Annotated in this window: 55 protein-coding genes and 2 pseudogenes (2 of these 57 running past the window's edge); 23 read left to right on the plus strand and 34 right to left on the minus strand. The window is 64.2% G+C overall.

Annotated features, from left to right (window positions below; translation table 11 throughout):
• The 3 genes from EN804_RS17330 to EN804_RS17340 all read left to right on the plus strand — a co-directional run.
• Nucleotides 1-34: the 3' portion of a hypothetical protein gene (locus EN804_RS17330; RefSeq protein WP_127281154.1), read on the plus strand. It extends 317 nt beyond the left edge of the window; 34 of the gene's 351 nt are visible here — the last part of the coding sequence; the start codon falls outside the window, past its left edge; the stop codon is at nt 32-34.
• Complete coding sequence (locus EN804_RS17335; RefSeq protein WP_127870912.1) at nt 31-846, plus strand: serine protease; 816 nt, start codon at nt 31-33, stop codon at nt 844-846. The genes EN804_RS17330 and EN804_RS17335 overlap by 4 nt, the downstream gene beginning before the upstream one ends.
• Nucleotides 847-1024: 178 nt before the next feature.
• A complete protein-coding gene (locus tag EN804_RS17340; protein WP_127275917.1) occupies nt 1025-1513 on the plus strand; it encodes a helix-turn-helix transcriptional regulator in 489 nt (162 codons plus the stop codon).
• A gap of 55 nt (nt 1514-1568) precedes the next feature.
• Here EN804_RS17340 and EN804_RS38020 read toward each other — a convergent pair.
• Nucleotides 1569-1875, minus strand: a pseudogene (locus tag EN804_RS38020) (hypothetical protein); the annotation flags it as partial.
• 73 nt (nt 1876-1948) lie between these two features.
• Between EN804_RS38020 and EN804_RS17350 the strand changes: the two are divergent.
• From EN804_RS17350 to EN804_RS17365, 4 genes are read left to right on the plus strand one after another with little or no spacing between them, the layout of a single operon-like run.
• Nucleotides 1949-2893: a MurR/RpiR family transcriptional regulator gene (locus tag EN804_RS17350; protein ID WP_127275916.1), complete on the plus strand. Its 945-nt coding sequence runs from the start codon at nt 1949-1951 to the stop codon at nt 2891-2893.
• A complete protein-coding gene (locus EN804_RS17355; protein WP_135880954.1) occupies nt 2890-3552 on the plus strand; it encodes an isochorismatase family cysteine hydrolase in 663 nt (220 codons plus the stop codon). Before EN804_RS17350 ends, EN804_RS17355 begins: the two co-directional genes overlap by 4 nt.
• Nucleotides 3549-4871: a glutamine synthetase gene (locus tag EN804_RS17360; RefSeq protein ID WP_135880955.1), complete on the plus strand. Its 1323-nt coding sequence runs from the start codon at nt 3549-3551 to the stop codon at nt 4869-4871. Before EN804_RS17355 ends, EN804_RS17360 begins: the two co-directional genes overlap by 4 nt.
• Entirely contained in the window at nt 4871-5656 is a 786-nt protein-coding gene (locus EN804_RS17365; protein WP_127870911.1) for an N-formylglutamate amidohydrolase, read from the plus strand. The genes EN804_RS17360 and EN804_RS17365 overlap by 1 nt, the downstream gene beginning before the upstream one ends.
• Nucleotides 5657-5746: 90 nt before the next feature.
• Here the strand turns inward: EN804_RS17365 and EN804_RS17370 are convergent, their stop codons facing one another.
• The 5 genes from EN804_RS17370 to EN804_RS17390 all read right to left on the minus strand — a co-directional run bounded on the left by EN804_RS17370 (nt 5747) and on the right by EN804_RS17390 (nt 12277).
• Complete coding sequence (locus EN804_RS17370) at nt 5747-6643, minus strand: dihydrodipicolinate synthase family protein (protein WP_167531257.1); 897 nt, start codon at nt 6641-6643, stop codon at nt 5747-5749.
• A gap of 25 nt (nt 6644-6668) precedes the next feature.
• A complete protein-coding gene (locus EN804_RS17375; RefSeq protein WP_135920426.1) occupies nt 6669-8744 on the minus strand; it encodes an ABC transporter ATP-binding protein in 2076 nt (691 codons plus the stop codon).
• A complete protein-coding gene (gene opp4C / locus EN804_RS17380; protein WP_135880957.1) occupies nt 8741-9640 on the minus strand; it encodes an oligopeptide ABC transporter permease in 900 nt (299 codons plus the stop codon). The genes EN804_RS17375 and opp4C overlap by 4 nt, the downstream gene beginning before the upstream one ends.
• A complete protein-coding gene (locus tag EN804_RS17385; protein WP_127275910.1) occupies nt 9633-10589 on the minus strand; it encodes an ABC transporter permease in 957 nt (318 codons plus the stop codon). Before EN804_RS17385 ends, opp4C begins: the two co-directional genes overlap by 8 nt.
• A gap of 86 nt (nt 10590-10675) precedes the next feature.
• Nucleotides 10676-12277: an ABC transporter substrate-binding protein gene (locus tag EN804_RS17390; protein ID WP_189524531.1), complete on the minus strand. Its 1602-nt coding sequence runs from the start codon at nt 12275-12277 to the stop codon at nt 10676-10678.
• A gap of 219 nt (nt 12278-12496) precedes the next feature.
• Here EN804_RS17390 and nanR point away from each other — a divergent pair, with 219 nt between their 5' ends.
• Nucleotides 12497-13198 carry a transcriptional regulator NanR gene (nanR, locus tag EN804_RS17395; RefSeq protein ID WP_272483020.1) on the plus strand — a complete coding sequence of 234 codons (702 nt, stop codon included), beginning with the start codon at nt 12497-12499 and terminating at the stop codon, nt 13196-13198.
• Nucleotides 13199-13248: 50 nt separating this feature from the next.
• Here the strand turns inward: nanR and EN804_RS17400 are convergent, their stop codons facing one another.
• The 14 genes from EN804_RS17400 to uxuA all read right to left on the minus strand — a co-directional run bounded on the left by EN804_RS17400 (nt 13249) and on the right by uxuA (nt 29218).
• Nucleotides 13249-14595: an FAD-binding oxidoreductase gene (locus EN804_RS17400; protein WP_135920428.1), complete on the minus strand. Its 1347-nt coding sequence runs from the start codon at nt 14593-14595 to the stop codon at nt 13249-13251.
• Nucleotides 14596-14832: 237 nt separating this feature from the next.
• Nucleotides 14833-15678 (minus strand): SMP-30/gluconolactonase/LRE family protein, encoded by an 846-nt coding sequence (locus tag EN804_RS17405; RefSeq protein WP_135916917.1) that lies wholly within the window; start codon nt 15676-15678, stop codon nt 14833-14835.
• Nucleotides 15679-15681: 3 nt separating this feature from the next.
• The gene (locus EN804_RS17410) at nt 15682-17475 is read right to left on the minus strand and encodes a CoA-transferase (protein ID WP_135916918.1); all 1794 of its coding nucleotides are present in this window, start codon (nt 17473-17475) and stop codon (nt 15682-15684) included.
• Nucleotides 17472-18488: a hypothetical protein gene (locus EN804_RS17415; protein ID WP_135916919.1), complete on the minus strand. Its 1017-nt coding sequence runs from the start codon at nt 18486-18488 to the stop codon at nt 17472-17474. Before EN804_RS17415 ends, EN804_RS17410 begins: the two co-directional genes overlap by 4 nt.
• Nucleotides 18485-19273, minus strand: a complete 789-nt coding sequence (locus tag EN804_RS17420; protein ID WP_135916920.1) for an enoyl-CoA hydratase/isomerase family protein — start codon at nt 19271-19273, stop codon at nt 18485-18487. Before EN804_RS17420 ends, EN804_RS17415 begins: the two co-directional genes overlap by 4 nt.
• A gap of 2 nt (nt 19274-19275) precedes the next feature.
• On the minus strand, nt 19276-20481 hold the full coding sequence (locus EN804_RS17425; RefSeq protein ID WP_135920431.1) for a CaiB/BaiF CoA-transferase family protein: 1206 nt from the start codon (nt 20479-20481) through the stop codon (nt 19276-19278).
• 18 nt (nt 20482-20499) lie between these two features.
• Nucleotides 20500-21285 (minus strand): SDR family oxidoreductase, encoded by a 786-nt coding sequence (locus EN804_RS17430; protein WP_135920433.1) that lies wholly within the window; start codon nt 21283-21285, stop codon nt 20500-20502.
• A 1-nt stretch (nt 21286) separates the two neighbouring features.
• A complete protein-coding gene (locus tag EN804_RS17435) occupies nt 21287-22282 on the minus strand; it encodes an ABC transporter permease (protein ID WP_135861845.1) in 996 nt (331 codons plus the stop codon).
• Nucleotides 22283-22286: 4 nt separating this feature from the next.
• Entirely contained in the window at nt 22287-23819 is a 1533-nt protein-coding gene (locus EN804_RS17440; RefSeq protein WP_135920434.1) for a sugar ABC transporter ATP-binding protein, read from the minus strand.
• Nucleotides 23809-24792 carry an ABC transporter permease gene (locus tag EN804_RS17445; RefSeq protein ID WP_135920436.1) on the minus strand — a complete coding sequence of 328 codons (984 nt, stop codon included), beginning with the start codon at nt 24790-24792 and terminating at the stop codon, nt 23809-23811. Before EN804_RS17445 ends, EN804_RS17440 begins: the two co-directional genes overlap by 11 nt.
• A 69-nt stretch (nt 24793-24861) precedes the next feature.
• Complete coding sequence (locus EN804_RS17450; RefSeq protein WP_127278950.1) at nt 24862-25893, minus strand: sugar ABC transporter substrate-binding protein; 1032 nt, start codon at nt 25891-25893, stop codon at nt 24862-24864.
• Between the two features lie 27 nt (nt 25894-25920).
• On the minus strand, nt 25921-26772 hold the full coding sequence (locus tag EN804_RS17455; protein WP_127278949.1) for an IclR family transcriptional regulator: 852 nt from the start codon (nt 26770-26772) through the stop codon (nt 25921-25923).
• Nucleotides 26772-27914 (minus strand): extracellular solute-binding protein, encoded by a 1143-nt coding sequence (locus EN804_RS17460; RefSeq protein ID WP_135920438.1) that lies wholly within the window; start codon nt 27912-27914, stop codon nt 26772-26774. Before EN804_RS17460 ends, EN804_RS17455 begins: the two co-directional genes overlap by 1 nt.
• A gap of 119 nt (nt 27915-28033) precedes the next feature.
• Nucleotides 28034-29218 (minus strand): mannonate dehydratase, encoded by a 1185-nt coding sequence (gene uxuA / locus EN804_RS17465; protein ID WP_127870894.1) that lies wholly within the window; start codon nt 29216-29218, stop codon nt 28034-28036.
• 135 nt (nt 29219-29353) lie between these two features.
• Here uxuA and EN804_RS17470 point away from each other — a divergent pair, with 135 nt between their 5' ends.
• The 5 genes from EN804_RS17470 (at nt 29354) to EN804_RS17490 (ending at nt 33613) form a co-directional block, all read left to right on the plus strand.
• On the plus strand, nt 29354-30142 hold the full coding sequence (locus EN804_RS17470) for a FadR/GntR family transcriptional regulator (RefSeq protein WP_246689280.1): 789 nt from the start codon (nt 29354-29356) through the stop codon (nt 30140-30142).
• A complete protein-coding gene (locus tag EN804_RS17475; protein WP_135880965.1) occupies nt 30135-30920 on the plus strand; it encodes an SDR family oxidoreductase in 786 nt (261 codons plus the stop codon). Before EN804_RS17470 ends, EN804_RS17475 begins: the two co-directional genes overlap by 8 nt.
• 5 nt (nt 30921-30925) lie before the next feature.
• Nucleotides 30926-32041: a mannonate dehydratase gene (locus EN804_RS17480; RefSeq protein ID WP_135920440.1), complete on the plus strand. Its 1116-nt coding sequence runs from the start codon at nt 30926-30928 to the stop codon at nt 32039-32041.
• Nucleotides 32041-32742, plus strand: a complete 702-nt coding sequence (locus EN804_RS17485; RefSeq protein WP_245458547.1) for an RraA family protein — start codon at nt 32041-32043, stop codon at nt 32740-32742. Before EN804_RS17480 ends, EN804_RS17485 begins: the two co-directional genes overlap by 1 nt.
• 121 nt (nt 32743-32863) lie before the next feature.
• Nucleotides 32864-33613, plus strand: coding sequence for a DUF1236 domain-containing protein (locus EN804_RS17490; RefSeq protein WP_127870891.1), 750 nt, complete (start codon nt 32864-32866; stop codon nt 33611-33613).
• Nucleotides 33614-33741: 128 nt separating this feature from the next.
• Here the strand turns inward: EN804_RS17490 and EN804_RS17495 are convergent.
• A pseudogene (locus EN804_RS17495) lies at nt 33742-34341 on the minus strand (alpha-ketoglutarate-dependent dioxygenase AlkB); the annotation flags it as partial.
• A 127-nt stretch (nt 34342-34468) separates the two neighbouring features.
• On the opposite strand from EN804_RS17495, the gene EN804_RS17500 reads away from it, so the two are divergent.
• Nucleotides 34469-34906, plus strand: coding sequence for a GFA family protein (locus EN804_RS17500; RefSeq protein WP_127281023.1), 438 nt, complete (start codon nt 34469-34471; stop codon nt 34904-34906).
• Nucleotides 34907-34973: 67 nt separating this feature from the next.
• Nucleotides 34974-35174, plus strand: a complete 201-nt coding sequence (locus tag EN804_RS17505) for a KTSC domain-containing protein (RefSeq protein ID WP_135920442.1) — start codon at nt 34974-34976, stop codon at nt 35172-35174.
• An 18-nt stretch (nt 35175-35192) separates the two neighbouring features.
• On the opposite strand, the gene EN804_RS17510 is transcribed toward EN804_RS17505, so the two are convergent.
• From EN804_RS17510 to cyoA, 8 genes are all read right to left on the minus strand, one after another.
• A complete protein-coding gene (locus tag EN804_RS17510) occupies nt 35193-36455 on the minus strand; it encodes a DUF763 domain-containing protein (RefSeq protein ID WP_135920444.1) in 1263 nt (420 codons plus the stop codon).
• Nucleotides 36456-36566: 111 nt separating this feature from the next.
• Nucleotides 36567-37103, minus strand: a complete 537-nt coding sequence (locus tag EN804_RS17515; protein ID WP_189343529.1) for a response regulator transcription factor — start codon at nt 37101-37103, stop codon at nt 36567-36569.
• A complete protein-coding gene (locus tag EN804_RS17520) occupies nt 37093-38445 on the minus strand; it encodes an ATP-binding protein (protein ID WP_135920446.1) in 1353 nt (450 codons plus the stop codon). Before EN804_RS17520 ends, EN804_RS17515 begins: the two co-directional genes overlap by 11 nt.
• A complete protein-coding gene (locus EN804_RS17525; protein WP_135920448.1) occupies nt 38442-39257 on the minus strand; it encodes an SURF1 family protein in 816 nt (271 codons plus the stop codon). Before EN804_RS17525 ends, EN804_RS17520 begins: the two co-directional genes overlap by 4 nt.
• On the minus strand, nt 39254-39631 hold the full coding sequence (cyoD, locus tag EN804_RS17530) for a cytochrome o ubiquinol oxidase subunit IV (RefSeq protein ID WP_135920450.1): 378 nt from the start codon (nt 39629-39631) through the stop codon (nt 39254-39256). The genes EN804_RS17525 and cyoD overlap by 4 nt, the downstream gene beginning before the upstream one ends.
• A complete protein-coding gene (gene cyoC / locus EN804_RS17535) occupies nt 39628-40254 on the minus strand; it encodes a cytochrome o ubiquinol oxidase subunit III (RefSeq protein ID WP_135920452.1) in 627 nt (208 codons plus the stop codon). The genes cyoD and cyoC overlap by 4 nt, the downstream gene beginning before the upstream one ends.
• A 9-nt stretch (nt 40255-40263) precedes the next feature.
• Nucleotides 40264-42261 carry a cytochrome o ubiquinol oxidase subunit I gene (cyoB, locus tag EN804_RS17540; protein ID WP_135920454.1) on the minus strand — a complete coding sequence of 666 codons (1998 nt, stop codon included), beginning with the start codon at nt 42259-42261 and terminating at the stop codon, nt 40264-40266.
• 10 nt (nt 42262-42271) lie between these two features.
• Nucleotides 42272-43453: a ubiquinol oxidase subunit II gene (cyoA, locus tag EN804_RS17545; protein ID WP_135920456.1), complete on the minus strand. Its 1182-nt coding sequence runs from the start codon at nt 43451-43453 to the stop codon at nt 42272-42274.
• A gap of 205 nt (nt 43454-43658) precedes the next feature.
• Here cyoA and EN804_RS17550 point away from each other — a divergent pair, with 205 nt between their 5' ends.
• Nucleotides 43659-44981: an MFS transporter gene (locus EN804_RS17550; protein WP_135920562.1), complete on the plus strand. Its 1323-nt coding sequence runs from the start codon at nt 43659-43661 to the stop codon at nt 44979-44981.
• 54 nt (nt 44982-45035) lie between these two features.
• Here the strand turns inward: EN804_RS17550 and EN804_RS17555 are convergent, their stop codons facing one another.
• The 4 genes from EN804_RS17555 to EN804_RS17570 form a co-directional block, all read right to left on the minus strand.
• On the minus strand, nt 45036-45818 hold the full coding sequence (locus tag EN804_RS17555) for an SDR family oxidoreductase (protein WP_135920458.1): 783 nt from the start codon (nt 45816-45818) through the stop codon (nt 45036-45038).
• A gap of 70 nt (nt 45819-45888) precedes the next feature.
• Nucleotides 45889-46224 carry a hypothetical protein gene (locus tag EN804_RS17560; protein WP_135920460.1) on the minus strand — a complete coding sequence of 112 codons (336 nt, stop codon included), beginning with the start codon at nt 46222-46224 and terminating at the stop codon, nt 45889-45891.
• A complete protein-coding gene (locus EN804_RS17565; RefSeq protein ID WP_127871028.1) occupies nt 46224-47090 on the minus strand; it encodes a DUF6772 family protein in 867 nt (288 codons plus the stop codon). Before EN804_RS17565 ends, EN804_RS17560 begins: the two co-directional genes overlap by 1 nt.
• 58 nt (nt 47091-47148) lie before the next feature.
• A complete protein-coding gene (locus EN804_RS17570; RefSeq protein ID WP_135920462.1) occupies nt 47149-48288 on the minus strand; it encodes a mandelate racemase/muconate lactonizing enzyme family protein in 1140 nt (379 codons plus the stop codon).
• A gap of 130 nt (nt 48289-48418) precedes the next feature.
• Here EN804_RS17570 and EN804_RS17575 point away from each other — a divergent pair, with 130 nt between their 5' ends.
• The 6 genes from EN804_RS17575 (at nt 48419) to EN804_RS17600 (ending at nt 54097) form a co-directional block, all read left to right on the plus strand.
• Complete coding sequence (locus tag EN804_RS17575; RefSeq protein ID WP_135861871.1) at nt 48419-49177, plus strand: FadR/GntR family transcriptional regulator; 759 nt, start codon at nt 48419-48421, stop codon at nt 49175-49177.
• Nucleotides 49174-49959 (plus strand): SDR family oxidoreductase, encoded by a 786-nt coding sequence (locus EN804_RS17580; protein ID WP_135916936.1) that lies wholly within the window; start codon nt 49174-49176, stop codon nt 49957-49959. The genes EN804_RS17575 and EN804_RS17580 overlap by 4 nt, the downstream gene beginning before the upstream one ends.
• 75 nt (nt 49960-50034) lie before the next feature.
• Complete coding sequence (locus EN804_RS17585) at nt 50035-51279, plus strand: sugar ABC transporter substrate-binding protein (RefSeq protein ID WP_135920464.1); 1245 nt, start codon at nt 50035-50037, stop codon at nt 51277-51279.
• Nucleotides 51280-51369: 90 nt separating this feature from the next.
• Nucleotides 51370-52224, plus strand: a complete 855-nt coding sequence (locus EN804_RS17590) for a sugar ABC transporter permease (RefSeq protein ID WP_127275847.1) — start codon at nt 51370-51372, stop codon at nt 52222-52224.
• Entirely contained in the window at nt 52221-53063 is an 843-nt protein-coding gene (locus EN804_RS17595) for a carbohydrate ABC transporter permease (protein ID WP_127275841.1), read from the plus strand. Before EN804_RS17590 ends, EN804_RS17595 begins: the two co-directional genes overlap by 4 nt.
• 8 nt (nt 53064-53071) lie before the next feature.
• Nucleotides 53072-54097: an ABC transporter ATP-binding protein gene (locus EN804_RS17600; protein WP_135920466.1), complete on the plus strand. Its 1026-nt coding sequence runs from the start codon at nt 53072-53074 to the stop codon at nt 54095-54097.
• A 53-nt stretch (nt 54098-54150) separates the two neighbouring features.
• Here the strand turns inward: EN804_RS17600 and EN804_RS17605 are convergent, their stop codons facing one another.
• Nucleotides 54151-56220, minus strand: a complete 2070-nt coding sequence (locus EN804_RS17605) for an FAD-dependent oxidoreductase (protein ID WP_135920468.1) — start codon at nt 56218-56220, stop codon at nt 54151-54153.
• Between the two features lie 225 nt (nt 56221-56445).
• On the opposite strand from EN804_RS17605, the gene argE reads away from it, so the two are divergent.
• On the plus strand, nt 56446-56489 hold the start of the coding sequence (gene argE, locus EN804_RS17610) for an acetylornithine deacetylase (RefSeq protein WP_135920471.1). It continues 1114 nt past the right edge of the window; 44 of the gene's 1158 nt are visible here — the first part of the coding sequence; the start codon lies at nt 56446-56448; the stop codon falls past the right edge of the window.

Genomic DNA, 56489 nt, shown 5'->3' on the forward strand with positions numbered 1-56489 from the left:
AGCCGAGCCACCACAAGCCGAGCAAGACACATGACGCTGTTCTCGCCAGCGCCCTTCGAACTCGACCGTCTGGCCGACGAAGCGGATTATGCGGTGGTCGGGCCGACCGACGGCCGCGCCAGAGTCGCGCACACCAACCGCTTTCCGCACAGCGCGGTCTGCCATATCGAGCGCGACTTCGGCGACGGCAGGCTGACCGGCTGCACCGCTTTCCTGATCTCGCCGACGCGCCTGCTGACCGCCGCACACTGCATCACCAGCCCGATCCGGCAGCGGCTTGGCCTGCCCAACCTTGCCGTGCGCATCCGGGTCACGCCGGGCCGTGCGTCCCGCGACGCGCGCCCCTTCGGCTGGCAATGGGCGAAACGCTGGCACGTCAATCCGCCCTACCGCCGTCGGCCATCCGCGCTGCACGATGTCGGGCTGATCGAACTCGAGCGGCCGTTCTCGCCGGCGCCGGGTTTTTTCCGGCTGTGGTCGCCGAGCCGGCAGGATCTCGACAGGCTCCGGGCCTCGCGTCTGCTGCACATTTCAGGCTATCCGGCCGACAAGCCGGAGGGCACGCAGTGGGAGCATGCCGAGCGTCTCGACCGGATCACCGAGCGGCAGCTTTTCTACAGCGTCGACACCTGTCCGGGACACAGCGGCGCGCCGGTCTGGATCCAGCGCCAGCAGGCCGGCCCGCCGGTCATCATCGCCGTTCACACCGCCGGTCCGCGCCCGCATTCGGGCGGCGCCTGGGGCTGCCGGCCGGGTGTGCCGCTGGCGCCGGCCGGGCTGTTCAACCGCGGTGTCAGGATAACGCCGGACCTGTTGCGCTCTATCAACTCCGGATTCGCACCCTGACCTGAAAATTGATGGCCCCAAATGATTTTGGGAATGCTAATATTCCGGGAAGTGTTATAGTTCGGGCCATCAATGCAGCATTCATACGGGTTGCGCCGTGGTCCGGTGGCGTGGCCGTTTGCTAAGGCGCCAGGGCTTGTGATTGTAATGAGTTTCCTGCCAACTAAGGCGTTCGGTCATGATTGGGCATGCCGAGAACTTGCAGAGGCTTTCGGAGTTCGCCGAAGAACTCTCCGCGTCACGGAATGAGCGGAACACCGATACGGACACATCGAGTTTTGTGGTGAACGGCCATTCGCTGGTCGCCATCCGGCATCTCGAAGATGAGGAGCCTGGCGGCCCGAGCGGCCATGGCGATCAGCGCCCCGTGGGCCGCATCGTATGCGCCGGCACTCACTATCTGATCTATGACGCAGTCTATGTTCCGGCAACCGCCGACACACCGCTCACGGCCGCCGATATACTGACGCGGCGCGAGCTGCAGATCGCGCTGCTGATCGCCGAAGGCAAGCTCGACAAGGAAATCGCACGCCAGCTCGGCATCAGCGGCTACACGGTGCGCGAACACATCAGGCGGATCTTCGCCAAGCTGAATATCGGCCGCCGCTCGGCAATCGCATCTTGCGTGCTGCCCGGATGGACGGATTTTCGCCATGATGTCCGGTAGATCGAGGCGCTGCCTGCGACCAGCATGGGTCAGCCGATGCCTTGCCTGAAGGGTCAGCCCTGAGCAGCATGCCGAAGAGTTCGCGCGGCTCGTCGGGGTCGGCCAGCATGTCGAGTTCCTGGTAGAGGCTGGTCGACTTCAGCTGATCCCTGACATAACCCAGCGCCGAAAAGTCCTCTATGGCGAAGCCTACGGAATCGAACAGCGTGATCTGGGCGGCATCGCGCCGGCCCTTGGTCGCCTGATATGACCTGCCACAGGTTATCGGGCACATGCTGCTGGATCTCGCCTTCGATGGGGGTCTGCTGGGGATATTCGACGAAGATGCCGAAGGCCGGCGATCGTCCGATGTCAACATCCCTTCATTGTTGACACTATTTAAAGTATCTGTAATAGTTTTTACAAAACAAGAGACTGTGGATTTCGGGGAGGCCAATGGCGATACGCGATGTTCTGATGCGCGGGGATCTAGCGCTGACGCCGTCGGAGGAAAAGATCGTCCGGCTGCTGTTGACGGACTATCCGACCTCCGGCCTTGGCACCGCCTCGTCGCTCGCGCGGCGCGCCGGCGTCAGCGATCCCACCGTGGTCCGGCTGGTGGTCAAGCTCGGCTATGAGGGGTTTCCGGATTTTCAGGCAAAGCTGCTCGCAGAGGTCGAGGCCAGGCTGCATTCGCCGCTGTTGATGATGGAGACCAAGCGGCAAAGCGGTTCCAGCGACAGCGCGGTGCTCGCCTATCTCGATTCCGTCACCGCGGCCCTGCAGAAAGCCACCGCCGCGACACCGGTCCAGACCTACGAGCGGGCCGCCCGCCTTTTGATGGAGGCCAAGGGCGAGATCGTTCTGGTCGGCGGCCGGTTCAGCCGCCACATCGCCGGCATGCTGGCCGGATATCTCGCGCAGTTCCGCAGCGGAGTCCGCGATCTCGGCGTGCTCTCCCCCCAGACATTCGACACGCTGGCCGATCTCGGCCGCCGCGACGTGCTCGTCGTCTTCGACTATCGCCGCTATCAGCTCGACGTGATGGCCTATGCAAGCCAGGCGGCCGCGCTCGATGTGCGCATTCTTCTGTTCACCGACCAATGGCTGTCGCCGATATCAGACCTCGCCGAAGTCACGATCGTCAGCCCACTCGAAGTCGCCTCACCCTATGACACGCTGGCGCCGGCGATCGCACAGATGGAGGCGTTGACCGCCCAGATCGTTTCGACGCTGGGCGATGACGCCCGGGCCCGTATCGAGAGAATCGAGAAAGTGCGGCACGCCAATGCGGTGACGCTCGACAGCGATGCGGAAGGCCAGACGGTTGGCCCCCGAAAAACAGCTGGACCACGCAAGACACCTGGACCCAAAGCAGCAAAGCAGGACGACAAGGCATGACCCAAACCTTATCCAAGCGGGCCCTACCCAAGCGAGACGAAGCCTTCCGTGCCGGCGAGACGGCGCTGCTGCTCGTCGACATGCAGCGCATCTGGCTGGAGCCGGGCGCAGACCCCTCGCATCCGGAGCGCGGCCCAGACCATTATTTCTACCGGCAGACAGCCTTGCAGACGATCCCCAACCAGGAGCGCCTGCTGGCGGCGGCGCGGGCCAATGGCGTCGAGGTGCTGCACACCATCATACAGAGCCTGACCGAAGATGGCCGCGACCGTTCGCTCGACCACAAGCTGACGCCCATCCATATCGCGCGCAGCCTGCCCGAAGGCCTACCGGTTGCATCGCTGGCGCCGGTCGGCGACGAGATCATGCTGCCGAAAACCTCGTCCGGCATCTTCAACTCGACCAATGTCGACTACCTCCTGAAAAACCTCGGCATCCGCTACCTCGTCGTGGTCGGCGTGCTGACCGACCAGTGCGTCGACATGACGGTGCGCGACGGCGCCGACCGTGGATATCTCGTCACCTGCGTGTCGGATGCCTGCGCCACCATCACCCAGGAACGTCACGACATCGCGCTGAAGGCCTTCGGCGGCTATTGCTGGGTCACGGACACGGACACCGTCGTCGACCGCTTCAACGCCCTGGGAAAAACGGCATGACATCGACCGTCGAGCCTCTCGTTGCCGTCGTCACCACGGATCTCTCCGCCATTACGCGGGGCCGCTTCGTTACTGAAGGCAAGTTGCAAAAAACCGCCGCGACCGGTGTCGGCTGGCTGCAGGCCAATCTGTCGATGACGCCGTTCAATTCGATCGTCGATCCCAACCCCTGGGGCTCGTCGGGGGACCTTCGGCTGATCCCCGATCTCAAGGCACGCTTCCGCACCGAACGGACGGGATCGGCGACCCCGTTCGACATGGTGGCCGGCCACATCGTCGAGCTCGACGGCAGCCCGTGGCTCGGCTGCACGCGGACCATGCTCCGGGACGCGCTGGCGGAATTGAAGGCTGCGACCGGCCTTTCCGTCATCGCCGCCTTCGAGCACGAATTCCACATTGCCGATGGCAGCTTCGCGCCGGCGCATTCGATGTCCTTTGCGGCGCTGCGCCGCACCGACCCGTTCGCCCCCAATCTGATGGCGGCGCTGGAGGAGGCAGGCGTCGGCCCCGAAGTCGTCATCGCCGAATTCGGCAATGAACAATTCGAAGTGACGCACGAGCCGGCCGATGCGCTGACGGCAGCCGATCGCGCCGTCGCCATCCGCGAAATCACGCGCGAAGTGGCGCGCAATGCCGGCTGGCGCGCGAGCTTCGCGCCCAAGATCGCCCCCAATGCCGTCGGCAACGGCGTGCACATTCATTTCAGCTTCGTCGACGAAGACGGCAAGCCGGCGACTTACGATGCGGCGCGGCCCGGCGGCCTCTCCGCCAAGGCCGGCGCCTTCTGTGCCGGCGTGCTGCGCCATCTGCCTGGGATGACCGCCATGACGGCGTCGAGCGTATCATCCTTCTATCGCCTCAAGCCGCACAGCTGGAGTTCGTCCTACACCTGGCTCGCCGACCGTGACCGCGAGGCGTCGCTGCGCATTTGCCCGACGGTGACGATCGGCGGACGCGATCCGGCACGGCAGTACAATGTCGAGTACCGGGCGGCCGACGCCACCGGCAATCCTTATTTGTCGCTGGCCGCGATCATCCGCGCCGGGCTGGAAGGGCTGAAGGCGGATCTTCCCTCGCCGCCGCTGGTCACCGGCGACCCGACGCTGATGAGCGAGGCGGAACGGGCAAAGCTTGGCCTGGTGCGGCTGCCCGAAACCTTGCCGGCGGCGCTGGACGCGCTTCTGGCCGACAAGACCGTCACGGGATGGTTCGCCCCGATCTTCATCGAGACCTTCGTCGGGCTGAAGCAGCATGAAGCCGAGCGCCTGGCCGGCCTCGATCCGGCCGCCATCTGCGATCTCTACCGGACGCTCTATTGATGACCGCACGGAGTGAAAGGAACACGCCCGCTCAAGGGGACTGGCCCGACGCCGTCGAGGTTCTCAACGAGCACGGCCGCTGCGACATCGTGCTGCTGTGCGAGCATGCGTCCAACCACATGCCGGCCGAATATCGGCAGCTGGGGCTCGATGCCAGCCACCTGCGGCGCCACATCGCCTGGGACATCGGCGCCTCGGAGGTGACGCGCCTGTTGTCGGCGCGGCTCGATGCGCCGGCCTTCCTCAGCGGCTATTCCCGGCTGCTGATCGACCTCAACCGGCCGCTGGACAGCCCGGGCAGCATCCCCCTGCTGTCGGAGGACACCGACATTCCCGGCAATGCCGGTATCGAGGCGGCGGAACGGGACCGACGCGCCAAGATCATGTTTTCGCCGTTCCATGACCGGGTGACCGCACATCTCGACCGACGGGCGGCCGAGGGCAGGCCGACGCGAATCGTGACGATCCATTCCTTCACGCCGGTCTTCCTTGGCGTCGCAAGACCATGGCATGCGGGCGTGCTGCATGACCATGCCGCCGATCTCGCCGCAGCGATCCTTTCGGGCCTGCGCGCCGACGCGTCGCTCAACGTCGCGGCCAACGTGCCCTATGTGATCAGCCGCGACGCCGACTACGCCGTGCCCATCCATGGCGATGATCGCGGCATCCCTGCTGTCCTCATCGAGATAAGGCAGGACCTGCTGTCGACACGGTCCGGCATCGAGGAATGGGCGGACCGGCTGGCGGCGGCGCTGCCCGCCCGCGAGACGGAGACAACTTCGTGAAGAATCTCGACCTGCGCGGACATGACGCGCGACCATCGCGCAGATCGGCACTCAGCGTGGCACCGCTTTATCAGTAACGGGAGCCGCGGCTCACGCCAGCCACTCCTTGATCGCCGGGCGAGCGAGAACGGCACGCATGCGGTCCTCGGCGTCGGCGACAGCCAGTGTCATCGGGGCACGGGTCGGACCGCAATCGACGCCGATGACGCGGAACGCCGCCTTCATGCCCGGCAGCACACCGGTTTCCAGCACTGCCTCGACGAAATCCTGCGACACCATCTGCAGCGCCTTCGCCTGGCGCAGATCGCCGCCGCGAACGGCCTGATCAATCGCCACGTAGAGCCTGCCGAGCAGATTGTAGGTAGTTCCGATACCACCCTCGGTGCCGAGCATGCCGGCGGCGGCATAGATCTCATCGAAGCCGTAGTAGAACAGCTTCTGCGGCTGCCGCTTGCGCAGCAGGGAATATTTGAACAGGTCGGTGGAGGTGAACTTGATGCCGACGACATTGCTGAGATCGAGCAGCCGGACCAGCAGGGGAAGCGGCAGCGGCCGGCCGGTGCGCAAGGGGATTTCGTAGACGATAAGCGGCAGGTCGGTCGCCGCCGCCAGCGCCTGGTAGTAGCCGAAGACTTCTTCGTCGGAGAACGGGTAGGAATGCGGCGGCAACGCCGACAGCGCGTGATAGCCGAGCTTGCGCGCCTGCCGCGCCAGACGGATGGAATCACGCAGGTTCGGCATGCCGACATGGGCGATCAGCTTGACGCCACTTGAGACCGCGCCGGCGAAGACCACCTCTTGCTGCGCCAACAATTCGTCCACCGTCAGCAGGCCGGATTCGCCGCTGCTGCCACCGACATAGAGGCCTGCCAGACCCTGGCGCAGCACATAGTCGTTGATGTTGCGCTGCCGTTGCGGATCGAACTCGCCGGCATCGCTCAGTCCGGTCATCAGGGCGGCATACATACCCGCCAATTGCTTGGTCATTGGGATCCTCGGTTTTCCAGATTTGTCATGATGTGGCTTCGCCAGCGTGGTGGCAGGCGACGAGATGCTGGCCGGTGCCGGCGGAGCCGAAATCGCGCCGTGCCGGATCGACCTTGGTGCAGATCTCGGTCGCCAGGGGGCAGCGCGGATGGAAATGGCAGCCGGGCGGCGGCTTCGACGGATCGGGCACGCCACCGCCGAGCACGATGCGGCGGCGTGTGCCCCCCGCCTTGGGATCGGGCTCCGGGATCGCCGACAACAGCGCGCGCGTATAGGGATGCAGTGGTGCGCCGAACACCGCTTTCGTGGTGCCGATCTCGACGATGCGGCCGAGATACATCACCGCGACGCGGTCGCTGAGATAGCGGATCATCGACAGATCGTGCCCGACGAACAGATAGGTCAGGCCGAGGCGCGGCTTGAGGTCGTCGAGCAAATTGACGATCTGCGCCTGGATCGAAACGTCGAGCGCCGAGATCGGCTCGTCGGCGATGATGAATTTCGGATTGGCGGCAAGCGCGCGGGCAATGCCGACGCGCTGGCGCTGGCCGCCGGAGAGTTCGAACGGATAGCGGTTGCGCAGCGCTTCCCGGAGACCCACCAGCGCCAGCAATTCGCTGACACGGGCATCGCGCGAGGCGCGGGTGCCGATCTTCTGCGCACGCAACCCTTCGCTGATAATGCGGCCGACGGTCATGCGCGGGTTGAGCGAACCGAACGGGTTCTGGAAAACCATCTGCATGTCGCGGCGGCGCTGCTTCAGCTCCTCGCCTGTCGCGCCCGCATAATTCCTGCCCTCGAAGACAATGCTGCCGGCGCTGGGGCGCTCAAGGCCCAGCACGGCGCGGCCGGTCGTCGATTTGCCGCAGCCGCTTTCGCCGACCAGCGCGAGCGTCTCGCCGCGCATCACCTCGAAGCTGACGCCGTCGACGGCATGCACCGCGCCGACCTGCCGCCTGAGCACGCCGCGCCGGATCGGAAAATGCACCTTGAGATCGGTGACGGTGAGCAGCTCTTCCTGCTTCGGTGCCGTCACGGCCGGCTTGTCAGCGGCGCCGGCGCCCGTGCGCGGCCCCCGTTCCACCTCCCGCCAGCGCCAGCAGGCGACGGTCTGATCGGCACCGGCAGCTTCCAGCGGCGGCCTTGCCTGGCGGCAGCGCGCCTCGGCATGGTCGCAGCGCGGCGCGAAGGTGCAGAAGGTCGGCGCCAGCGTGACATTGGGCGGCGCGCCCTTGATCGGCACCAGCCTGGTGTTGGCCGCCGTCAGCGACGGGATCGAGTTCAACAGGCCGATCGTATAGGGATGCTTGGTTGCCGAAAACAAATCGCCGACCGGCGCGCTTTCGACGATCGAGCCGGCATACATCACCGCGACGCGATCGACGAAGCCGGCGACGAGGCTGAGGTCGTGGCTGATCCAGATGATTGCCATGCCGAGCTGCTTCTGCAGGCGCACGACCAACTCGACGATCTGCGCCTGGATGGTGACGTCGAGCGCGGTCGTCGGCTCGTCGGCGATCAGGATCGACGGTTTGCACACCAGCGCCATGGCGATGCCGATGCGCTGCAACTGGCCGCCCGAGAACTGGTGCGGAAAGGCGCGCATGCGCTGCGGCGCGTTGGCGATGCCGACCAGCGCCAGCATGTCGAGAGCCTGGCGTTCGGCCTCGGCGTCGTTCAGGCCCTGGTGCTCGCGCAGCGCCTCGGTCAGTTGCAGGCCGATGGTCAGCACCGGATTCAGCGACGACATCGGATCCTGGAAGATCATGGCGATGTCGCGGCCGCGTATCTGGCGCAGCTCTCTGTCGGGCATGGCCAGGAGATCGCGGCCACGAAACAGCGCCCGGCCCGCGGTGACGCGGCCGGGCGGCTTGCGGATCAGGCCCATCAGCGTCTGCACGGTGACCGATTTACCGGAGCCGCTCTCGCCGACGATCGCCAGCGACTCGCCCTCGGCAAGGTCGAAGGAAACGTCGTTGACGGCATAGACGGAATTGCCGCTCGGGCCAAATTCGACGCTCAGCCCCTGCACCGAAAGCACCGCCTGCTGCCCGATCCCCTTCGCGGCCCTGCCGACGGCAAGCGTGTCGGCGCCGATCATTTGCCACCCATGATGTGCTGCGGGTCGAGCGCATCGCGCAGGCCGTCGCCGACGAAGTTGATGCTGAGTACGGCCATGGCGATCATCGCGCCGGGCGGGATCCACATCCAGGGCTGGCTCTCCAGGATCGACAGCGTGCGGGCGTCGCGCAGCATGTTGCCCCAACTGGCGGCCGGCGCCTGCGCGCCAAGGCCGAGGAAGGAGAGCGAAGCTTCGAGCAGTATGACGGTCGCCACGTCGAGCGTGATCGCCACCAGGATTGGGCTGAGCACATTGGGCAGGATGTGTTCGAGGATGATGACCGGGGGCGAGGTGCCGAGCGAGCGCGCGGCCAGGATGAATTCCTGGTTGCGCAAGGCCAGGATCTCACCACGCGTCAGGCGGGCGATGGAAGGCCAGCTGAGCAGTCCGATCACCACCATGGTGTTGAAGATGCTGGGCCCGACGACCGCGACGAAGGCAATGATGATGACCAGGCGCGGGAAGGTCAGCACCATGTCGATCAGGCCCATCAGCAGGAGGTCCACCTTGCCGCCGAAATAGCCGGCGACGCAACCGATGAAGATGCCGATCGCCGCCGAGATCGCCACGGCGACGAAGCCGACCGTCAGCGATATACGGCCGCCATAGAGGATGCGGGCGAAGATGTCGCGGCCGGTGCCGTCCGTGCCCAGCCAGTGCATGCCGCCAGGCGGCTGGTTGCGACCTCTGAGATCGATTTCGTTGGGGCCGTAATGGGCGATCAGCGGCGCCAGCACGCAGGCGAGCACGATAATGGCGAGCATGATCAGGCCGAGCGTTGCCAGGCGGTGGTTGAGGAAGCGGCGCGCCGCCTCGCCCCACAGGCCGCGCGATGCGCCGGCGGCGATCGTCATGTCGAGGGCGGCGTCAGTCATAGCTCACCCTGGGGTCGAGCACGCTGTAGGCGAGGTCGGTGCCGAGATTGGCCAGCATGACGATGATGGCGGTGATCAGCACGTAGCCCATGATCACGGGACTATCCCTGTTCACCACGGAATCGATGAACATCAGGCCGATGCCTGGCCACTGGAAAATGGTCTCGATCACCACCGAGCCGCCGAACAGCGTCGGCAGCGCCAGGCCGAAGACGGTAACCAGCGGGATCAGCGCGTTGCGCAGGCCGTGGCGCAACGTGATGGTGCGGGGCTTGAGGCCCTTGGCCTTGGCGGTGCGCATATAGCTCTGGTTCAGCACTTCGAGCATGCCGGCGCGGGCATAGCGCATGAAGATCGCGGCACGGAACAACGCAAGTGCGGCCGCGGGCAGGACGAGGTGCCTGAGATTGTCGAGGAGCGAGAAGTTTTCACCAGCCGTGGAAATGCCCGACGACGGCAGCCAGCGCAGCTCCAGGGCAAAGACGTAGACGAGCAGCAGTCCCATGAAGAAGTCCGGGATCGAGACGCCGACAAAGCCGGCAAGCGTCAGCGAATAGTCGGTGAGCTTGTATTGCCTGAGCGCCGAGATCACGCCCAGCGTGGTGCCGATGACGAAAGCGACGAGCAGTGCGACGCCCATCAGTTCCAGCGTCATCGGCAACCGCTCGACGATGATGTCGCCGACACTGCGGCCATTGACGAAGGAGCGGCCGAGATTGCCGTGCAGGATCTGGCCGATCCAGTGGAGGTACTGGATGTAGACCGGCTGGTCGAGGCCGAGTTCGCCGCGCCGCATGGCAATCAGTTCCTCGCTCGACGGCGCCTCCGCCGTGATCATCGCCAGCACCGCGTCACCCGGCATGGCATGCGCGATGGCGAAGACGATCACGGTGACGCCGAACAGCACCGGGATGCTGAGCAAGAGTTTGCGCAGGAGATAGCTGAGCACCGGCCTCTCCTATGGCTGAAGGCGGTTTTGAGACAACGGATCGGGAGGCTCGGTCAGAGCCCCACGACCGGCAAGGCTATCCGCGGCTATTTCGCCACCTCCCATTTCTCGACTTCGTTGTAGACGGGGTGGTTGAAGATCACGAGCGGCTGTTGCTTGAAGTGCTGGGCGAGGCCGACGATGCGGTTGTTGAAGGCGAGCGGCCGCACCTCGTTCCAAAGCCAGGCCTTGGGCAGGTCCTGGTTGAGGATGCGCGAGGCCTCCTGATAGCTCGCGGCGCGTGTGGCGCGGTCGTTTGACTCCAGACCCTTGTTGAACAGCTCATCGACCTTGGGGTTGCAGTAGCCCATGGCGAGCGGCTTGGCGCCGCAGACCACCAGGGGCGAGCCGAGCGAGGGGTCGAGCCCCATGCCTTGCGCGAAGAAGCCCATCTGGAAGCTGCCGTCGGCATAGACCTGGTTGATCGCCGCCGGATCGAGCAGGCGCGGCTGGATGTTGACGCCGACGGCGGCCAGATAACTCTGGATGGCGGTGACGGTGTCGACGTTCATCTGGTCGGAATAGTAGTAGATGAAATCGACCGGCTGGCTCGCATCCCAGCCCGCGTCGGTAAGCAACTGCTTGGCCTTGTCGGGATTGTAGTCGTAGGGTTCGAGGTCCTTGGCGCGCGCCCAATCCTGCGGGAACAGCGTGTTCAACAGTTCGCCGGCGCCCTGCTTGACGGTGTCGATGATCGCCTTGCGGTCGATGGCATAGAGCATCGCCTGGCGCACGCGCGCATCGGCGAAGCGCTTGTTCTCCAGATTGAACTGCAGATAGGTCGGCAAGCCGGCGGAGAATTTCGGCAGCACCGTCAGATAGTCGAGCTTCTGCAGGCGGGGCAGTTCGGAGATCGGCACGCCGCCGCCCTCATAGGACATGGCGTCGACCTCCTGCGTCTCGAGCGCGGCGATAATCGGCGGCACGTCCTTGTAGATCTGGTAGATGATGCGGTCGAGCTTGGGCGCGCCGAGGAAATAGTCGGGATTGCGGTCGACCTCGACATACTGGTCGCTCTCATACTTCTTCCAGATAAACGGGCCGGTGCCGACCCGATTGACCCAGAACGCATTGCCCTTGACGTCGGCGGGCGCGACCTTGCCCAGGATGTGCTCGGGAAAGATGCTGATGGCGATGAGCTGCAGCTCGACCCAGAGCGGCTTGGCGCTGTCGAGTTCGATCTGCACGGTCGCGTCGTCCAACGCCTTCACCCCGGCAAGCGAGGTGGCCGAGCCATCCTGGAAGGCCTTGTATCCGTCCACGGCGGAAAGCTTCTGCGCCCAGGGCGAACCGACCTTCGGATTGGCGTAGAGATTGAGGCTGAACACCACGTCCTTGGCGGTGAAAGGCGTGCCGTCATGCCATTTGACACCATGGCGCAGGTTGAAGACATAGGTCTTGCCGCCGTCCGCCGTCTTCCAGCTCTCGGCCAGCATCGGCTGCACGCCGTCGCCCGTCCATTTGATGTGGACGAGGCCCTGCAGCACGGTCTCGTCGAGCCGATGGCCGCAGGTGGTGTGCAGCGTGCCCATCTCGATGCAGCCGGTACGCATGGCGGAGCGGAACGTGCCGCCTCCTTCGGCCTTCACGGCACCCGCAGCAAGCATGAGCGCCAGCGCCGGCAAAAGGCTGATCAGAAATCGTCTCATGGAATTCTCCTCCCTTGGATTGTCTCGGCCGGTCGTGGCTGACGTCTGAGCGCGCTTTCTCGCGGTCGTTTGGTCGCGGTTTGGCGTCCGGTCGCTCATTGCAAGCAGCGACCTCCTCCTACCCTTCGGTCGCGCCAAGCCCCAGCGATCCACAACTCCTTGCCCTGTGCTCGCTTGCGGTGATTGGTCTAATAGCTTAAAAGGTACACCATGCACAATATGCCGGTTCGAAAAAAATTGTCCGATGAAGTCCGCCTCCGCCTGGAGGCGATGATCCGGGACGAGGTCTATCCGGTCGGCGCTTCGCTGCCGTCCGAGCGCGAGTTGATGTCGATGTTCGATGTCGGGCGCCCCTCGGTGCGCGAGGCGTTGTTTGCGCTGGAAAAGATGGGCCTCGTGCGCATCAACAGCGGCGAGCGGCCCAAGGTGACGCGACCGACGCCGAAGAACATGCTGGAGCAGCTGACGGGCACCGCGCATCTTTTGATGGACCAGCCGGATGGCATCGGTCATTTCGAGCAGTTGCGGCTGTTTCTCGAAGTCTCGATCGCGCGCCATGCCGCGGAGGTGGCGACACGTTCACAGATCGACGCGCTGGCGGCGGCGCTTGCCGAAAATGAACGCGCCATTTCACGCGCCCGCGCTTTCGCCCTCACCGACGTCGCCTTTCACCGCGTGCTGACCGCGATCCCCGGCAATCCGATTTTTCTCGCCGCGCACGAGGCGCTGGTGGAATGGCTGATCAACCAGCGCATCCACATGGCCAATACCGAGCTCGAAAACCGCATCAGCTTCGCCGGGCACAAAAACGTGTTCGAAGCTATCGAACGGCACGATCCCGAAGCCGCTGGCCAAGCGATGCGGGAGCATCTGGAAAACGCCCGGCGCAAGTTCAATCCGGGCCAGTCGAAACCCGACTAATAGAAAGATCGCGGCTATCTACGCCGCGTGAAACGTCGGGGCCATCTCGTCTAGAGCGATGGCCCCATCAGGATACGGCTGCCGTCGCTGAACCGGGATAGACGGAACCTGTGAAGGTTGTGTCCAGCCTCGTTGCCCTGGATCAAGTCGGACAGGACGCGGCCCATGCCGGGCCCTATGCCGAAGCCATGGCCACTCATCCCGGTCGCGATGACGAGACCCGGAACCGCTGCGGCGCGATCGACCACCGGCACGACATCCGGCATCGCATCGATCATGCCGGCCCAGCTTGCCCTGAGCGGCACCGCCTCGAATTGCGGGAAGAGCTCCTTGAACCCACGATCGATGGCGTGAAGCGCCCTGGGCTCCGGCACAGGATTGAGAACGCGCATCCGTTCGAACGGGCTTTGCTTGTCGGCATCCCATTTGCGCGGGGTAGACCAGCTGTCGGGATATGCACGAGGCGCCGCCGGCAGGTAGCGCGTACCGAAAGGGTTCGCCTTCAGGGCGGGCAGATATTTCGGTGCGTGACGCAAAGCATCCGGCCCGACATAGAGCAGGTGGCTGCCTCCCGCCGCCAGCGTGTATCCACCGTCCTTTCTACGCCGGAAGGCGATGCGTTCGTCCGCGGCGGCGCCAGCATGGATTTCCGGCATCGGCGCGGTCGCCGCGACGGTCGTGCGGACACTGAGCTGCGGGATCGAGACGCCATGCGCGCGCAGGAACAGCGACGTCCAGGCACCGCTGGCGACAAGCACGTTCGACGTGGCGATGCGGCCTTTTTCGGTCCAGACCCCGCTGATACGCCCCGCGGAGATATCGAGCATGCGTGCCGCACAGTTCTCGATGATGGTGACACCCTGGCGAGCGGCCAGGCGGGCAAGGGCCGGCACGGCGACCCAGGGCTCGGCGCGCATGTCCGACGGCGTGGTCATGGCACCCTTGAAGGAGCGAGACATGGCTGGGATCAGCTTGGCGGTCTCGCCTTGGTCGAGGAGACGCGTGTCGACGCCATGGGCCTCTGCGACCTTCAGGAATTTGGCGAAATCAGCCATTTCCTTGTCGGTGCGCGCAAGATAGGTCACGCCGGTCTGCGTGAGGCCTATGTCCTCGCCGCACTCCTCGGCCAGTTGGCGCCAGAGACGCTGCGCTTCGATGACGATGGGCAGTTCGTCCGCGTCGCGGCCCTGCTGGCGGATCCAGCCCCAATTGCGCGAGGACTGCTCCGCGGCGATGCGCCCCTTCTCCAGCAAAGTCACCGGTATGTTGCGCCGGGCCAGGAACAAGGCCGCGGTCACGCCGATGATGCCACCGCCGACAATGACCACATCCGACGTCTTCGGCAGCGGCGCTTGAAACTGGATCGGACTGGCCTCGGTGAAAGGGAAGATCGTCAAAGGATTATCCTTGTTCATAAGCGTGGCCCGACGCCGATGGCTGGTCCCGGTGGCGCGAAAGTCGCAAGCCACCCACGACGTGCGTCAACGAGCACTACACGACCGGTCTCGAAAATTTGCATGCCAGCTCGATGAAATTGTTGACCACCCGTCGAGGCCGCTTCTCGTCGCCGCGGCCAGGCTTCGAGAACTGAGCCGCGGCCGCCAGTCCATGCCGTGGCGAAATTGGATGGTGGTTCAGCTTTCCAGCTCTCGAAGCGCCGTCAGATCGATCTCGGTGATGTGCCAGCGGCCGAGATTCGCCGTGTAGAGTTTGTCGCCCTTGAAGGCGATGTTGGTGGGATGCGCCAGTGTGGTGGCCGCCGGGTCCTCGATCAGCACTTCGAGGCCTCGGTCCGGCCGCCAGCGATAGATGCGGCTTGGCTCGTAGCACGAGATGAACAGCGCGCCGTCAGACGCGAAGGCGAGCCCATCGGGAACATTGTGCACGCCTTCGACGACGACTTTTCGCGGCCCTGCCGCGCCGTCGGCGAGGATCGGCACATGGCTGATGCAGGGCGCGTCGCTCTCCACGACATAGAGGCCATTGCCATCAGGCGCCATGGCCATGCCGTTGGCGAAGGACATCGCCTCCCGGCACCACAGGCCACCTTCGCCGGTCTTGAGGTCGTAGCGAAAGATGCCCGAACGATTGTCCTCACCAACGCTGTCCGACACGTAGAGCCAGCCCCTGGACTCATCGACGATCGGATAGTTCGGCACGCGGATGCCGGACGACGCGAAGCGCTCCATGCGACCTGTCGCGGCGTCCCGGCGGAAGATCGCGGCATGCCTGAGATCGCAGGCAAAGCAGTTGCCCGCGCTATCGAAGGCGATGCCGAGCAGAAAGCCATCCGTGCCGCCCATGCGCTCGACCGAACCGCCGTCGGCGGCCAGCCGCAGGAGATCACCTGTCTCGGTGCCGCACCAGATCCAGCCATCACGGTGGACCGCCACGCCCTCAGGATGCGCGACGCGCGGGCTGGTGAAGATGCCGTCGAAGAAGACGCGCGCGGCCGACATGTCGAGCAACGGCTTTGGCATGGATCAGCTCCTTGCGGTGAACAACCTCTGCTGTGCAGCTATGCAGCGCTCGACCATGACGCGGTCCGCGGCGAGGATTTCCGCGATCAGCGCGCCGCGCTCCTTGGCACTGACGAATTCCAGGCGACGCAAGCCGAGCGGATCGATGCGATTGCGCAAGATGGCGAGCGTATCGCTGGAAGGCAGCGGAACCTCGCGGCAATCTGCATCGAAGGTCACGGCAAATCCGGTGGCGTCGCGGATCTGCTGCTGCGTGGTACCAGGCATTGTCTCGATGACGATCGATTCCCGGGATATCTGGTCGAGCCGGAAGATGCAGAGGTCGGTGAAGACCAGCGCCTTGCCGGTGCGATAGCCCATCGGCTCGCGCTCGGCCGGCGTCAGCAGCCCGCGTGCGGAACTGGCGATCTCGACCCCCTCGACCAGCGACTGGGCCGAATGGCGGGGAACGTAGAGCAAATAGTCGCGATGCATGTTGGCGACATCGGCCATGCCGCCCTGCCCCGGCAGCCGGATCAGTCCGCCGCTTGGCTTGCGCAGCGCGATGGTGTTGACGCGGCCGCGCCGGTCGACCTGGGCTGCGCCGACGATCTCATGCGTCACGGCACCGGCCTGGTAGTAGGTTGAATAAGTATCGTCGCCGCCTGCATGCGCCGCCGCCGTCTCGCAATCAAGGCTTTCGATCAGCGACAGGATCATCGGGCTCGGCGCGATGTCGAGATGGCCGCAACTCATCGTCGCGATGATCATGTCCGGCGCGTGCGTTGCCTTGGCCAGCCGGTAGGCGACATTGGCGAGCGGCGAGACGGCGCCGGCACTGGCGAAGCTTTCATTGTCGAGTTCGGCCGCGATTCTTGCGGCGATGATCTCGTCGACGGATGCTTTCCTGTCGCCATGCACGAGACCAGGCATCGCGAGGACAGTCTCGGCGCTGACTTTCGCAGCTTGTTGGAGCGGCTCCGGCACGCCTTCCGGAGGCATGCGCAGATTGTCCGCCAGGGCTGCGTCCTTGGCCGCGAACGCCTCCGACAATGCCGGATAGTCCGTGACGTAGAATGGCAGGCAGGATGCCGGATGAGCGCCGCCCGGCGCCAGCGCTATGGCCGAGACCTGATTGCGGGTGAGGATGCTCTGGCGGCCGTCCTGCCGCAGCGCCCCGACCGGAACAATTTCCTCGACCGTGACCAGCACCTTGCGGGCAGCGCCGGCCATGGCGAAGTCCAAGGCACGCGGGCCGATGATCTGCACATTGCCGCTTTCGTCGGCGCGCTGGGCATGGACGACGAATGTATCGAGCCGCAGCGGCGGGATAAATCCGGTATCTGTTCCGGTCACCGGATCAGGCTTGGCGCTCGCGCCCGGCACGCGCGCCAGCATGTCCGATCCCAGTGGCAGTTGGAACGGCATCGACGGCAGGTTCTGCTGCGCCGCCCGCAGCGCCTGGATCATGGCGAGTGCCGTCCAGTCGCGAACAGGGATTGCGCCGGCCTCGGCGGCCGCGCGGAACCTCGGCGGCAGCCCAAAGATGTCGAGACTGGAAAAGCAGAGATCGATTTTCGCAACGGCATTTGCTTCGAGCAGCAGTTCAAGCGGCAAGCCGCCAGCCCAGCAGACGTAGTGCAAGTCCTTGACGCCGGAACGCGCGACAGCGCGCAGCAAGGCGATCGGCAGCCGGGCGAAATGGTGGCCGCCGACGCCAAGCGAGTCACCCTGGCCGACCATCGCGGCCAGTCCCTCGACATCGGTGAGGCGCGGCCGGTTCGGTTTGACCAGGGACGTCTCGGAACTGTTCCTCATAGCGCGGATGCCTCGATGCGGTAGCGGGTCACGAACGGCTTTTCGGGCGAGAATTCCAGCGCCGTCGCAATGCCGGATCGCGCGATCGGATTGTCGGCCAGGGCGGTTGCAGGGCCGAGGCCGAAGGGCGAGCAGATCGGCTCGATGCCGATGGCGACATGACGCCCATTCCAAGGGGCGGCCTTGCGGCCGCGATTGGAGTACCACAGCAGGAGGCTCGGGAAATGCGCCTTTTGCCAGGAGAGTTTTACGCGATAGCCCTCCGCGTGGTTGGCAAGCGCCGCGGTGCCGTCCAGCCCTTCGATCTGCAGCAATTCCTCGGTATCGGCGGTGAGCGGCAATCGCGAGGCGTCGGCCGTGCCGCCGGCGCGCGCGGGCACGCTGGTGAGGTCGGTGAAGGATTTGCCGCGGGCGAACAGTTCCGCGCCGGGTTCGACATCGTGTGGATAGGTGCGGCCTTCATCGAAGCTGCCGAGTTCCAGTGAGGCGGCACCTGTCTCGAACGGGAGCCGGAATACTGGATGCAGGCCGATCGGCAGGCGGCAGGCGCGGCGGACGACGATCCTGAACTCGATGTCGATGGCCGCCGCCGACGGATCGGGCGTCACTGTCCGTTCAACGCGCTCGACCGGGCTTGCCTGGGGATAGGTCAGCTCCAGCGACAACGACCCACTGCCGCTGGCCCGCCAGGTCCAGTCATGGTTGGAGCCGTGGCCATGGACCTCCTCCTCCGATTCCGGCGAACCCATCACGCGCGCCCAGTTCCCGGGCCATCCCTCGGCAGGCACCGAATAACCGAAGGGCACGCAGGGCCATTCGCCGCGCAGTTTGCGCAGGATGCCTGGCAGCGCCTCCGTGCCGGGTTCGTTCGACCACGGCGCGATGTGCATCGGCGAGACCTGCCTGCCGTCTTGCAGAATGAAAGTAACCGGCGCCAGCATGGCGCCGAGCCGCTGCACGGTCAGCGCGCCGTAGGCCCAACCTAGTCCGCGATAGTCGTCGCCGCCCTTCACGGCCCGGCCTTCTTCACCTTCGCAATACTCCTCTCGGCGAACTCCCTGACGCGCCGCTGGCCGATCTCGCCGCGGTAGAGGTCGCCTAATATGTCGCGCTCCATGGCGAGACCGGCAGCCAGATCGCCCGCCACGGCATGCGCCGTCAGCCTCTTCAACCCTTCGATCGCGGCGGCGGGTTCGGCGGCGATCATTCCGGCCAGTTCCAGCGCGCGCGGCATCAAACTGTCGACGTCGACGATCTCGTTGACCAGGCCGGCAGTGACGAATTCGGACGCCGGCACGATCGCGCCGGTCATCAGCAGAAAATTGGCGCGGTTGCGGCCGAGCTTGGCGACGCTGCGCTGCGTGCCGCCGCCGCCGGGGATCAGCCCGAGCTTGATCTCCGGCAGGCCGAGCTTGGCGAACTGGTTGGCGATGACGAAGTCGCAGCACAGCACGAGTTCCATGCCGCCGCCCAGCGCAAAGCCATTGACCGCCGCGATCACCGGCTTTGCATTGTTCTCGATCGCCGCGTACATGCGCGTGCCGGCGGCCTGGAAAATGTCGAACTCCGGGCCGGTCTGCGCGGCATATTCCTTGATGTCGGCGCCGGCCATGAAGCCGCGCCCCTCGCCGGTCACCACGATCGCACCGACGCCCTCGTCGCCGGACAGCGCCTCGAAGGCTTCGGTGATCTCACCTTGCATCAGCCGGTTCATGGCGTTGAGCTGGTCGGCCCGGCGGAAAGTGACGACCGCGACGCGGCTTGATATTTCAACCGTGAGTGTCTGGTAGGCGCGCATCGTCAGGCCGCATCCACGGTCATGTCGCCGGATGCTTCCAGCGCTGCGATCTCATCCTTCGAGAGACCGAACTCGGCCAGGATCTCGCGGCCATGCTGGCCGACCAGCGGCGCGGGCCGCTCGATGGTCGCCGGCGTCTCGCTCATCTTCACCGCCGGTGCCACCACCCGCACCTTGCCGCCGCGCGGATGATCGTAGCTGGTGATCATGCCCATATGCGTGACCTGCGGATCCTCGGCCGCGCGGCGGATGTCCTTCACCTCCGCGCACCAGATGTCGGCTGCCAGCAGCCGCGCCAACAGATCCTGCGTAGCGAACTTTTTGGTCTCGGCATTGACCTTTTCGAACACCTCGTCGCGCTTGTCGAACAGGGTCTTGAGGTCGTCGTAGACGGCAAGCTGTGGCGCCCGCAGCACCTCGTACAGCGTCTTGAACGGGCTCATGGCGATCGAGATGTAGCCGCCGTCGCTGGTCTCGTAGATGCCGAAGGGCGCCTGCATGCCGGGATGGCCGATGCCGGAATTCGGCCGCACGAAATCCTCGCCGAGATTGAGCACGGCGACATATTCCTGGTTGAGATGCGCCAAAAGACCGGCCAGCAGATTGACCTCGATCCTCTGGCCCTTGCCTGTCTTCTCGCGATAATAGAGCGCCGACAGGATGCCATAGACCATGTTCATGGCGCCGATCTGGTCGGCGAGGCCCGCGCCGGCGGGAACCGGAGCCTGGTCGCCGCGGCCGGTGTTGGCGATCAGCCCTGCCAACCCCTGGATCAGCATGTCCTGACCGGGGCGCTCGACATAGGGTCCCTCCTCGCCATAGCCCGACCCGGAGCAGTAGATGACGCGCGGATTGACAGCCTTGAAGTCCTCATAGCCGTAGCCGAGCTTGGCCAGCACGCCGGGACGGAAATTCTGCACGACGACGTCGGCGCTCTTCGCCATCTCCATGATGATGGCATGTACCTTGCGGCTCTTCAGGTTCAGCGCGATCGAGCGCTTGTTGCGGTTCCAGGCGAGGAAGTTGGGGCTCTCCGAGCCGCCCACCCATTTAGCGAAGAATGTCATGCCACGGAACATGTCGCCGGCGCCGGCGCGCTCGATCTTGATGACATCGGCGCCCATGTCGCCCAGCAGTTGCGTGGCGAACGGCCCCTGCAGCAGATGGCTGAAGTCGAGGATGCGGACGCCTTCGAGGGCCTTGTTCATGTCATGTCTCTTCGTGGTTCAAAGCAGTTCGGGAACGTAGCGCGGGGCGGCGGTCAGGCCGCCATCGACGCGCAGGTCGGTGCCGGTGGTGAAGCCGGCTGCATCGGAGGCGAGATAGACGGCGGCTTCGGCAACCTCGGACGGCTCGCCTATGCGGCCGAGCGGATGCATCTTGACCCAGGCCTTGGCGAGGTTGCCGCCGATCTCCTTGATCAGTTTGTCGTTCATCGGCGTGTTGATGGTGCCCGGCGAGATCGAATTGACGCGGATGTTCATCGGGCCGAACTCGACCGCCATCTGGCGCGTCATCGCCATCACCGCGCCCTTGGCGCCGGCATAGGCGGTCCAGCCATCCAGCCCGATATGGCCCTGGGCCGAGGCCATGTTGATGATCGAGCCTGATTTCTGCGCGATCATGTGCGGCAGCGCGTATTTGCAGCCGCGAAACACGCTGGTCAGGTTGACCGACATCAGCCGGTGCCATTGTTCGTCGGTCATCTCATGCACCGGCATGCCGCCAATGGCGATGGCGGCATTGTTGACCAGAATGTCGAGGTGCCCGGTCTTCTTGATGGCACTGTCGATGAGCCCCGAGATATCGGCCTCCTGCGACACATCGCAATGCACATAATCGGCACGGCGGCCGGCCGCGCGCAGCGCGGCGGCGAAATCCTCGCCTGCTTTGTCGGCGATGTCACCGATGAAGACATGCGCGCCTTCGCGCGCCATCGCCTCGGCAATCGCGTGGCCTATGCCGTCGGCCGCACCAGTGATGACGGCGGTTTTTGCTTCGAGACGAGCCATGTCAGCCTCCGTTCGCACGCCGGCGCTTCGCCTCGTCGAAGGCGACCGCGGCGATGATGATCATGCCGGTGATGACCAGCTGCCACTCGGTCGGCAGGCCAAGCCCGCGCAGGCCATTGGACAGAAACTGAAGGATCAGCACGCCAAGCGCCATGCCGGTCAGGCTGCCGATGCCGCCGGCGAGGCTGACCCCGCCGAGCACCGTTGCTGCGACGACCTGGAATTCGAAATTGAGTCCGGCCGTATGCTGCGCCGAGCCGACGCGCGCGGCCAGGATAATTCCGGCAACCGTCGCCAGCAGCGAACTGATGATGAAGCAGATGAACTTCACCCGCCGGACATCATAGCCGGCAAGCCGCGCGACTTCCTGATTGCCGCCGACCGCATAGATCTGCCGCCCGAACGGCCGGTGCTGCATCATGTAGCCGAAGGCGGCGAGCAGGACGATCGCGATGACCGCCGAATACGGGATGATGTTGAACAGGCGGCCATCCGAAAGCGCGATGAAGCTGTCGAGGCTGGCGTTGTCCGGGATCGCGCGCTGGCCGGTGTAGAGATAGACGCCGCCGCGCATGATGAACATCGTGCCCAAGGTCACGATCAGCGAGTTGATGCCGGCATAGGCGGTGAGATAGCCGTTCACCACACCGATGATCAGGCCGAACAGCAGTGCTGCGCTGACGCCGAGCAGCAGCGAGTTGGTGTCGTTCATGATGATGATCAGCGGCAACGCGATGGTCGCGAGCAGCGATCCGATCGAGATATCGACCTCACCGGAGATGAAGACGATGGCGCAGCCGATGCCGGCGGTGAGCGCGAGCGAAGCCTGGCCGAGCACGTTGGTCATGTTGCGCACGGAGAAGAAATTCTCGACCGTGACGGAAAAGAAGACCAGTACCAGGATGAGGCAGACGAACAATGCCAGTTCCTGCCGGGCAAAGAGCCGCGCCAGCAGGGAGGGTTGAGCTTTTGCGGAAGCTATATTGGCAAGGCTCATGGTCTTATCCGATCGCCGCATTGAGGATCTTTTCCTGCGTGGCTTCATCGCGCGACATGATCGCGGTCAGACGGCCCTCGCACATCACGGCGATCCGGTCGGCGAGACCGAGCAGCTCCGGCATTTCCGATGTCATCATGACGACCGCCAGGCCTTCGCCGGCGAGCCGGTCGATCAGCGCGAAGATCTCCGACTTGGCGCCGACATCGATGCCGCGCGTCGGCTCGTCGACGACGATCACCTTCAGGCCGCGCATCAGCCAGCGCGAGATCAGCACCTTCTGCTGATTGCCGCCCGACAGGTTCTTCACCTGCTGGAACAGGCTGGGGGTCTTGATGCGGAAGCGGTCGACATAGTCCTGCACCGCCCGGTGCTCCTTCGCCGTATCGATGAAGCCCATGCGTGCGAAGGCGCCAAGCGAGGCGAGGCTGGCATTCTGGAAGACGGGCAGCTCGCCCATCAGCCCTTCGCTCTTGCGATCCTCGGTGAGCAGGCCGATGCCGAGCCTGACACCGGTGCGCGTGTCATGTGGCGTGAGGCGCTGACCGTCGACGCTGATCGTGCCCGCGGTGATCGGATCATAGCCGACGATCGCCTTGGCGAGTTCGGTGCGGCCCGCGCCCATCAAGCCGAAGAAGCCGAGCACCTCGCCGGCGCGTGCCTCGAAAGACACCTCGTCGAGCTTCCTCGCCGTGCTGAGCTTCTCCACCGACAAGGCAACCTTGCCGCCTGCCGCGCCGCGCTGGCGCGGAAACAGATTGTCGATGCGACGTCCGATCATGTCCTGGATCAGCGTGTCGTTGCTGTGCTCGCCGATCGGTTTGGTCGAGATGTGGCGCCCGTCGCGCAGCACCGTCACCGTGTCGGCGATCTCGAACACCTCGTCGAGCTTGTGGCTGACATAGACCACCGCGATGCCGAGGCTGGCCAGACGGCGGATGACGGTGAACAGCAGCGACACCTCGTTCGGCGTCAGCGAGGACGTCGGCTCGTCCATCACCACGACGCGGGCCTCATGAGCGAGCGCGCGGGCGATTTCGACCATCTGCTGCTGGCTGACCGGCAGCGAACCCGTGCGCGCAGCCGGATCGACATTGAAACCGATACGGTTGAACAGGGCGGCTGAATCGGCGCGGATTTTCTTCCAGTCGATCGAGCCCGTCCTGCCGGTCGGGTAACCCTCGAGGAAGATGTTCTCAGCAACCGTGAATTCGGAGATCAACGCAATCTCCTGGAAGACGACCTTGATGCCCTCTTTCAGGCTGTCGCGCGGCGACTGGATATCGACCTCGCGTCCGCGCATGCGAATGGTACCGGCATCCTTGCCGTAGACGCCGGCCATGATCTTGATCAGCGTCGACTTGCCGGCGCCGTTCTCGCCCATCAGGGCATGGATCTTGCCGGGCTTCAGGGTGAAGTCGACATTGTCGAGCGCCACGACACCCGGGAAGCGCTTGTCGATGCCGCGCAATTCCAGTGCCGGCACAACGGTATCGATGGCCGCGCCTTCGCCGGGGTGCAGAAAATCAACGGACATTGGCTCTGTTCCGGATGATGTCGAGATAGGTGGCCAGGATGATGACGAAGCCCGGCACCACCATCTGCAGATCCTGGTTCCAGCCGAGGATGATGATGCCGTTGTCGATCACCTTCAGCACCAGCACGCCGAGCAAGGTGCCGAACAGCGAGCCGCGCCCGCCGAGCAGGCTGGTGCCGCCGAGGATGACGGCGGCGATGACGGTCAGTTCGAAACCGCGGCCGGCGGTCGGCTGGCCAGCATTCATCAGCGACGAAAGGATCATGCCGGCAACGCCGACGCACAGGCCGGTGACGACGAAGGCAAACAGCTTGAGGCGTTCGGAACGTACGCCAGACAGGCGCACCGCCTTTTCATTGGCGCCCACCGCGTAGAGGTAGCGGCCGAGCGTGGTGAAGCGCAGCGTGACATAGGCGACCACGAAGATCAGCGCGGCCAGGATGACAGGCACAGGCACAGGCCCGACATAGCCGGCGCCGAGGTCGGTGAAGCTTGCCAGCTGATTGTGGTTCTGCACCGCCTCGCGCGTGAACAGATAGACGCCGCCCTGCAGCATCATCATCGTGCCGATGGTGGCGATCAGCGAGTTCACTCTCAGCCTGGTGACAACCAGGCCGTTGAACAGTCCGACCCCGCCGGCAAAGGCGAGCGCCGCCAGCATGCCGAGCGCCAGGCTGTGGGTGGAATTCAGCACCGCCATGCCGATGCAGCCGACGAAAGCGAGCGAGGCGCCGACCGACAGGTCGACCTCGGCGGTGATGATGAGCATGGTCATGCCCGAGGCAACGACCAGCACCAGCGCGCATTGGCGCAGGATGGCGATGATGTTGGCTTCCGAATAGAATTGCGGCGCCGCGATCGAGATGGCGATGCACAGCGCAGCCAGGATGACGCCCAGCACGAGCTGGCTGCTGCCCAGTAGCTGGCCGCCGATGAAACGCTTCGGTGCGGAGGCGTGTGTAAGCTCGCTCATTTCAGTCCATTCCAGACCACTTGCCTGACACTGCCCTTCCCGCGTCAGGGAAGGGCAGCGTCATCAGGCTTATTGCTTCAGGTCGGCGGAGGTCTTCATGCACTTTGCCGGCGGCTGGAGCGCGTTGACGGCATCCCATTTGATGGTGCGCGTGGTGCCGTCATAATCATAGTACTTCTTCCAGTCGTCGCCGTTCATCGGCGCCGTCGGGCTGACGATGTGCTCGGGCACTTCCTCGTTGTTGAAGAGCTTGACCGCCGCGTCGATGGCGGTGAACCCTTCCTTTTCCGGGAACATCGCGGCCTCGATGCGGTACGATGGTTCGTTCTGCATGGCGTTGATGAAGGCGAGGCCCTCGCCGCCGGTGCCGACCGTCAACAGGCCGTCTTGCGACTTCCCTGCCGCCTTCCAGGCTTGCAGGCCGCCAAGCGAGGACGAGTCGTTGATGCCGTAGATGATGTTGATGTCGGCATTCTTGGCGAGCGCCGCCGAGGAGACTTCGAGCGCACGGTCGGGGTTGCCGCCGCCGTCGAGGTCGTGGACCATGACCGCATCAGGAATGACGGTCTTCAGCCCGTCCATGAAGCCGTGCGAGCGCAGCACCGTGGCCGACAGCAGCGGCAGGCCGACATTCATCACCTTGGCAGTGCCGCCAAGCTTTTCCTTGGCGTATTTGCCGGCTTCTACCCCGGACATGTAGCCCGTATCGTAGTCGCAGATGGCGACCATCGTGGTCATGCCCTTGACCGGGTTGCCTTCCAGCACCACCGGGACGTTGGCGGCCTTGGCCTGTCGCAACAGCGGCACCACGCCTTCCTCGTTGACCGGGGTGATGATCAGCACGTCGACGCCCTTGGCGATGAAGTCTTCGGCCGCGGCGACCTGCTTGGCGATGTCGAGATTGGCGTCCTGCACCTCGACTTCGATCCCGAGTTCCTTGCCGTGAGCCTTCATGCCCTTGATGACGTTCTGATACCACTCATGGGTGGCGTAGTTGGTGACGTAGCCGATGCGCTTGGGCATGTTCTCGGCATGCGCGGTGGCGGCGCCGAGCGCCAGCATGGCGGCTGACGCAAACAGGATTGACTTGGACCAGAGCATTTTCTTCTCCCAGATTTATCGCTTTTGTTAGTCGCTGAACGGGTAGTCCCGCCGTTCCGGGTCGGCACGTAAAGAAGAGGCGGAGTCGGACCAGCCGAGTGCCGCCGATATCTTTTCGGCGGCGGCCTGGGTACGTTCGAAAACGGCTTCGCGGCCGAACCGCGCCGCCTTTTGCGGCAGCAGCGGAACGGTGAGCGCGGCGATGACGGCACCGGTGTGGTCGCGCACCGGCATCGAGATGTTGGTGCAGCCCTCGACGGCCAGCGAGGCGCGCATCTCGTAGCCGAGCCTCGCGACCTCGTTCAGCCGCGCCTCGATTTCAGCCCGACTGCCCTGACCTTCGCCGGCGGCCACGATGCGCTCGACGATCCGGTCGCGCTCGGCCCGGTTCGAATGGGCAAGCAGCACGGCGCCCGAACTGGTTTCGAGGATCGGGAAATGCGACCCCAGCGCCACCGAGTAACGCATCGGCAGCGGGGAATCGATCTGCAGCACCACCAGCGCGTTTTGTCCTTCGCGCACCACCAAGTGGCAGCTTTGGTCGGCATTGGCGGTCAGTTCGCGCATTGCCGGCAGTGCGCATTCGACCAGCCGGTTTACCGGCGGATGCATATGCGCCAGTTCGAACAGCTTCAGCGACAGACGGAAACGGTCCGACTGGGTGCGGAAGATGTAGCCGCGCTTCTCCAGGAGAAGCAGAATGCGGTAGATCTCGTGGATGGAGCGTCCCAAGCCGGCCGCGATCTCGGTCTGGGTCAGCGTCTCGGCACTCGAGGCCATGAACTCCAGAACGTCGAGCGCCTTGTCCACCGCCGGCACGCGATAACCGTTGCGGCCGGCTTCGCCGTCGTCGAGTGTATCGGCAACGCTGGCGGCCATCACGCAATGCTCCCTTCCGGTTGCCTGGTTTCGCGGTAGAGGCGATTGACGAGGTCAGTAAGGTCGGCCGCCGATACCTCGCCGGCGATGGCGGCCGCCGCATACGGCGCGCATTCGCGGAAGAAGGCGATGAAGCCCGGATGCGTCGGACGCAGATAGGACGACGTGATGGTCCGAAGCGTGGCGCTGAAGAAACCGCCTGAAAGCGCGTTGACCTCAGCGTCTTTCCAGGCGGCGAGCGATCCCGGCTGTCCGCCCGCCTTCACATAATCGCCGCGCTGGTAGTCGGGCGAACACAGGAAGAGCGCATAGTCGATCGCCGCCTGTTTGTGTTTCGACTGGGCGCTGACGCCGATGCCGGCGCCGCCGAGCAAGGCGCCGGCGGAGCCCGGCGTCGGCACGTCGGCAAAGCGCAGATATGGCCCGTCGGTTTTCGCCGCGTAATTCACATAGCCGAAGGCGAACGGCACATAGACCACGTCGTCATGCGCGATCATGTGGTCATAGCAGCGGATCGGGTTCCATTTCGACGAGTCCGGATGCGAAAGCGCCGCCAGCTCCCGCAACTGCGCGATGGCCTGCTCGACCCTTTGCCTGGCGATGAATTGCTCACCGGCCTCCTGCGGATGGCCGAGCGTCAGAAGCATGCACATGGCATCCGTCGGGACCGAGGGCAGACCGAGCCATTTGCCGTCCTTGCGCGCAAGCCGGCCGAGTTCCAGCACCTCGTCATGCGTGCGCGGCACCGGCCCGTAGCGCTCCAGCAGGTCAGGGCGATAGGACGCGACCTGGCAGGCGGCATCGATCGGCAGTGCCCATTGTCGTCCGTTCCGTTCGTAGGAGCGCCATGATGCGCCGACCGAATCCTGCTCGAAGAAGCGGATCTGTTCCGCCGACAGATAGGCATCGAACGGCACCATCAATTCATCCTGCGCGATGTCGCCGATGAAGGGATGGTCGAAAACGACGAGATCGTAGGTGCCGAGTACCGGACCGAGCGCGCCCTCGCCGAATTCGTAGAGGCTGCGGCGATCCCATTCGATTTCCAGGCCGGTATTGCCAGCGCAATAGGGCGCGACGCTGGCGTCCAGCGGACCCCAGCAACGTCGATGATCCCACGCAAGACCGCGCAGCCTTGTCATTTCAGGCAATTCCTCCCTGGAGCCGGGCATGACTGCCCGGCCCGCCGACTAGTAGCAGGTATTTTCACATAGACAAGTAACTTTTACATATGCAAACGGCAGTTCGCCTTCCGATGGCCTCAGGCCAGGCCGAACCGCTCGACGGCGCGCATGATGCCGCGCAGCTCGGCGAGGCCCTTCAGCCGACCGATCAGCGAGTAGCCCGGATTGATCTTTTTCTTGCCGATGTCGTCGGCGAGCAGATGGCCATGATCCGGACGCATCGGGATTCGCCAGTCGGCGCGGCCTTGTTTGCGGCGGCGCGCCTCTTCCTGCATCAAAGCGAGGATGACGTGCGCCATGTCGGTACCACCTTCGAGATGCTCGGCCTCATAGAACGAGCCGTCCTCCTCGATGGTGATGTTGCGCAGATGGACGAAATGGATGCGGTCGGCGAATTCCTTGACCATGGCGACGATGTCGTTGTCGGCGCGCGTGCCGTAGGAACCAGTGCAGAAGGTCAAGCCATTGGCGGGGCTGTCGACAGCGTTGAGGATAAAACGCGCATCCTCGGCCGTGGAAACGACGCGCGGCAGGCCATAGAGCGAGAATGGTGGATCGTCGGGGTGGATGCACATGCGCACTCCCGCCTCTTCAGCCGCCGGAATGATCTCGCGCAGGAACCAGGCGAGGTTGTCGCGCAGTTCCTTCGGCCCGATCGCATCGTATTCCGCCAGGGCCTCGCGGAAACTGTCCCTGTTATAGCTGCGCTCCGTTGCCGGCAGGCCGGCGATCAGGTTGCGCTCGATCTGATCGATCTGCTCCGGCGTCAGCGCCTTCAGGCGTTGCTCGGCCTCGGCGATACGCGCCGGGGTGTAGCTTGCCGCGCCATTCTTGCGCTGCAGGACAAAGAGATCATAGGCGGCAAAGTCGATGGCGTCGAAACGCAAGGCGTAGCCCGTCGTCGGCAGCCGGTAGGCCAGATCGGTGCGGGTCCAGTCGACCACCGGCATGAAATTGTAGCAGATCGTCGCGATGCCGGCCTTGGCGAGCGCGCGGATGCTGTCGCGATAATAGCCGGCATAGCGCTCGCGCTCCGGCGCGCCGATCTTGAACGAATTGTGGACCGGGATGCTCTCGACAACCGACCAGGTCAGCCCAGCGGCCTCGATGATGCGCTTGCGCTCGAGCACATCGGCCTCGGGCCAGGCCCTGCCGTCATAAATCTGGTGAAGCGCTGAAACCACGCCGGTGGCGCCAGCCTGTTTGACATGCTCGAGCGTCACCGGATCATCGGGACCGTACCAGCGCCAGCACTGTTCCATGAAGTCTCCTCACTGTTTGGCGGCGACCATATTGTTGGACCACCATCCTGTCAACAGAACCTTTATTGCCGCTCAAGGTTGATTTTTGATCGACAGAACTCTAATCTGGTCCAACAAATTGCAAGGAACTAGCTGTTGGAACAGGCGAGCCGCGAGCCGATGGAAGCGTCTGAAGAAGCAGGAATCAGCAGTTCGGCCGTCGACCAGACGGTGCGGCAGATCCTCGACCTCATCCGCAATCGGGCCTTGTCCGTCGGCGACGTCCTGCCTACGGAACGGGAGCTCGGCGAATTGTTCGGCGCCAGCCGCAACACGATTCGCGAGGCGCTGCGCACCATCCGCACCTATGGCCTGATCGACCCCAAGCCGCGTGTCGGCGCGGTGCTGGCCGACAGGCAGAGCGTCGCGATCCAGAATTTCTTTGCCGCGCAAATGGACATATCGAAGACGTCCTTTCACGACATACAGGGATTTCGCCGCATCATCGAGGTGAGCGTCGGCGATCACATCATCCTCAATGCCGGCATCGCCGAACTCGACGCCCTGGACGAGATCAACGGCCTGATCGAGGCCGCCCGGGATGTCCAGGAGGCGGCACAGCGCGATTTCGATTTCCACCTGGCGCTGATGAAGCTCGCCGGCAACCGCATGCTGGTGCAGACCTACCAGTTCCTGTCGCCTGTCATCCTCCACATCATGACCGTCGGCAAATCTATCCGGCCGGTGCTGAGTGAAACACGCCGCGCCCATGGCGAGATCATCGCGGCGCTGCGCGCCCGCGACCGCATCGCCTATAGCTACCTGATGAGCCGGCACCTCGACTTCGGCCTGCGCTTCGTTCCCGACGATCTCGAAAACGCCCGAACCGCGCCGGTGACCCCGTCGCCAGACAGAACACTTCCCAAGGATTTGCCCCATGCTTGATTTCGAGAACAAGGTTGCGCTGATCACCGGCACGACCGGCATCGCGCTGGCCACCGCCAGGCGCCTGGCCCAAGGTGGTGCCTCGATCGTCGCTTGCGGCATCGACAGGGCAGCCAACGCCGCCATGCAGGAGAGCCTCGCCAAGGCCGGGGCGAGCGCTTTGGTGCAAACCGTGGACGTCTCCGTTGCCGACGAGGTGCGCGAGGCGGTCGCGGCCGGCGTCGCGAAATTCGGCGGCATCGATGTCATCGTCAATTCGGCGGCGGTGCATCCCTATGGAACGGCAACGACGACCGACTGGGAAACCTGGAACCGGGCGATGACGGTCAATGTCGGCTCGATCTACCTGACCGCGCATTTCGGCATCCCGGAAATAGTCAAGCGCGGCGGCGGTGCCATCGTCAACGTCGCCTCGGTGCAGGGCTTTGCCTGCCAGCAGAATGTCGCCGCCTACGCCACGACCAAGGGCGCCATCCACACGCTGACGCGGTCGCTGGCGCTCGATTACGCCGCATCGGGCATAAGGGTGAATTCGGTCAGCCCGGGTTCGATCCGCACACCGATCCTGGAGAAGGCCGCTCGTGGCGACGGCGGCAGCGACGCCGACGTCGAAGAGGCCTACAGGCGCTTTGGCGCCGCTCATCCGCTTGGCCGCATCGGCGAGCCCGAGGAAGTGGCGGAATTCATCGCGTTCCTGTGCTCGTCGAAGGCCGGATTCTGCACCGGCGCCGATTACAGAATAGATGGCGGGCTGACCGCCGGCATTGGCGTGAAGTAAGAACCATGAAGATCGGTCTTGGCCTCTATCGGGAATCGCTCACCCCCGACAATTTCCGCTTCGCCCGCCAGGCGGGCGCCACGCACATCGTTGCCCACCTCACCAACTATTTTCGCGGTCGCGACCCTTCGCTGTCCGCCGGCAGCGAAACCGAGGGCTGGGGCGATTGTTCCGACGACGAGCTCTGGGACTACGACGATTTCGCCGGCCTGGTGAAGACCGTGCGCGACAATGGCCTGGAAATCGCCGCGATCGAAAATTTCTCGCCCCGCTTCTGGTCCGACGTGCTGCTCGGCGGCCCGGACAGGGCAAGGCAGATCGAGGGGCTGAAGCGTCTTGTCCGCGATGCCGGACGCGCGGGCATTCCCTGCATCGGCTATAATTTCTCGATTGCCGGCGTCTGGGGCTGGTCGCGAGGACCGTTCGCGCGTGGCGAGGCGATGTCGGTGGGCTTGGACCTCTCGGCCATCGACCCCGATCTGCCTCTCCCTGACGGAGTCGTCTGGAACATGCGCTACCGCGCCGGACGGCCAGGTTCAGAAACGGTCAAAGTGAGCAGCGAGGAACTTTGGCAGCGGCTGGACGTGTTCCTGCGCGAGATCGTGCCCGTGGCCGAAGAGGCCGGCGTCGTGATGGCGGCGCATCCCGACGATCCGCCGGCCGAGGTGCTGCGTGGTGCGGCGCGGCTGGTCAACCGGCCGGAGAAATACGACCGGCTGATGGACATCGTCGATTCGCCGTCCAATGGGCTGGAGCTGTGCCTCGGCTCGCTGCAGGAAATGCCTGGCGCGGACGATATCTACGACCATGTAAGGCGCTTCGCCCGACGCGGCCGCATCGGCTACATCCACTTCCGCAACGTACGCGGCAAGGTGCCCAGATATCACGAGACCTTCGTCGACGACGGCGACATCGACATGGCCGAGATCGTCCGCATCCTGCGCGACGAAAACTTTGGAGGCGTGATGATCCCCGACCATACGCCGGAGATGTCCTGCGACGCGCCCTGGCATGCCGGAAAGGCCTTTGCGCTGGGCTATATGCGCGCGCTGGTGCAGAACGCCGCGGCGCTCGGGCCTTCCGGCACCACCCATTCCACTGACGCTCGGAGGCAAGCCTGATGGCCGGATCTATTCGCCTCTATGGTGACGACGCCGAAATGTATCGCCTGTTCGAGGCCGAACTCTTCGTCGCCGTGGTTGGCGACGTGATGGACACGCTCGGGCTGCAGCACCAGTTCCTGCCGCCGGTGTTCAAGCCGGTCGACGACAAGACACGGCTGCTCGGGCGGGCCATGCCGGTGCTTGAGACAGACATCTTCCTGTCCAATGGACCGACGCACAATCCGCTGATGACCAAGCCATTCGGGCTGATGTTCGAAGCGCTGGACGACCTGAAGCCCGGCGAGATCTACGTAGCCAGCGGCGCCTCGCCCCGCTACGCCCTATGGGGCGAGCTGATGTCAACCCGCGCCAAAATCCTCGGCGCGCATGGCGCGCTGGTCGACGGCTTCGCCCGCGACACGGACGGCATCAAGGCACTGGGATTCCCCTGCTTCTGCACCGGCTACTACGCACAGGATCAAGGCGTGCGCGGTAAGGTCATCGACTACCGGTGCACGCTCGAAATCGGCGGCGTGCGGATCGAGCCGGGGACGCTGCTGTTCGGCGACAAGGAAGGCGTTATCGTCATCCCGCGACAGGCCGAGGAAGAAGTGGTGCGGCTGGCCTTGGAAAAAGTGCGTGGTGAAAAGCTCGTCGCCAAGGCCATCCGCGAAGGCATGAGCGCGGTGGAAGCCTACAGGACTTTCGGCATCATGTGATCGGTCCCGAGGGGCTCAGGTCCAGCCATGGGTGGTGGCATTAACGCATCCAGTTCGGAACAATCTTTTTTGGTCGAAGTTCTCCCCTTTGAAGGGACGAACTCTCCGAAGGAGATTTCCTATGAAACATATTCTGATGACCAGCATGCTTGCGATCGGGCTCGGCTGCGGGACAGCGATGGCTCAGACACAGCAGCCCGCCGAAAGCCAATCAGGAGCGGACACAAATTGCGCTTCCGGCACGACCAACTGCCAAAACGGCTCGAAGATGAAGGACCAGGCACAGGGTACCAAGTCCCAGACTGACCAGCAGGCCCAGGGCAAGACCAAGATGAAGACGGACGAGCAGGCCCAGGGCAAGGCCAAGGTCCAGACCGATCAGCAGGCTCAGGGCAAGGCAGGCGCCAAGACGGACGAGCAGGCCCAGGGCAAGGCCGGCGCCTCTACGGACCAGCAGGCCCAGGGCAAGGCTAAGGTCCAGACCGATCAGCAGGCCCAGGGCAAGGCAGGCGCCACTACGGACCAGCAGGCCCAGGGCAAGGCTAAGGTCCAGACCGATCAGCAGGCTCAGGGTAAGGCCTCCACGCAGGACAAGACTTCGACCGCGTCCATCAACAATGTGACGGTCGAACAGAAGACCCAGATCACCCAGGTGTTCAGGGAAACCAAGGTCGAGCCGGTCGCCAGCGTCAATTTCGACGTCTCCGTCGGCATCGAAGTCCCGCGGCACAAGATCAGGCTGCATCGTTTGCCGGCTCGCATCGTCAAGATCGTTCCGGCCTACGAAGCCTACGAGTATTTCGTTCTCGCCGACGGCCGGATCGTCATCGTCGATCCGGATACCTACAAGATCGTGCTGATCCTGACCTAGGAGCAATTCCAGGAAAATTTAACAGGACGACATTGCTCAACCCGCTCCGCCGCACGCGGGTCGGGTTGAGCACTCATGGCGAGATGGATGCGGGCAGCTTCCCCTGCACACCTCAGCGCAGCTCTCCGAGACCGCAATGTCCGCAAGGTAATCGAGTAGCGGTGCTCGGCAAGCGGCGGGATGCTGTGCTCCCATTCTGTTCGCGAAGAGCCCGTCATGAGATAGGCCGATCTCGGCTCGACAGTGACGGTCCGGCGCTCCCATCCAGATCCGTTCTTGCGCCGAAGGCGGAAATCGCAGGGCGCCAGCAGCGAGACGCCCGCGACGTCCTCGAAATGAGGCTTGTCGCGGTGCCAGCCGATACCAGCGCCGGGCCGGTATTCATTGATCAAGACCTGGGCGAAGGCGTCGGTGGGCCGGCGCGCAAAGGCCGCGACCTTTTCGCGCAGGGGCAGCAGAAAGTCAGGGATCGGCGGTGCCTCGACGACCTCGCGCCGGTCATAGTCGTAGCGAAGGCCAAAACCGACGACACGCCGGTTCGCCAGATGGCCGTGGAAGTCGAAGGCCTTGAAGGGCAGTCCTTCAAGCTGTCGGACAAGTTCGATTTCCTCTTGCGGCGTGATGAGCCCGGGCTGGTAGACGAAGCCCTCCGGCAAAACATCCTGAGCGGCACTGAAGAGATCGTACTGGGCCACACGGCCGGCTGTTTTCGGTTTGAGCGACGACATTGTGCCTAGATGGTGAAGGCCGGACCACAGGGCAAGACGGGAACGGGAACACCGGAGCGGCGTGAAAGTTTAGGAGACGGCGGTTCCGTCGGAGGCCGCCGGACTTGTTCCACCCTTGGAGTGCCGGATGCCGCGCGTTGAAACCGGGGCCTGCTTTTGCGGTGCGATTGCCGCCGCCATGGACGGTGAGCCTTTCTGGATATGCTACGATCACGATGACGATTGCCGACGGGCGATCGGCAGTCCGCTCACCATCTGGGTCGGATATCGGCCGAGTCAGTTCCGCCTTTTGAAGGGAACGCCAAAGGCTTTCTCCAGGACGCCGGGCGTTGTCCGTACTTTCTGTCCCGACTGCGGGAGCTCCATAGGCTATAGCGACGAAGGCCTGCCGGACGAGTTGTATCTGACAATCGGGTTCTTCGACAGACCCGAAGGGCTGCAGCCACATGCCCATGCCTATTGGGACCTGAGGCTGCCTTGGGTCGACTTTGCCGACGAGCTGCCGCACATCGGTCGATATTCGAGGAAGCGCGACGAGAAATTCGGCAATCCACGCGACAGGTAGCACCTTCGGGCGGTACGGAACCGGACCATGCCTGGCGGGTTAATCGGAGGAGCCGTCAGGTGCCACCATGCCGTCGACCGTCATTCGAAGCACGCAATACGATCCCGCGACCAGGATTCTCTCGGTCTGGTTCGTGCCGCACGGCAACCGCTATGACTATGAGGAAGTCTCCCCGGCTACCTATGCGGCGTTCATGAGGGCTTCCTCGAAAGGCCGCTTCTTCAATAAATTCATCAAGGATCGCCACAGCTACCGTCGCGTGGCGTGATACCCCGCCAGCGACCCGTCACGCCTTTTTGTTCTGCCCGGCGGTCACCTCATCCGGCGGCGGTTCCCAACCAAAGACACTGCGGCCGCCAAGCAGATGCGACTGGTCGAATTCGCCGGCGACAATCTCCTTCAGGCTGGGACCGGTGACGTATCGCTCGACCTGCCGCGACTGATCGTCGAGCCGCCTCAATGCGCCGATTTCCTCTTCGCGGCCAAGCCTGGCCTTTTGCACGGCGGACTTCAACACACCGATCGTCTCGTCATAGACCTTGAGCGGAACAGGGAACGGATGCCTGTCCTTGCCGCCATGCGCCAGCGAAAAACGGCCCGGGTCCGAAAACCGGCACGGCGCGCCATGCACCACTTCGGCAACCAGCGCCAATGCGCGCACCGTGCGGGCGCCGACGCCGGGAACCAGGAGAAGCTCGGCGAAATCGGCGGGACCCCGCTCGGCGGCGGCGGCCATGTTGCCGTGAAGGCGATGCATCACGACATCGCTTTCGCGGACGTCATGGTGAGCCGGCATGATCAGATGCGGCAGCAATGGCTGCGCCGGAGCCGGTGCGGCACCGGGTTCCAAGGCGCCGAACTCCCGAATGATGCGGTCAGGCCCGAGATCCTGGAGCAGGTCCAGTTGTCCCTGGCGCGAGGCCTCGGCGCGCCGGTCGGTCAGGTTGACGATCTCGCCCTGGTTGGCGCCTTCAATTGCGGCATGCGGCTGGTCGACGAAACTCTTCAAACCCTCGGACAGCCAATGATAGCGGCGCGCCACCTTGCTGTCGCCGTTCATGCCTTGCTGCACCACCACCCAGTCGCCGTCGTCGGTGACGATGAAGCCATGCAAATAGAGATCGAAACCGTCCTGGACGGCGGCGCTGTCCACCTTGGCGACCAGCCGGCTGGCGGTTGCCAGGCGCGCGCCGTCGAAGCCGATACGCTCGCCGATGGCGGCTAGTTCATGCGGGGTTTTGCGCGAATGTGCGCCACGGCCGCCGCAGACATGAATGCCAAGCTCGCCAGAGAGCGGCGTGAGCCCGCGTTTCAAGGCGCCGATGACGCTGGTCGTGATGCCGGACGAGTGCCAGTCCATGCCCATGACGGCGCCAAAGGACTGGAACCAGAACGGATGCGCCAGGCGCCGCAGCAATTCATTGCGGCCGTAGTGATGGATGATCGCCTCGCACATGACGGCGCCGAGACGCGTCATGCGATCGCCCAGCCATTTCGGCACACGTCCGCCGTGAAGGGGAAGATCAGCACTGCCCGATCGTTGCGCCACGTCCTTGCCTGCTCCGGTGCCCGCGAATCTCGGACAAATAGGTATCCCGGAGCGCACACGGAAGCACTGAATGGTCGCACCCGGCCCGGCCGCGAGCGCAAATGCGCTCTGCTATCTCACCACGCGCTTCTCGAGCTTGCGGGCCAGAGTGCGGCGATGCAGGCCAAGCCGGCGCGCCGTTTCGGAGATGTTGAAGCCGGTTTCGACCAGCGTTTCGTGGATGCGCTCCCATTCCAGATTCTTGATCGAGGTGGGCCGGGAGGAGAGCGGTACGGAAACATCGCCCTCGGCCCGGCCGAAGGCGGCTTCGATGTCATCGGTGTTGGCGGGTTTCGCCAGATAATGGCTCGCGCCGAGCTTGATCGCCTCGACAGCCGTGGCGATGCTGGCAAACCCCGTCAGCACGACAATCCTGATCGAAGCATCGCGGGCGCTGAGCAGCTTGACGCACTCCAGTCCGGAGCCGCCGGCTCCAAGCTTGAGGTCGACGACAGCGTAAGCCGGAACAGTTGTTTCGAGGGCGCTAAGCAATGCTTCCCGGTCGTGGCAGACGACGACGTCGTAATCGCGCTTTTCGAAGGAGCGCTTCAGCGTTTTGGCGAAGGTGGCGTCGTCCTCTACGATAAACAGGGATCGATCAGGCCTCACGATCATCTCCATCGGTCAGCGCCGCAAGCGGCAGCGAAAGAGTAACACAGGCGCCCTGTTCCATGTTGCGCGCCGAAAAATCGCCTCCCAGTTTCCGGACCACGTTCATGACGAGGAACAGGCCAAGACCGCCGCCCGGCCGTCCCTTGCTCGACATATAGGGTTGGCCAAGTGCTGCCAGAATACCTTCGTCGAAACCCGGCCCGCGATCGCGCACGGAAATCACCAGCTTGTCGCCCTGCCGCTCGGCGGTGACGCCGACCCAATCCTGCGATGCTTCCTGGGCATTGTCGAACAGGTTGAAGATGACCTGCTTCAGCGCCGTGTCGGATACGATCTGCTCGTCCGGGTCGAAATCGTTCTTGTATTCCAGCTTGAATGGCTGGCGACTGATGCGCCATTCCTCGACCAGATCGTCGAGGAAACCGCGAATGGTCGTGCGTATCGTTCCCTCGCCCCTCGCCTGGCCGGAAGACATCAGGATCCCGGACACGATGCGCTTGCAGCGCTCGATCTGGGCCTGCATCTCGGCCATGTCGGCCGCCATTTCGCGGTTGCGCGTGAGCGTGCGCATCTGGCGCCAGTCGGACAGGATGACGGATATCGTGGCAAGCGGCGTGCCGAGTTCGTGCGCGGCGCCGGAGGCCAGCAGGCCCATGCGCACGATGTGGTCCTCCTCGGCCGAGCGCTGGCGCAGATCGGCGAGATAGGCGTCGCGCTCGCGCAGATTGCGGTTGATGCGCGTCATGAAGATCACGATCAGTCCGGCCGCCAGCACGAAGCAGATGAACATGCCCCTTATATGCAGGGACAGGAGATCGCTGCCGCCATGATGCGGGATCGCGATCGGCTGGAAGAGGAAGATGAGGAAGACGAAGCAGGCCGACGCAGCCGCCACGAGGATCCAGGTAAACCTTGGCGTCAGCAGTGCCGCGCCAAGCGTGATCTGCAGGAGATAGAGCGATACGAACGGATTGGACGCACCGCCGCTCAGGTAGAGCTGCGTCGTCAGTGCCGCCATGTCGAAGATGAGCGCAACGAAGAGCTGGGTGTTGCTGATAGGCCTGATACCGCGCAGGACCAGCAGGCTGAAGATGTTGAGGCCCAACAGGAAAAGCACCACGCCGGCCATCTCCGCCAGCGGCAATGGGATATCGAACCAGTATTCCGTCGCCAGAATGGTGAGCACCTGACCCGCCACCGCCAGCCAACGCAGTTGGATGAGGAGGAACAGGTTCTTCCTGTTCGTTGCATCAGGGTGCGATACTGCCCCGTTCTTGCCGGCTAGGGATGCCGCCACCAGGGATTTGTCATGATGAAGCGCTTGCGTGGGGACGCTCATCTCGCGGGTCCTCGCCGTCGGCCGTGGCCGATCATCGGCCTGGCCAGGGCAATGGCGAGCATCGCAGCGAGCGCGAACCAGGTCAAAGCATAGACCAGGTGGCTGTTGCGGAAGGTCACGACGGTCAAGCCGCCGCGCGGCCAGCCCTCCATGCGTGACGCTTCCGCATCGACGAAATAGGGAGCGACATTGCTCGTCAAGCCGTGCGCGGTTGCTATGGCGGCGACGTCTCGCGAATACCAGCGATTGCCCGTGGTGTCGTTCTTGCGCAGGAAGCCGCCGCCGGGTTCGCTCATGCGCAACAGGCCGTCGATGACGGCCGGCGCGGTTGGGCCGCCTCTCTCCCGTTCGAACTCAGTCTTGCGCTCCAGGGGAATGAAGCCGCGGTTGACCAGCACGACGAAGCCACGGTCGGTCCGCATCGGCGTCAGCACCCAATAGCCGCCGCCAAGCTCCGTCACCGCCTGCACCAGCGAGTTGGCGCCGCCCAGATAGCGTCCCGCCAATCGCACATGGCTGTATTCGTAGCCGGCCGCGGTGATGTCGTTCCAGCTCTCCGGGCCAGGCGCATCGACAACCGGGGCATGAATGCGTTGGTCGACACGGGCGATCAGGTCGAGCTTCCAGACCCGCCTTTCCAGCTGCCATATGCCGAGCCCGGCAAACACCAGCACGCCGAGGAGCCCGAGCAGCACAAGGACAAGGCGCGACACGGTCGACCTGCCGGCGCTCTCTTGCGGTACGGGACGCGGGCCGATGTCTGTTTGTCCGATCGCCTCGATGGTGGTCCTCCCAGAGCCCGCCGGGCTCATGGCATCTCGCGCATGTCGTGCAGCCCGGGCATCATGTTGGCGTTGAGATGATACATTACCCAGAGCGAACCGGTCAGCACGATGACAACCAGGATCAGCGTGAAGATCAGCGCCAGCATCGACCATCCGCCTTCCGAGGCGGTGTTCGTATGCAGGAAGAAGACCATGTGGACCACGATCTGCACGACCGCGAAGGCCATGATGACGATGGCCGTGGCCTGCTTGTCATCGATGACGCCGCTCATGACCAGCCAGAATGGAATGGCCGTCAGGATCACCGACAGGACGAAGCCTATCAGATAACTTCTGAACGATCCGTGCGCGGCACCGCCATGCGCGTGGCCGTGACCCTCGGCATGATCATGAGCGCTCATCGCAACATCCCCATCAGATAGACGAAGGTAAAGACGCCGATCCAGACGACGTCGAGGAAGTGCCAGAACATGCTGAGGCACATCAGCCGGCGGCGGTTGGCCTCGATGAGACCGTGTCTCGCGACCTGGATCATCAGCGTCACCATCCAGACGATACCGAAGGTCACGTGCAGGCCGTGCGTGCCGACGAGCGTGAAGAAGGACGACAGGAAAGCGCTGCGCTGCGGCGTGGCGCCTTCATGGATCATGTGCGCGAATTCGTAGAGTTCGATTGACAGGAAGGCCAGGCCGAACAGCATGGTCACGGCAAGCCAGGCTTGCGTCGCCGCGACGCGCCCCTTGTCCATGGTCAGCATGGCGAAGCCATAGGTGATCGAGGAGAAGAGCAGCATGGCGGTGTTGACCGCCACCAGATCGAGGTCGAACAGGTCCTTGGGCGCGGGTCCGGCCGCATAGTTGCCGCCAAGCACGCCATAGGCGGCGAACAACATCGCGAAGATCAGACAGTCGCTCATCAGGTAAAGCCAGAAGCCGAGCATGGTGGAGCCGCCTTCGGCGTGCGCATGCTCTTCTTCCAGGTGGAAGACCGGTTCGGTGTCGGCCGTGATTGCCGTCGATGTCATGCTCAAACCCTAACCCTGAGCGGCGAGGAGCGTCGTCCTCGCCTCCTCCGTCTGCGAGACTTCGGCCGCCGGAATGTGGAAGTCGCGGTGATAATTGAAGGTATGGCCGATCGCCGTGGCGATGAGGCAGACGAAGCTCAGCGCCGCCAGCCACCAGATGTACCAGATCAGGCCGAAGCCGAGCGCGACGCTGAAGGCGGCTAGGATGATGCCGGTCCCGGTGTTGCTGGGCATGTGGATCGGTTTGAAGCCGGCGAGCGGCCTGATGTAGCCGGCCTGCTTCATGTCCCACCAGGCATCGTTGTCGCGAATGACCGGCGTGAAGGCGAAATTGTAGGCGGGCGGCGGTGAGGAGGTCGACCATTCGAGCGTGCGGCCGTCCCAGGGATCGCCGGTCGGATCGGCAAGCGCCTCACGCCTGCGGATGGAGACGAAGATCTGGATCAGGAAGGCGGCGATGCCGCAGGCGATCAGCACCGCGCCGAAGGCGGCGATGACGAACCATATCTGCAGCGAGGGATCATCGAACACACGCATGCGGCGCGTCACGCCCATCAGGCCGAGGATGTAGAGCGGCATGAAGGCGAACCAGAAGCCGACCACCCAGCACCAGAACGAGACCTTGCCCCAGAACGGATCGAGCTTGAACCCGAAGGCCTTGGGCCACCAGTAGGCAATGCCGGCGAACAGACCGAACAGAACGCCGCCGATGATGACATTGTGGAAGTGCGCGATCAGGAACAGGCTGTTGTGCAGCACGAAATCCGCCGGCGGCACGGCAAGCAGCACGCCGGTCATGCCGCCGACGACGAAGGTGAGCATGAAGGCCAGCGTCCACATCATCGGCAGCTCGAAGCGGATGCGGCCCCGGTACATTGTGAACAGCCAGTTGAAGATCTTCGCCCCGGTCGGGATCGAGATGATCATCGTGGTGATGCCGAAGAAGGAATTGACGCTGGCGCCCGAGCCCATGGTGAAGAAGTGGTGCAGCCAGACCAGGTACGACAGGATGGTGATCACCACCGTGGCGTAGACCATCGAGGTGTAGCCGAACAGGCGCTTGCCGGAGAAGGTCGAGGTGACCTCGGAAAAGACGCCGAACAGCGGCAGGATGAGGATGTAGACTTCCGGGTGACCCCATATCCAGATGAGGTTCACATACATCATCGGGTTGCCGCCGAAGTCGTTGGTGAAGAAGTTGGTGCCGACATAGCGGTCGAGCGCCAGCAGCGAGAGCACCGCCGTCAGCACCGGGAAGGAGGCGACGATCAGCACGTTGGTGCAGAGCGATGTCCAGGTGAAGACCGGCATGCGCATCATCGTCATGCCGGGCGCGCGCATCTTGATGATCGTGCAGATCAGGTTGATGCCCGACAGCGTCGTGCCGACACCCGCCACCTGCAGCGCCCAGATGTAATAATCCACACCGACGTCGGGACTGTAGCCGATGCCGGAGAGCGGCGGATAGGCAAGCCAGCCGGTGCGGGCGAATTCGCCGACGAACAGCGAGGCCATGACGAGGATGGCGCCGCCGACCGTCATCCAGAACGAGAAATTGTTGAGGAATGGGAAGGACACGTCGCGCGCCCCGATCTGCAACGGCACGACGAAGTTCATCAGCCCGGTGACGAAGGGCATCGCCACGAAGAAGATCATGATGACGCCGTGGGCGGTGAAGATCTGGTCGTAGTGATGTGAGTTCAGGTAGCCCTCGGAGCCGTTGAAGGCGATGGCCTGCTGGAGCCGCATCATGATGGCGTCCGAGAAGCCGCGCAAAAGCATGACGAGGCCCAGCACCATGTACATGATGCCGATCTTCTTGTGGTCGACGCTGGTGAACCATTCGCGCCACAGATAGGTCCAGAGCTTGAAATAGGTGATCGCGCCGAGAAGCGCGATGCCGCCGAGCGCCACAGCGACGAAGGTGGCGACGACGATGGGTTCGTGCAGCGGCAGCGACTCCAAGGTGAGGCGGCCGAAAATGAATTTGGTCAGCGTATCGGGCATCGGCTGTCTCTCACAATTCACGCCGCAGCAGGCCGAGAGGCGGCGTATCCGCCTCGGCGCTGCGGCTGTCTGTTCCTGGCCGGAGCAGCCCCGCCCCGCGAAGCGGCGACAGGTTCTTCGCCGGCCAATAGCTCGGCCAGGCATCGCGCGACGCGCGTGAGACGGCAGCCGCCTCTTCCGCCGTGCAGATGCTGGCGACATAGGAGGGGTCGTTTCCGAACACCGCGCCACGCCGCGCGAGCTTGTCGTATTGCAGCGGCAAGGTGTTGCGCACACCGGCAAGACCGAGACCACCCTTGGCGTCGATCGACATCATCTCGTTCATGCACATCTTACCGCGCTCGACGCACAGATTGAGGATGGCGCCATAGAGGTCGGGATCGACGGAGGCGTAGTGCCGGACCGGTTCGTTCTCGCTCGGCTTTTCGAGTTCGAGATAGCTGTCGCGGTTGAGCGCCGCCGACGCGGTCCTGGCCTGTGCCACCCACTGGTCGAAGGCCTGGTCGGACAGGCCGTGGAAGGCGAAACGCATGCCCGAAAAGCCGGCGCCGCTGTAGTTGGCGGAGAAACCGCTATAGGTGCCCGGCCGGTTGATGACGGCGTGCAGCTTCGTCTCCATCGCCGGCATCGCGTAGATCTGTCCGGCAAGGGCTGGGATGTAGAAGGAATTCATCACCGCCGACGAGGTGATGCGGAAATCGATCGGCTGGTTGACCGGCGCCGCCAGCTCATTGACGGAGGCGATGCCGTAATCGGGATAGATGAAGAGCCATTTCCAGTCGAGCGCCACGACCTCGACCCTGAGGGGCTTGTGAAGCTGAGTGACGGGCTGGCCGGGTTCGATCCGGTCGATGCGGCGGTATGGGTCGAGCAGGTGGGTGCCGAGCCAGGTCAGCGCACCAAGGCATATGATGATGAGGAGCGGTGCCGCCCAGATCACCAGTTCCAGTTTCGTCGAATGGTCCCAGTCCGGCGCATAGGTCGCCGAGGCGTTGGATTGCCGGTAGCGCCAGGCGAAAAAGACCGTCAGCGCCATGACCGGCACGATGATGATCAGCATCAGCAGGGTCGAGACCACCAGCAGGTCGCGCTGCTGGGCCGCGACATCGCCCGCCGGCGCGAGCACGACCATGTCGCAGCCGCTCAACAGCCCGGCCAGGGGAAGCAGAAGCAAGGCTCCAAATCGTTTCATCAGACACTGCCCTCGATGGATCGCCGCAGCGCGTTGCGATGTTGCAGTGCGGTATCGACAGAGGGCTACTGCCGGCGACGGCACGGTGACATTGGACAATTTGTCCAATGCCCAGCCGGGCCGGGTCTGGCGCAGTGTGCATTGCACAATGGGATTGCTACAAATGCGTCCCGGGTATTTCATCCACGCGGTGGCGACGGACAAGATGGCTCAGACTTCGACTGCCGAAACAAACAGCGAGTTGATCGGCTCGCATCATGGCCAGGTCAGCGCGGGCGATATCGCGGTCGGCGTAATCGTGGGCAGGACGTCGGAATTCTTCGACTTCTTCGTCTATGCGATCGCGTCCGTCATCGTGTTCCCCAAGCTGGTGTTTCCGACGCATGATCCGCTCGTCGGAACGCTCTACTCCTTCGCCATCTTCGCGCTGGCCTTCATCGCCCGTCCCTTCGGCTCCGTCCTGTTCATGGCCGTCGATCGCGCCTACGGTCGCGGTGCGAAACTGACGATCGCGCTGTTCCTGCTCGGCACCTCGACCGTCGCCATCGCGTTCCTTCCCGCCTATGGCGATATCGGCGCGGTCGCGATCTGGCTTTTGGCGCTGGCACGCATCGGGCAGGGCGTGGCGCTCGGCGGGACGTGGGACGGCCTGCCCTCGCTGCTGGCGCTGAACGCGCCACGGAGCCGGCGCGGCTTCTATGCCATGATCCCGCAACTGGGGGCTCCGATCGGCCTCATCGTGGCCAGCGCTCTCTTCGCCTTCTTCGTCGCCAACCTGTCGGCCGACGACTTTCTTGCCTGGGGCTGGCGCTATCCGTTCTTCGTCGCGTTCGCCATCAATGTCGTGGCCCTGTTCGCCAGGCTGCGCATCGTGGTGACGCCCGAATTCTCGAAACTGTACGAGAGCGGCGACCTCCAGCCGACGCGCATAAGGGACACGATCAGGGCCGAGGGCCGCAATGTCGTTATCGGCGCCTTCGCGCCGCTGGCGAGTTTCGCCCTGTTCCACATGGTGACGGTGTTTCCGCTCTCCTGGGTGTTCCTGTTCACCAATGAGGGGCCGGCGCGCTTCCTGGCGATCGAGGCGGTGAGCGCGCTGTTCGGCATCGCCGCCATCGTCGCGTCGGGCCCGCTCGCCGATCGGGTCGGACGCCGCGCGCTGCTCGGCGGTTCGGCGATCGCCATCGCGACGTTCAGCGGCTTTGCCCCGCAGCTCCTGGACGGCGGCACCGTTGGCGAGGCCCTGTTCATGGTGCTGGGCTTCATCCTGCTGGGGCTGAGCTTCGGGCAGTCGTCGGGCGTCGTCGCATCGAGCTTTTCGCGACGGCACCGCTATACCGGCTCGGCGATAACCTCGGATCTCGCCTGGATGTTCGGCGCCGGCTTCGCGCCACTCGCGGCATTGCTTTTGGCCGGCAATTTCGGCCTCATCGCGGCGGGCGCCTACCTGCTCTCGGGCGCGGCTTGCACCTTGCTTGCCTTGTGGATCGATGGACGGCGTTCGGCCGCGGACCGCCCGACCGACTGAACACCATAATGGCGGCAACGGTCGGCGAGCGTCGCAGGGCGGCGGCCCCGCCGGTCAGCGGAACATCGAACCGCCATCGACGTCGAGCGCCGCGCCATAGACGAAGCTCGCGGCGTCGGAGCACAGGAACAGGATCGCGGCGGCCATGTCGTCGGGCCGGCCCATGCGGCGTATGGGCAGATTGGCCGCGATACGGTCCTTGAGGGCAGGGTCGATGTGGGAATGCATCGGCGAATCGGTCGGCCCCGGATTGAGGGCGTTGATGCGCACCGCCTTTCCCGCCAGTTCGCGCGCGACCGACTTCACCAGCGACAGCGTGCCGGCCTTCGAGGCCGCATAGGCCGTGTCGGCGATAAGGCCGCCACCGCCATGCACGCCGGCGTCCGATGCCACGCAGACGATGTTTCCCCCGCCGCTGCCCTGCATGCGCTGCACCGCGCCCTGGACCGTGAAGAAGGTGCCCAGCAAGTTGACGCCCAGCACGCGCTGCCAGTGCGCCCAATCCTGGTCGGGGATTCGCTTGGCGGTGATGATCGCGGCACAGGTGACGACATTGTCGAGCCGCGCCAGCCTGGCATCGCAATAGTCGAACATGCGCCCGATGCTGTCGGGATCACCCATGTCGGCCACCACCTTGTGCGGCGTCCCGGCCATCCCGCCCAGCTCGTCATGGCGCCTTGCAAGGCCTTCCGCATCACGGTCGCACATCACGACCTCGGCCCCCTTGGAGAGGAATGCACGGGCGGTTTCGAAACCCATGCCGCTCGCGGCACCGGTCACCAGAACGGTCTTGCCGGCAAAGCTGTCCGGGGCAAATGTGGCGTATGCGTCGATCATGATTTCTCCATGGGGCTGAAAGAGGGATGGCCAGCCGTAGGCAAGGCCTGTGGCGCCGGCGCCGGCCGGTTCAGGCCTTCAGGTGCAGCGTCACCAGCACGGTGCATTCGGCGCCGCTGTCGAACCGTGCCGCGACGCGCAGCCAGTTGCCGAAATGGGCAAGCCGCGCCATCGCCACGGCGTCGCGCTCGTCCGGCATCGGAAATTCGGTGCCCTCGCGCAGCCAGTGCATGCCGTCCGGCGAGACCTCGACCCACGCCGTGGCGGTTGGGCCGACGGGTTGCTTGAGCGCCCGCACGAAGAAGATCGCCTCGCGCGCCCATCCCGCCTCGTAAGGCTCGCTGGCGGCTTCGCCACGCCAGCACTCGTTGCGCGAGACGACCGCGGTGATGTTCTCGGGCAGCATCAGAAATCTCCCGAAATGCAGATGGAATCGACGTAGAGGAAGGCCCGTTTGGCGACGTCGGTTTCGGCGAAAAGGCCGAAGTTGAGCATGCACCACAGGTTCTTCATCGCCGGGAGGCGGATCGAATCGAAGCCCGAGAGATCAAAGCTGCGATCGTTGCACCTGAGCCCGAGCGCCGTCATCGTTGCCAGATCGAAATCGAAGCACAAATACGTCCAGTTCACCTTGGTCGGGATTTCGTTGTAGCAGAGACGCTGCGATCCGCCGGGAAGATCGACCCAGCCTTCCGGCGACAGATGGTAGTGGCTGATCGTCTTGTTGTCGGTGCCGATCGGGGTGATCCTTTCGGTCTCGCGTTTGTACTGCCATTTCTGCAGATGCTGGCCGTCGAGCGCGTTCAAGAAGCGCAGATGCGGCATGACGCGATCGTTGTTGCCGTCCTGGTCCCCACCCTGCAGATCGAAGAGGAGGCCGACGGAGCGCACGTCGGTTTCGGACAGCTTCAGCGTGTTGGCCTCCGGCTTGAAGGTAAAATAAATTTCGAAACGGATCGGCCCGCGTTTGCGGAATGTGTGGCGTTTGATGGCGACGTTGCGGGCGCCCGCCACCGGTCGTGTCGCGATCTTGAGGGCATAGGACGAATCCATCCCGCCATGCGAGCCGGCGTCCCAATGGGCGAGCGTCGACAGCATCGCGCTAGTGTGCTGCGCGTAGCCCGGCAGCATGGTGTCGAGATCGTCCTCGTAGTTGCCGACAAGCTGCGACCAGCCGCAATGACCGCGCGCGAAATTGTCGAACGACAATATCCGCGGCAGCGGATCGAAACGGCTGAGCGCGGGGTCCGCGCGCAGCAGCGCCAGGCGCATCGCCTCGGTCAGGTCGCCGGTCTGGTCTGGAGTCTGGTTCTTCATCTGGTCTTCGGCCTCATTCGGCTTTCAGTTTCTTGACGGCTTTCCAATCGATTTCGATGCCGAGTCCGGGTTTTTGCGGGACATCGAGCGTGCCGTTCTTCTGCCTGACGCAGCCGGGCGCGAAATCGGCCAGATGCGTCTTGAACGGGCTGGCATCACACTCGCATTCCATCACGCCGAAGTTCGGCATCGCGGCAGCCATGTGGACGCTCGCGGTCTCGCAGACGATGCCGGACATGCCGATATGCGGAGCGTAGCGGACGTCATGCGCGGCGGCATATTCGGCCATGCGGCGCGTCTCGGAGATGCCGCCGGCGCGCGCCACGTCGGGCTGCAGCACCGACAGTGTGCGGTTGGCGATCAGGCGTTGCGCCTGGTCGAGGGTGAAATTGCTCTCGCCCGCGGCCAGCGGTACGTCGCAGCGCCGACGCAATTCCTCATAGCCCTGCTCGTTCTCCGGCTGCAGCGGCTCCTCGAACCAGAAATAGCCATTTGCCGAAAGCGCGCGGCCAACCTCGACGGCCTCGTCCAGATTGTAGGCCCAGTTCGCATCGACACAGAGCCCGATCGCGTCTCCGGCCCGCTTGCGGATGCGCTCGATGCGCTTGCAAGCGTCGCGCACAGGACGCGCCATCTTGACCTTGACGCGTGTAAAACCCTCGGCGACGTAGCGGTCGAGTTCAGCGTCGGCGGCTTTGTCGTCAACCCAGTTGACGGCCGCCGCGTAGACGTCGATGCAATCCCGTCCGACGCCGCCAAGAAGTTTGGCGATCGGCTGTCCGGTTGCCTTGCCCAGTATATCCCATAGCGCGATATCGACGCCGGCGATGGCCTCGATCAGCATACCGCCTGCCCTGCCCGACAAAGCGCGGCGCATCGACTGCCACAAGGCGCCGATATTGCGGGCGTCCTGGCCGAGCAGGCGCGGCCTGAGCGAGCTTTCGATCAACTCGACATAGGCCTTGGGTGAAAATCGCGCCAGGGTTTCGCCGACCCCGACAATGCCGTCTGTGGTGCGCACTTCGACCAGAACCAGCGACACCTTTTCGTAGACGCCCCATGACGTGACCGTAGGCCTGGGCAGCGTCTGACTGAGGGGATGGGCTATCACCTCGGCAATCTTCAGCGGCCCGGCCGCGGTTGGATCGCTCATGCGCATCGATACCAGACTTCCCTCGTCCCTGCGGATGGCTCGTCATAACGCTCACTTATAAACTTAGCAACCAGAAAACTTAGTTGCTATGTTTGGGACAATCGTGCTAGGCAGCCAAAAGAGGATCCCGATGGCCACAGAAGCAGCACGCAAATCGATTTTCGCCGTGAAGCCCGCGAGCCCATCACGCCTTGCGGATGGGGTCTCCGATGCAATCGCAGCGGCGCTGTTCGACGGACGCATCGCCCCTGGCGAGGCGTTACCGCCGGAAGGCGAGATCGCCCGGGAGTTCGGCGTCTCCAAGCCGATTGCACGCGAGGCGCTGCGCCAGCTGACCAGCGCGGGCCTGGTGTCGACGCAGCAAGGCAAGGTCGCGCGCGCCAAGGCACTCAGCGGCGAGCCGATGGACCGCATCTATGCCTATGCCGTCCGTTCAAGCCTGACGCGGCTTCAGGAAGCCAACGAGATGCGCCGGGTCATCGAGGTCGGCATCGCCCGGCTGGCCGCCGAGCGCCGCGATCCGCGGGGGCTGGACCTGATGCGCCAGGCTTTGCTCGACATGCGGGCCGGCATTGGCAAACCGGGTGATTTCACACAGGCCGACATCATGTTCCACCTCGGCCTCGCGACAGCCACTGGAAATTCCATGATCCGCATCCAGATGGAAGGGATGCGTTCGGTCCAACGGGAGGTTTCGGAGCTGTTCTCACGACGCTCCAATCGCACCGAGGCGGATTGGCGCGCCACCGTTGAACGGCACCAGGCAATCCATGACGCGATCGCGGCGGGCGACACCGACCTCGCGGACCGGCGCGTCCACGAACACTTCGACGCGGCCGACATCGCTTCGTTCGAGGTCGCCGACAAGCTCGGGGAGCCGTCGCCTTGAGCCAGGACCGTTTTTCCCTTGCCGGTCGTCGAGCGCTGGTCACCGGCGCCAGCTCCGGCATCGGGCGCGCGGTTGCGATCGCCCTTGCCCAGCAGGGGGCCACGGTCGCGCTGCACCATTTCGGCGACGCCGCCGGAGCGCGCGACACGGCTGCGGCCATCGGTCCCGGCACCGTTGTGCACGAGGCCGATTTCACCGACAGCAGGGCAATGTCGGCCTTCGCGGACGAAGTCGGCGACGGCGCCATCGACATCCTGGTCTCGAACGGCGCGATCGAGCGGCGCCGTGCCTGGGACGAAGTCGACGAAGCGCATATCCAGGCACATGTCGCGGCCAACTTCACGGCCCTGCTCACCTTGGCCACGCGGCTGGTTCCAGCCATGGCAAAGCGCGGATGGGGGCGCGTGGTGGCGACCGGCAGCGTGATGGCGAGGCGCCCGCGCGCCGAAACGATCGTCTATGCATCGCTGAAGGCCGCGCAGCTGACGGCGGTGCGCGCCATGGCGCGTGACGTCGCGCCGCACGGCGTCACCATGAATGTGGTATCGCCCGGCGCGATCGAGACGGAGGCCACCGCCGAGCGGTACCGGGACGCCGCTTTCCGCCAGGCGGTTGCGGCGAAGATTCCCGCCGGACGCCACGGCCAGCCCGACGACGTCGTCGGCGCTTTCGTTTTCCTGTGCAGCGACGCCGCCCGCTACATCACCGGTGCCGACATCCCCGTCGACGGCGGTTGGACGATCGGTGACGCGCCCGGTGCCTTGCCAGGAGCGACAGCATGACCACACGCCGCCGGCCGGGCCATTGATATCGCGCCCACAGTTGTTGAGTGACCATCAGCGTTTCGGGAGGAAATCATGAAGACCGCAATCAAGCTCGCACTATCGGCCGTGGCGCTGTGCGCCCTATCGGCACAGTCGATGGCCCAGGAACTCCGGATGACGGTGTGGACCGGCAACGAGGCCCATCTCAAGATGCTGAACGGCATCGCCGCGGGTTTCATCGCCAAGCACCCGGGCGTCACGGTGAAGTTCGAGACCGTTCCGGTCGCCGACTATACGCAGAAGCTCACCTTCCAGGTCGCCGGCGGTAACGCCCCCGATATCGCCTGGATGATGGAAGATGCCGCACCGGCCTTCGAGAACGCCGGCCTGCTCATGGACATCGGCCCGACGCTGAAGGCGACCGAGGGATACAATTTCGAGGATTTCTCCGAGCCGGCGATGGCGCTCTGGCAAAACGACGGCAAGGTCTACGGCATGCCGTTCTCGACCTCGCCTTTCCTGATCTACTACAACAAGGACATGTTCGACAAAGCGGGTCTCGAAGATCCCAACCAGCTTGCCGCGAAAGGCGAGTGGAACATGCAGAAATTCCAGGAGGTCGCCAAGAAGGTCACCGACGCCAATCCCGGCAAATGGGGCTTCGAGTTCAAGGACGGCGAAGGCTATGCATCGCGCATGACGCACGCCTTGCTGCCACCCGTGCGCGCCTATGGCGGCGATCTGTGGGCCAACGGCCAGTGCGGCCTGGACAAGCCGGAAGCGGTGGCCGCCGTCAAGCAGCTCCACGACATGGTGTTCAAGGACAAGTCGATCGTGCCGCCGGGGGAACAGGGCGACTATTTCTCCGGCAATTCGGCGATGACCGTGAACCAGATCTCACGGGCCTCGAAGATGCCCGAGGCGGGTTTCAAATGGGGCATCGCTCCGCTGCCTTCGGGACCGGCCGGCGAGGCTCCGGTCATCGGCCAGGCCGCGCTGACCGTCTTTGCATCGGGCAAGAACACGGAGCTCGCCGCCCAGTTGGTCGCCGAGATGACCAGCAAGGACAATGTGGCTGTCATGGCGCAGTTCTTCCCGCCGGCCCGCAAGAGCGTCCTGGAGAGCGACGCCTTCGTCAGTTCCAACAAGCTGATCCCGCCGGAACAGATGAAGAGCGTGGCCGCCGCGATCGTCAACGGCCGCGTCCATCCCTCGCATGAGCATGTGCCGCAGATCTTCGCGGCGATGGCGCCGCGCGTCGACGCATTGTGGCGGGCCGACGCCAATGTCGAAGAGGCGCTGAAGGGCGTCTGCGCAGCCATCCAGCCGCTGCTCTGACAGGGGCTCCGCTTCGTGGCCGGCAAGGCATTCCGGGACAATGCGGCGCGCGCTGCGGGCGCGCCGTGGCTGACCTTGAAGACCAGGGAAATGCTTGAAGCGTGGCTGTTCGTCAGCCCGACGCTGATCGGCTTCCTGATCTTCTTCCTCGGCCCGCTGGTCGCCATTTTCTACTATTCGACGACCGAGTGGAACCTGCTCAGCCAACAGGCGACGTTCGTCGGGCTCCGCAATTTCCACAACGTCCTGCTGGAGAACCCCGACTTCTGGCATGTCGTGCGCAATTCCGTGATCTTCGCGCTGGGGCTCGTGCCCCTGAACATGGCATTGGCGCTCTCGCTTGCGCTGGCGCTGTCGCGGCCGTTCTTCGGCGTCGTCTTCTTTCGCACGGTATTCTTCGCGCCGGTGGTCACGTCGGCGATTGCCTGGGCGATCGTCTGGAAATTCATGCTGCAAGGTGAAGGCGGCGCCGTGAACCAGATGCTGGCCTGGATCGGCATAAACGGTCCGAACTGGCTGCGCGAGCCCAACTGGGCGATGGCGGCGGTCATCGTCACCCGCGTCATCAAGATGGTCGGGCTCAACATGATCCTCTACATCGCGGCGCTGCAGTCGATACCGCGCGACTACGAGGAGGCGGCGACGCTGGAAGGCGCTTCGCGCTGGCAGGTCTTCCGCATGATCACCTGGCCGCTGCTTGCGCCAACGACGCTCGTCATCATGGTTCTGACGACGATCGGGTCGTTCAAGGTGTTCGACCACATCTACCAGATGACCGGCGGCGGCCCGGAAAACGGCACGCTGGTACTGGCGTTCTACATCTACCAGCAGGGCTTCAAATTCTTCAACGTCGGCTACGCGGCCGCACTGGCGCTGATCATGTTTGTCATCGTCATGGCGCTGACCCTGGTGCAGGTGATGCTGCGGCGGAGGGATATGGAGTGACCGCGCGCCGGACCGAAATCCTCTATCGTATCTGCTGGACCGTGGCCCTGCTGCTGCTGGCGGTGCCCTTCGTGTTCCCGTTCCTGTGGATGATTTCCGGTGGCTTCAAGAGCACCACCGAAATCTTCGGCACGCCGACCTTGATCCCGCGCGTCTGGCGCTTCGAGAATTTTGTGGAAGTGTTCACCTATCAGCCCTTCGCGCGGCAGTATTTCAACTCGCTCTACATTGCCGCGACGGTGACGGCGTTGACCCTGTTCATCGCCTCGCTGGCGGGCTATGCGCTGGCGCGCATCCGTTTTGCGGGTGCGGGTCTTTTGATGCTGTTCCTGGTGATGGCGCTGATGGTGCCGGAGGAGGTCACCATCATCCCGAACTTCTTCCTGATCCGCGCCATGGGCCTGATCGACACGCACTGGCCGCTCATCCTGCTGCCGGTCTTCGGCCCGCAGGGTGTGGTGGCGACGTTCCTGATGCGCCAGTTCTTCCTGGCGCTGCCCAAGGAACTCGAGGACGCCGGCAAGATGGACGGGCTGTCGCGCTTCGGCGTCTGGTTGAAGATCGCGCTGCCCATGTCGCGGCCGGCGCTTGCCGCAGTCGCGATCATCACTTTCCTGCATTCGTGGAACCTGTTCCTCGAACCGCTGATCTTCCTCAGTTCGCTGGAGAAGTTCACGCTGCCGCTGGCGCTGTCCAATTTCAACGACAGCTACGGCCTGCCCCTGTGGAACCTGCAACTGGCGGCGACGAGCCTGGCGGTGGTTCCCATCCTCATCATCTATCTGATCGCCCAGCGCCAGATCATCGAGAGCTTCGCCCTCTCCGGCGTCAAGGGATAAGGGACGTCATGACAAAGGTTCTGCTCAAGGACATCCGCAAGAATTTCGGCACCGTCGAGGTCATCCGCGGCGTCGATCTCGAGATCGAGGATGGCGAGTTCGTGGTCTTCGTCGGTCCGTCGGGATGCGGAAAGTCGACGCTGCTGCGGCTGATCTCCGGCCTCGAGCACATCAGCGACGGCGAACTCCACATAGGCGGCCGCCTGGTCAACGAGGTGCCGGCGGCCAGGCGCGGCGTGGCCATGGTGTTCCAGTCCTACGCGCTTTATCCGCACCTGACGGTCCGCGACAACATGGGTTTCGGCCTCAAGGTCCGCAAGGTGCCGGCCAGCGAACGCGCCCGCCGTGTTTCGGAAGCCGCCGCAACGCTGAAGCTCGAACCGTTGCTCGACCGCTTTCCGCGTCAGTTGTCGGGCGGACAGCGCCAGCGCGTGGCCATCGGCCGGGCCATCGTCGGCAATCCGGACGTCTTCCTTTTCGACGAGCCGCTCTCGAACCTCGATGCTGAACTGCGTGTCCACATGCGCTCCGAGATCGCGGCGTTGCACCAACGCCTGTCGACGACGATGATCTATGTGACCCACGACCAGATCGAGGCCATGACGCTTGCCGACAAGATCGTGGTGTTGCGCGACGGCAGGATCGAACAGGTCGGCTCGCCCCGCGACCTCTACGACAGCCCGCGGACCATCTTCGTCGCTCAGTTCATCGGCAGCCCCAAGATGAACATTCTGCCACTTGCCGACGGACAGCCGATCGCGCTTGGCGCGTCGGTCCCCGCGACGGCCACGTCGGTCGGCATTCGACCCGAGCACCTGTCGCTGGGCCAGCCCTCGAACAGCACGTTGCGCGGCAAGGTAGGGCTGGCGGAATATACCGGCGCCGTCACGCTGCTCCATGTCGCGCTGGATGGGGGCCGGACCTGCCTCGTCATCCACAATCAAGGACCGGCGCCCGAAGCCGGCGCCGAGGTCGGCCTGCGGGCCGAACCCGGACATCTGCATTTCTTCGACAAGGAAGGACGGGCGGTCTGATATCTGCCGCGCGATCAAGCAGCGCGACGCTCCTGCGATCCGTGCCTTACGATCTATCCCGCCGCCAGCGCCGTGACTTCCCGCCGAAACGGCAATGCGTCGCCGATGTCGGGTTCGTCCAGCTCGCGGGCGAAGCGGTGGCCGGCATAGGTTGCCCATGCGATGGGCCCCGGTGCTTCGGCGTCGCCGATGACCTTGACCGAACGGATGCCATTGTCGGCCCACTCGTTTTCCCGGACCTTGAGATCGCGCCAAACGGCGTCGTCCTGATTGCGAGAGGTGACCAGGACGGCTGCATCGGCTGTCAGATCCTGTTTGGCGCCGGTGTAGACGCAAGCCGTCAGGACACCGCCAGAAGCGACACTCACGACGCTCCTGTTGAGCACGATATCGACCCCGAGCTCCGCCAGGCGGCGGTGAATGGCCCCCTGCTCCAACGTGTTGCGGGTCCAGTCCGAGACATAGGCCGATGGCGTCACCAAGGTCACCTTCGTTCCCTGACGGGCCATCAGCTCGGCGAGTACGCCGCCCATGTAGTAGTGGTCGTCGTCGAACAGCACGACCTTGCCGGAAGGGACCTTGCCGTCCATCAGATCGTCAGGCGTGTAGACCGGCATCGCGCCGTCGATCGGCATCGGCACGATATGGGCACGCGCGACGCCATCGCGGCGCCACGTCGATCCGGTGGCGATGGCGATGTTCTGGAAGCCGAAGGACAGGATGTCATCCGCCGTCAGTTGGCTTTCGAAATAGATGTCGACATCAGGCATCTGGCCGAGCTGATACTGCCGATAGTCGCGCACCCTGCCCCAGGCCGACAGGCCCGGAAGTTTGCTTTCGCGCGCCACGCGCCCGCCAAGCTCGGTACCGGCTTCCGCGATGGCCACCTTGTAACCGCGCAGGCCGAGCGCACGCGCGGCCTCCAGTCCGGCAGGCCCGGCGCCGACGATCAGCACGCTGTCGCTGTCGCCCTTGGCCTGCATGCGCTCCGGATGCCAACCCTTGCGCCATTCCTCCATGAAGGTCGGGTTCTGCGTGCAGCGCGAGATCGACATGGTCATGTCGCCGGTGATGCAGATGTTGCAGCCGATGCATTCGCGAATGTCCTCGATGCGGCCTTCCTCGACCTTCCTCGGCAGGAAGGGATCGGCGATCGACGGGCGGGCGCAGCCGATGAAGTCGAGCGTGCCCGACCTGATCATCCTGACCATCACGTCGGGCGAGGTGAAGCGGCCAACGCCGACGACCGGCTTCGAGGTCAGCTTCTTGATGCCCGACACCAGGCTCTCCTGCGCCGCCTCGTCCTTGAAGCGCGACGGGCCGGAGCAATCCTCCCAGGCGCCGTGCGCGAGATCCCACAGATCGGGCAGGTCGGCATGCATCTCGATCATGTCGCGGACTTCCGAATTGGCAAAGCCGAGCTCGCCGATCATCTCGTCCAGCGACAGCCTGAGCGTCAGGCCGCAGGTGTCGCCGATCGCGTCGCGCCCTTCCTCGATCAGCTCGCGCATCAGCCGCGAACGGTTTTCCAGCGAGCCGCCATATTCGTCGCCGCGCTGATTGGTGGCGGTCGACAGGAAATGCTGGATGATGCCGAAACCGTGCGCGCCATAGAGGCATACCAGGTCGAAACCCGCCTGCTTCGCGCGTTTGAAGGCATTGCGGTGCCAGCGACGCAGGTCGCGGATGTCCTGCTTGTCCATGGCGCGTGCCTGCACCGGATCGTTGGTGAAGGTGCGGATCGGCAGGGCCGACGGCCCTCGCGGCACCTCCTTGGTGTAGAGGTTGGGACCGTTGATCCCGGAATAGGCGAGCTGGATGCCGGCCAGCGCGCCGTGTTCGTGCATGGCTCTCGCCATCTTGGCCAAGGCGGGAATGTCGGCGTCGTCCCATAGCCGCAATTCGATGAAGGGCGTGATCTCGGAAGTGTGGTGCATCTCCGTCTGCTCGGTGAAGATGACGCCCCATCCGCCTTCCGACTTGATGCGGCGCATCTCGGCCGCGGCCGACGGATCTCGATAGCCGCCGCCATTGCAATGCGGAACCTGATAGAAACGGTTCTTGGCCGTTACCGGACCTATCTTCATCGGCTCGAACAAGATGTCGTAGCGTTGGTCGCGCATGGTGCTTCCTCCGTACCGGCCCGGCACTGCCGGTCCCGCCGAGACTACTCATAAGTTGGAGCCGGCGCGGGAAAACTACGGATTTCTTCTGCGCCGATTAGGACGCGCCTAATCGCGCGCGCCGGCGCGGATTAGTCTGTGTTGAACCGGGGCTGAGCGAAATGCGACTTCAGGGCATTGGCGGCATGGTGCTAGACAGCCAGGACCACACAGCGAGACTGGAACATGGACAGTATCAGGATACTCGAAAGGCTGATCGCATTCCCGAC

The organism is Mesorhizobium sp. M8A.F.Ca.ET.161.01.1.1, from assembly GCF_004792105.1.
Taxonomy (GTDB): Bacteria; Pseudomonadota; Alphaproteobacteria; order Rhizobiales; family Rhizobiaceae; genus Mesorhizobium.

What these genes read in the sequence shown, in the direction of transcription:
- EN804_RS17555 (WP_135920458.1), bottom strand. Translation starts at nt 45,818, where the DNA reads ATGATCGACGCATACGCCACATTTGCCCCGGACAGCTTTGCCGGCAAG.
- cyoC (WP_135920452.1), bottom strand. Translation starts at nt 40,254, where the DNA reads ATGACATCGACGGCAATCACGGCCGACACCGAACCGGTCTTCCACCTG.
- EN804_RS17460 (WP_135920438.1), bottom strand. Translation starts at nt 27,914, where the DNA reads ATGACAAGGCTGCGCGGTCTTGCGTGGGATCATCGACGTTGCTGGGGT.
- EN804_RS17375 (WP_135920426.1), bottom strand. Translation starts at nt 8,744, where the DNA reads ATGATCGGCGCCGACACGCTTGCCGTCGGCAGGGCCGCGAAGGGGATC.
- EN804_RS17575 (WP_135861871.1), top strand. Translation starts at nt 48,419, where the DNA reads ATGGCCACAGAAGCAGCACGCAAATCGATTTTCGCCGTGAAGCCCGCG.
- EN804_RS17520 (WP_135920446.1), bottom strand. Translation starts at nt 38,445, where the DNA reads ATGAGCGTCCCCACGCAAGCGCTTCATCATGACAAATCCCTGGTGGCG.
- opp4C (WP_135880957.1), bottom strand. Translation starts at nt 9,640, where the DNA reads ATGACTGACGCCGCCCTCGACATGACGATCGCCGCCGGCGCATCGCGC.
- EN804_RS17455 (WP_127278949.1), bottom strand. Translation starts at nt 26,772, where the DNA reads ATGGCCGCCAGCGTTGCCGATACACTCGACGACGGCGAAGCCGGCCGC.
- EN804_RS17440 (WP_135920434.1), bottom strand. Translation starts at nt 23,819, where the DNA reads ATGTCCGTTGATTTTCTGCACCCCGGCGAAGGCGCGGCCATCGATACC.
- nanR (WP_272483020.1), top strand. Translation starts at nt 12,497, where the DNA reads ATGCCGGTTCGAAAAAAATTGTCCGATGAAGTCCGCCTCCGCCTGGAG.
- EN804_RS17340 (WP_127275917.1), top strand. Translation starts at nt 1,025, where the DNA reads ATGATTGGGCATGCCGAGAACTTGCAGAGGCTTTCGGAGTTCGCCGAA.
- EN804_RS17550 (WP_135920562.1), top strand. Translation starts at nt 43,659, where the DNA reads ATGGCTCAGACTTCGACTGCCGAAACAAACAGCGAGTTGATCGGCTCG.
- EN804_RS17435 (WP_135861845.1), bottom strand. Translation starts at nt 22,282, where the DNA reads ATGAGCCTTGCCAATATAGCTTCCGCAAAAGCTCAACCCTCCCTGCTG.
- EN804_RS17475 (WP_135880965.1), top strand. Translation starts at nt 30,135, where the DNA reads ATGCTTGATTTCGAGAACAAGGTTGCGCTGATCACCGGCACGACCGGC.
- EN804_RS17500 (WP_127281023.1), top strand. Translation starts at nt 34,469, where the DNA reads ATGCCGCGCGTTGAAACCGGGGCCTGCTTTTGCGGTGCGATTGCCGCC.
- EN804_RS17405 (WP_135916917.1), bottom strand. Translation starts at nt 15,678, where the DNA reads ATGCCAAAGCCGTTGCTCGACATGTCGGCCGCGCGCGTCTTCTTCGAC.
- EN804_RS17335 (WP_127870912.1), top strand. Translation starts at nt 31, where the DNA reads ATGACGCTGTTCTCGCCAGCGCCCTTCGAACTCGACCGTCTGGCCGAC.
- EN804_RS17490 (WP_127870891.1), top strand. Translation starts at nt 32,864, where the DNA reads ATGAAACATATTCTGATGACCAGCATGCTTGCGATCGGGCTCGGCTGC.
- uxuA (WP_127870894.1), bottom strand. Translation starts at nt 29,218, where the DNA reads ATGGAACAGTGCTGGCGCTGGTACGGTCCCGATGATCCGGTGACGCTC.
- EN804_RS17565 (WP_127871028.1), bottom strand. Translation starts at nt 47,090, where the DNA reads ATGCGCCTGGCGCTGCTGCGCGCGGACCCCGCGCTCAGCCGTTTCGAT.
- EN804_RS17445 (WP_135920436.1), bottom strand. Translation starts at nt 24,792, where the DNA reads ATGAGCGAGCTTACACACGCCTCCGCACCGAAGCGTTTCATCGGCGGC.
- EN804_RS17430 (WP_135920433.1), bottom strand. Translation starts at nt 21,285, where the DNA reads ATGGCTCGTCTCGAAGCAAAAACCGCCGTCATCACTGGTGCGGCCGAC.
- EN804_RS17480 (WP_135920440.1), top strand. Translation starts at nt 30,926, where the DNA reads ATGAAGATCGGTCTTGGCCTCTATCGGGAATCGCTCACCCCCGACAAT.
- EN804_RS17360 (WP_135880955.1), top strand. Translation starts at nt 3,549, where the DNA reads ATGACATCGACCGTCGAGCCTCTCGTTGCCGTCGTCACCACGGATCTC.
- EN804_RS17420 (WP_135916920.1), bottom strand. Translation starts at nt 19,273, where the DNA reads ATGCGCGCCTACCAGACACTCACGGTTGAAATATCAAGCCGCGTCGCG.
- EN804_RS17560 (WP_135920460.1), bottom strand. Translation starts at nt 46,224, where the DNA reads ATGCTGCCCGAGAACATCACCGCGGTCGTCTCGCGCAACGAGTGCTGG.
- EN804_RS17585 (WP_135920464.1), top strand. Translation starts at nt 50,035, where the DNA reads ATGAAGACCGCAATCAAGCTCGCACTATCGGCCGTGGCGCTGTGCGCC.
- EN804_RS17570 (WP_135920462.1), bottom strand. Translation starts at nt 48,288, where the DNA reads ATGAGCGATCCAACCGCGGCCGGGCCGCTGAAGATTGCCGAGGTGATA.
- EN804_RS17365 (WP_127870911.1), top strand. Translation starts at nt 4,871, where the DNA reads ATGACCGCACGGAGTGAAAGGAACACGCCCGCTCAAGGGGACTGGCCC.
- EN804_RS17525 (WP_135920448.1), bottom strand. Translation starts at nt 39,257, where the DNA reads ATGAGCCCGGCGGGCTCTGGGAGGACCACCATCGAGGCGATCGGACAA.
- EN804_RS17425 (WP_135920431.1), bottom strand. Translation starts at nt 20,481, where the DNA reads ATGAACAAGGCCCTCGAAGGCGTCCGCATCCTCGACTTCAGCCATCTG.
- EN804_RS17450 (WP_127278950.1), bottom strand. Translation starts at nt 25,893, where the DNA reads ATGCTCTGGTCCAAGTCAATCCTGTTTGCGTCAGCCGCCATGCTGGCG.
- EN804_RS17350 (WP_127275916.1), top strand. Translation starts at nt 1,949, where the DNA reads ATGGCGATACGCGATGTTCTGATGCGCGGGGATCTAGCGCTGACGCCG.
- EN804_RS17505 (WP_135920442.1), top strand. Translation starts at nt 34,974, where the DNA reads ATGCCGTCGACCGTCATTCGAAGCACGCAATACGATCCCGCGACCAGG.
- EN804_RS17355 (WP_135880954.1), top strand. Translation starts at nt 2,890, where the DNA reads ATGACCCAAACCTTATCCAAGCGGGCCCTACCCAAGCGAGACGAAGCC.
- EN804_RS17370 (WP_167531257.1), bottom strand. Translation starts at nt 6,643, where the DNA reads ATGACCAAGCAATTGGCGGGTATGTATGCCGCCCTGATGACCGGACTG.
- cyoA (WP_135920456.1), bottom strand. Translation starts at nt 43,453, where the DNA reads ATGAAACGATTTGGAGCCTTGCTTCTGCTTCCCCTGGCCGGGCTGTTG.
- EN804_RS17410 (WP_135916918.1), bottom strand. Translation starts at nt 17,475, where the DNA reads ATGAGGAACAGTTCCGAGACGTCCCTGGTCAAACCGAACCGGCCGCGC.
- cyoD (WP_135920450.1), bottom strand. Translation starts at nt 39,631, where the DNA reads ATGAGCGCTCATGATCATGCCGAGGGTCACGGCCACGCGCATGGCGGT.
- EN804_RS17600 (WP_135920466.1), top strand. Translation starts at nt 53,072, where the DNA reads ATGACAAAGGTTCTGCTCAAGGACATCCGCAAGAATTTCGGCACCGTC.
- EN804_RS17590 (WP_127275847.1), top strand. Translation starts at nt 51,370, where the DNA reads ATGCTTGAAGCGTGGCTGTTCGTCAGCCCGACGCTGATCGGCTTCCTG.
- EN804_RS17390 (WP_189524531.1), bottom strand. Translation starts at nt 12,277, where the DNA reads ATGAGACGATTTCTGATCAGCCTTTTGCCGGCGCTGGCGCTCATGCTT.
- EN804_RS17605 (WP_135920468.1), bottom strand. Translation starts at nt 56,220, where the DNA reads ATGCGCGACCAACGCTACGACATCTTGTTCGAGCCGATGAAGATAGGT.
- cyoB (WP_135920454.1), bottom strand. Translation starts at nt 42,261, where the DNA reads ATGCCCGATACGCTGACCAAATTCATTTTCGGCCGCCTCACCTTGGAG.
- EN804_RS17485 (WP_245458547.1), top strand. Translation starts at nt 32,041, where the DNA reads ATGGCCGGATCTATTCGCCTCTATGGTGACGACGCCGAAATGTATCGC.